Origin of the sequence: uncultured Microbulbifer sp. (assembly GCF_947489355.1) — a bacterium.
Taxonomy (GTDB): Bacteria; Pseudomonadota; Gammaproteobacteria; order Pseudomonadales; family Cellvibrionaceae; genus Microbulbifer.
This window is the reverse complement of record NZ_CANLDD010000008.1, coordinates 1-57671: the sequence shown is the minus strand read 5'-3', so window position 1 is coordinate 57671 and position 57671 is coordinate 1. Positions and strand designations below refer to the sequence as shown.

The following is a 57671-nucleotide window of genomic DNA, read 5'->3' as shown; positions in this document are numbered from 1 at the left end:
GTGCTGGCCACCGGCGATTTCCAACAGCTCAAGCGGCAGTATCCCCAGGCGCAGAAAATCGATGCAGAGGGTAAAACCCTGTTGCCCGGGCTGATCGACGCCCACGGACATATGCTGGGGCTCGGCCAGTTGAACCGGATGCTGGATTTGCGCGACCAATCCCTCGACAGCGCACGGGTATCCATCAAGCAGTATGCCAAACAGCTGGCGCCCGGCGAGTGGTTGCTCGGGCGCGGCTGGAACCAGGTCACCTGGCCCGGCAAACAATTTCCCACCCGCGCACAACTGGATACCCTGGACATCGACCAGCCCATCTGGCTGCGGCGCGTGGACGGCCACGCGGGCTGGGCCAACTCCAAAGCGCTGCGCCTCGCCGGTATCGACCGGCACACCGCAGCCCCCGAGGGCGGGGAAATCCTGCGCGACGCCAAGGGCGAGCCCACCGGCATACTGATCGACAATGCCATGGGTCTGTTGCAGCGGGCGATCCCCAAGCCCACCCTGGCCCAGGATAAAAAATCCCTGCAGGATGCCTTTGCGCAGGCGCTGGCTTTGGGGCTGACCAGTGTGCACGATGCCGGAATCAACGAACAGACCCTGCGGGCCTACCGCGAACTCGCACAGGAAAACGCGATCCCCCTGCGGATGTACCCGATGCTTTCGGTAAACAGCCACAACTACGCCAAACATCTGCGCGCGGGGCATATCGGCAGTCCCTCCGAGCGGCTCTATATGCGCAGTATCAAACTGTCCGCCGATGGCGCTCTCGGCAGCCGCGGCGCCGCACTGCTCGAACCCTACCACGACCGCCCGCAGGAGAAAGGGCTGTTGCTCTACCCGGAAACGAAGATGCTGTCGCTGCTAAAACTCGCCAGCGATAACCAATTTCAGGTCAATGTGCATGCCATTGGCGACCGCGCCAATCATATCGTGCTGAATCACCTGGAAACCCTGCACAAGGCCAGCAGCCAGAAAGACCACCGCCACCGCGTAGAGCATGCCCAGGTCCTCCAAGTGAAGGATATCCCCCGCTTCCAGCGTCTCAACCTGATCGCCTCCATGCAGCCCACACACGCCACCAGCGATAAAAATATGGCCGGCGCGCGCCTCGGCGAAGCGCGCCTGACCGGCGCCTATGCCTGGCAGACCCTGCTGAAACAGGGCACCCCCATTGCCGCCGGCTCGGATTTCCCGGTGGAGCCGGCCAACCCGCTCTTCGGCCTGCACGCCGCAGTCACCCGCCGCGACCGCCAGGGTACACCCGCGCGGGGCTGGCGCGCAGCGGAAGCCATGACTCTTGAACAGGCCCTGCGCGCTTTCACCCTGGACGCCGCCTATGCAAGCCACCAGGAAACGGTGATCGGCAACCTCACGCCGGGTAAATTTGCTGACTTTATCCTGTTGGACCGGGATATTTTTGCCATAGACCCACAGGCAATCTGGCGCGCGCAGGTGCTGGAAACCTGGGTGGAAGGGGAACAGGTCTACACCAGGGACCACTGAGATCGCACCGTTTGTGATACGGCGACCGCACAGACCCGCAACCGGGCAGCAATGCAGAAAAGAGGGGAAAGGAAATCCAGGGTGGGAGTAAAAAACATCCGGTCAAAAATAATTTGCGGCCGAATTCATTTCGACCGCTCCCTCTTTAAGCTGACTGGCTCTACTCCCGCTGTCACCTCGCTGAAATCATCCAGACCAGTGGTCACCCGCTGTGGGCGTATTTCCGGGTTAGTCCAGTCTCCGTTACGGCCCGCTTTTTATTGGGCTTTGCTCCGCAAAGCACGCCTCGGCACTCAAATAATAGTCTCGCGACACCCCTAATCCAAATCCCTTCAATCCGCCGGTACAGGCGGCGGCGAACAATCCCCCTGCCCGGCTCGTATTTTGTACTCCAACAGGCCCCGGATTGAGCACAATTTGTTGCTGCCATGGCCCCACCCTACACTGGCTGCGACATTGTTCGGCCCTATCCGCCGACACCATCACCCTCCACCAACCTATGACAGAGGTGTCTATGCGACGCAAAGCCATCAAACATCTCAGCCTGGCCGCGGTATTGGCTGCGGGCCTCGGGGGCCAGGGCTGTGCCAATATGAGCGATACGGACCGCCGTATCGGTACCGGGGTCGGCATCGGTGCCGTATCAGGGGCACTGATCAGTGGCGGACGCCCCGGTGGCACCGCCGCAGGTGCTGTGATCGGTGCCGGTGCCGGCTACCTCTACGACCGGGAGAGAAAGCGCAGGGATCACTACCGCTATCGCGGCCGTTACTATCGCTATTAGGTTGAGGCAGCCGGAGTCCGGGGCGGCACCCTGTGCGCGTCGGACTCCACTGGGCGGGCGGCAGCATCGCAGATGCTGAACCCCGCAAGCCAGGGTATCAGGTGCGCGGCAGGGTAACGCCGCGCTGGCCCTGGTACTTGCCGCCGCGGTCCGCGTAGGACACGTCACACACCTCGTCGGACTCGAAAAACAGCATCTGCGCCACACCCTCGTTGGCGTAGATCTTGGCCGGCAGATTGGTGGTGTTGGAAAATTCCAGCGTGACATGGCCTTCCCACTCCGGCTCCAGCGGGGTCACATTGACGATGATACCGCAGCGTGCATAGGTGGACTTGCCCAGGCAGATGGTGAGCACCGAGCGCGGGATACGAAAATATTCCACCGTGCGTGCCAGCGCGAAAGAATTCGGCGGGATCACGCAGTAGTCCCCTTCCACATCCACAAAACTGTTTTCGTCAAAGGTCTTCGGGTCCACCGTGGCGGAGTGCACATTGGTAAAGATTTTGAACTCGCCGGCACAGCGCACATCGTAACCGTAACTGGAAGTGCCATAGGAGATCAGCCGCTCGCCCGCTTTGCCATGGCGCACCTGGCCCCGCTCAAAAGGCTCGATCATGCCGTACTGCGCGGCCATCCGGCGAATCCACTTGTCGGACTTGATACTCACTGCACCCCCTTGAATAGAATGATCCGAAATCGGTAAAAGAAGGCGGAATCATAGCGGGTTTGCACTGGGCACAAAAGTGGCGATCCTCCCTGTCGACACTTGCGGCCAGTAGCCAGGTACTGTATAAATTCACAGTATCACTGTATAAAAATACAAACCACCCCCTGATCGAGCCGGGGGTCGGGATTGGGGGAGGGAGACTTGGGCAGCACGATAAATCTACAGCAGGACCGCGACCCGGACAAGCGGCCGGAATACCGGCGCATTGACACAGCCAGCCCGCCGACCGCCGGGGGGCGCGAATGCTCCGGCATCCCGACCGGCTACGCCAGCCTGGATGCCCTGCTGCCACAGCGCGGCTGGCCCCGCGGCGCCAGCACCGAACTGCTGCCCAAGGGAGCCGGGATTGGTGAATTCTCCCTGCTGCTGCCCACCCTCGCCAGGCTCACCCGGTGCGGCGGGCAGGTACTGCTGGTCAACCCGCCCTGGGCCCCCTTTGCCCCCGCCCTCGCCCGCAGCGGCATTGCGCTGGACAAACTGTGGCTCGTGCATCCCCGCGGGCCGCAAAACACCCGCTGGGCGATCGAGCAATCCCTCTGCTCCGGCAGTTGCGCGGCCCTGGTCAGCTGGCAGGGCCACCACACCTTCACGAACAAACACCTGCAGCGCCTGCAACTGGCCGCCCAGAGGGGAAACTGTCTGCACTTTCATTTTCGCCCCCACACCGAATCCCTCAGCCCCTCCCCCGCCAGCCTGCGCCTGCAATTGCACAGCAATGGCGCGCAGCTGGTGCTGGAACGGCTGCAACAGCCCGGTGGTGCCAGTGGCCGGCGCCTGTCTTTGGCCCGCGCAGCCTACCCGGCGCACTGCGCCCAGCCCCTGCACTGAGCCGGGCAAAACGCGGACGCTGCCATGCTCTGGCTCTGCATTCAATTGCCCACACTGCCCCTGGAAGTCCTCACCCGAACCCTCAAAGCAGGTAAACAGACCGGGGCCCTGGGGGTGGTTGAACAGCAGCGGATTGTTGCCCGCAACCGCCCCGCCGCAGAGCGCGGTGTGGCGGTCGGGCTCAGTAGCGCCACGGCGCGCGCGCGCAATAGGGGTCTTCATCTGCTGCAACGGGACCGGGCACAGGAGCAACAGCAGTTGGCGCAACTGGCCCGCTGGAGCTACCGCTTTACCCCGCTGGTCTCCGCCCAGGCCGCAGGCCCGATACGGGACGGGGACAGCCGCCCGGCCTGCCTGCTGTTGGAATTGAGCGGCAGCCTGAAGACCAACGGCGGGCTCAGGGCCCTGCTGGATCAGGTGCAACAGACACTGGCGCAGATGAGCCTCAGCGGGTTTATGGGCCTCGGCCAGAGCCCCAGTGCCGCACGCCTGCTCAGCCAGTTGCCGGCGCACCGGCGTTGGCTGGCGCAAGCCCATACCGTCCCCAGCCCACAGCAGTGGCAACAGTGGATCGGTACTGCCCCGAGCAAACTGCTCGACTGCGACCATCACACCATTACCCAACTCTATGCCTGTGGCATCAGGCAGGTGCGTCAGTTACGCACCATGCCCCTGTCCGAGGTGACTTCCCGCTTTGGCCGCTCTTTTGTGGAGTATTTCACCCGCTTGAATGGCAGCCGGCAGGACCCGGTCTCCAGCGACCACCCCCCCGCCCAATACCCTACCGCGCTGTATTTTCGCAGGCCCCCGGAACACAGTGAGCCGTTGCAGTTTCCCGCCAACCACCTGCTCAGGGCACTCTACCAGCAGCTGCAGCGCCGCCAGTGCTATCCCCGCCAGCTGCACTGGCAACGGGATTTTGGCCGGGGCAGAAGTCACAGCTACACCGGGGCAGTCTCCCGCGCTCCGCTGGCGTCCCAACGCCTGCTGGCATTGACCAGACGGCAACGGGAACAAGCAGCGCCTGAGCCCGTGCGGACACTGCGTTTGACGTGCAGCCAGCCAGAGCCCCCGGCCGAGGAAAAACCCGCAGAGGCACTGTTTAACCAGGGCAGCCAGGCGCTACTCAACAAGCTCAAAGCCCGCCTGGGCCACCAGGCCCTGTCCACCATTGCCCTGACGGGAAGTGGCTTGCCTGAGCAGACCTGGCAGCGCGCCGGTATCTCATCCCTGCCAGGCAATGGTGCGCAAAAGTGCCCACCGCCCCCGCCTTGTCACCCTCCCCGCCCCAACTGGCTGCTGCCCCGCCCCAGCCCATTACCACACCGCGGTCACAAGCTGTTTTACCGCGGAGAATTGCAACTGCTGCAGGGCCCAGAAAAAATCGACGGTTACTGGTGGCAACACGGCCATCACAGCCGGGACTATTATATGGCGAGAGACAAGGACGGTGGGCTCTACTGGGTGTTTCAGGATCTGACTTCCAGGGCGTGGTTTTTACAGGGAATTTTTTCTTGACTTTGCGGTTTAAAGACTGATTCTTGTACTCACGGTATCATGCCAACACGCGCACTCAATCTTCAAATTTGGGGAAATCGTTGTTTTTTCCAGTTCTGGAGCCTGCTTATTAGTTTCACTTCGCTTCTCTACACTCATCCAATGGACTCTCCCTGCAAATCCATCACCTTTCACAAACCCTAATCGGTAACCTCATCATTAGAAATGACACCCATACCATCCACGCCGCGCACCTTGAGCTGACAAACCAGCCTCACAGCGTTTCCTTGGCCAGAGTCTTTCCAAATATTCAGAGTATGGATACCCGCAAAGGACTGGTACGGCATCGGTTTGCGCTTACTTATGGAATAGCCATGCACCAACCGGCTTTCCATCCCATCCTGCATCAAATTTCTGAGCAATACGAAAACCAGTGAACCACTATGCCCTTAAACCGTCCAGATGAGGGGAGGAAAGAGGTAAGACAACCGCCTGGCGGGTTCATTCATTGCTTATAATAGCCGGCTAATGCCCCATACAGAAATGTATTCATGCCATCATTTGCAGGGCCATCTGGTGCCCCATTTCCCAACCGGACTGTCACTCCCCCAAATCCATCAATTACCACAGAACCCGCCACCCCAAATAAATGACCTGATTGAATATATACAGACAAAGCCTGTTTATTCGGACGATATTCAAACACGCCGTACCCAAAGCAGCTTTCTAAGTGCCCAATTTCACAATTTTTGACGGGAAATCCAGACAGCAAATTCAACGGCTTCCGCGACAGCATAATGCGCACCTCATCAGCAAGTGCAGATGCACTTCCACTCAATCCGGCTGATGAGGCTAAGGCATAAAAATCAAAACTTGCAGTATACTCTCTCCCGAAGAAATCACTGTTGCGAAAGTCATATTCTACCTCATCGGGATAATACTCATCCTCAACAAAAAGTATCCGTTTTTTTTCTATCGCATAGCTATCCGATACCAGATCTTTATAGGTCTGCCCCGACACACGCTCCAGTACAACACCAAGAAAACAGTACCCCAAGTTTGAATAGGCAAAGCCTGCGCCCGGTAAAAAATCCAATGTAAGGTTATTCAACTTCTCGGGCTGGTAGGGACACCATGGCTTTCGCCAAGGGGAAAACATTGGATCGCCACCCTTTCTGCGGTCAAAACCCGCTGAGTGCGTAAGGAGGTGCTGCACCTTGATCTGTGCAATCCGCAGATCCTGCGCCCCACTCAGTGCAGGGAGAAACTTCATCAAAGTATCATCCAATGTCAGTCTCTCATTATTAACGAGCGCCAGCACACTATCTACCACAAATAATTTGGACATACTTGCATAGCGAAAACGAGTGTCTTTATTTACCCTAGGTGAGAATAGTAGTGCGCCCTGCCAGCCACTTTCACAGTGATGCACAGCGCCTTTGGGAGAGATATAAGCAAGCTGATTGGCAAGTGCCCACTCCTCAAAAATTGCATGCTTCAAAGCTTCATACATCCACTCTGGCGCCGTCTCTGAGCAGGTAATCGTAAAATAAGCTGCTGCGGACTCTACCGGGTAGAAAGCTCTCTTGACTTCAAGTCGGTGCGCTACCCATAAATGCGTAGACAAACCCGCAAAAACCACTATCAAACCATACAGTAAGCTTCTTTTTAACACTTCCATCCCACCATGGCGCCCCAAAAAGAAGGGCACCATAGGTGCCCTTCATTAGATGCTGGCAGCAGTATTAATATTCGATACTACAGATCCTCAGCACTTATAACTTAAGAGGGGGTTGGAGTTTCCTCCGCTGCGGCAGCACCACAGCTTGCGGGGCGGTAGTCCGGATCTACATTGGTGCTGCAGCTCCAAACTCCTTTGGCGTCACGGCTCCAGACCAGATTTTTACTACTTAAAGCAGTTGCTGCTTGCTGGCCAAAATTTGCCGTAATACTGGCTATACCAGAGCCAGCCATTGCTATTTTTAATCCCTCTACGTTAGTAGTCCGGCTGGATTCACCATCACCGAGTAACAGATTGCTTTCGGTCCAACCAAGCGCACAACCGGCCTCAGTGACAATCCCCTCCAGTAAACAGGTTTCAATCGCTGTTTTCAAAGCTGCCGTCTCCTGCATAACACGGCTAACCTGGGACTTAGCCACATAATTTTGGTACTGCGGGATGGCCACCGCGGCGAGAATACCGATAATCGCCACCACAATCATCAATTCAATAAGAGTAAAACCCTGTTGCTTTTTCATTGTAACCGTCTCCATACAAACTTGTTTTTAAGGTGAATCCCGTGAGGAAATCACAAAACAAGATACAAGTATTGTGCCAATTTCCGCAAGCAAAACCGGCGGGCCTGTGGCATAAATGGGATCTGTATCACTTACCTTGTTTTCCACCTTTTCCCGGTCGGTACAAGCTGACCAAAACCATCAGTCGGTGACAAGATTTGTCACTATTAAGCAAGTAGCGCTGAATTTTTGCCGGAAAATTCATTCGGGTTGATTTGGCTGGCAGGGATTCTTTCGCTATATTGGTCCCGAACCCTGGCGTTCCCGCACGGCAGTGATAGGAAAAAGCAGTGTGCTTTATGCTAGGGGTTCAGTAACTGTATGCGGCGGTGTATTCCATGACAGCTCCTTCTCTTAGCGGCCTGGCCAAGCGCCTGGTGGCAGACCAGGTTCTCGACGCAACCACGGCCACTGCCGCGACCCAGGCGGCGCGGCGGGAAAACCAGACCTTTGCCCAACATGCGGTGGAGGCCAAACTGGTCAAGGCCCGCGAACTGGCCGGGATTGCCGCCCGGGCCTTTGGCACGCCCCTGTTCGAGCTTGGCAGCTACAACTTCGAGCTGATCCCCAGGGAGATCGTCGATGAAAAACTCATCGCCAAGCACTTTGCGCTGCCCCTGCACCAGCGCGGCAACCGCCTGTTCGTGGCCGTGGCAGACCCCACCAACCTGGCGGGGCTGGATGAGATCAACTTCAATACCGGCCTCAGTACCGACGCGGTGCTGGTGGAGGCGGACAAGCTGGCGAAAGCCATCGAGAGTTACCTGTCCCATAGCGACGATATGGGTGCGGGCCTGGAAGGCATGGACGACGAGGAGCTGGAAGCCCTGGAGGTGGGCAACGACGAACCGGCGCGGGACGACGAGGCCCCCGGTGGTGATGAAGCCCCCGTGGTGCGCTTTGTGAACAAAGTGCTTCTCGATGCGATCCGCAGCGGGGCCTCGGATATTCACTTCGAGCCCTACGAAAAAACCTACCGGGTCCGCTTCCGCACCGATGGCGTACTGCACGAAGTGGCCAAACCCCCCATCCAATTGGCGCCCCGCCTCTCCGCGCGCCTGAAGGTGATGTCGAAAATGGATATCTCCGAGCGGCGTGTCCCCCAGGATGGGCGCATCAAGATGAAGCTGTCGAAAACCAAGGCCATCGATTTCCGCGTCAACAGCCTGCCCACCCTGTGGGGGGAAAAAATCGTGCTGCGGATTCTGGACCCCTCTTCCGCCCAACTGGGTATTGATGCCCTGGGCTATGAAGAGGATCAAAAGCAACTGTATATGGATGCCCTGGCCCAGCCCCAGGGCATGATTCTGGTGACCGGCCCCACGGGTTCCGGCAAGACCGTGTCCCTCTATACCGGGCTCAATATTCTCAACACCCCGGAGCGCAATATCTCCACGGCGGAAGACCCGGTGGAAATCAACCTGGAAGGGGTCAACCAGGTAAATGTCGCCGCCAAGGTGGGGCTGGACTTTGCCGAAGCCCTGCGCTCCTTTTTGCGCCAGGACCCGGATATCGTGATGGTGGGGGAGATCCGCGATCTGGAAACCGCCGAGATCGCCATCAAGGCTGCGCAGACCGGGCACCTGGTGCTGTCCACCCTGCACACCAATTCGGCCCCGGAAACCCTCACACGCCTGATGAATATGGGCGTGCCCACCTTTAACATCGCCACCTCGGTGAGTGTGATTATCGCCCAGCGATTGGCGCGGCGGCTATGTAAAGAGTGCAAGAAACCGGTCACACTACCCGGTGAGGTGCTGGCAGAGGAGGGCTTTTCCGCGGTGACCACTCCCAAGAACACCTGGACCCTCTTCCAGCCGGTGGGTTGCGAACACTGCTCCAAAGGCTACAAGGGTCGCGTGGGCGTGTATGAAGTGGTTCGCATTACCGATGGCATCTCCAGAATTATAATGGAGGGCGGCAACTCGATTCAGATTGCCGATCAGGCCCGCGAGGAGGGCTTCAACAATCTGAGGACCTCGGCTTTACGCAAGGTGGCGATGGGGATTACCAGCCTGGAGGAGGCCAACCGGGTGACCAAGGATTAAACTATACCCCCCCGATTGCGCCTTCTGCCGCACAAAGGGCTGGATACGTTACCGTAAAAAGCCGGATGCCCTGGTCACCGGCGCCAGGCGAGCAATCCTACACCGCACAGTTGTGCCGGAATTTTGATTGCCACACTCAAATAAAAAGCAGGAAGAACATTTATGGCCAATGCCACAGCGGTCGCCTACCTCTATAAAGGCATGGATAGCAAGGGGGCCAGAGTCCAGGGGGAGATCAGCGGTACCAGCCCGGCGCTGGTCAAGGCGCAATTGCGCAAGCAGGGCATTATTGCCAACCGTGTGCACAAAAAACCCCAACCGTGGTTTGGCGGCGGCAAGAAAAAAGTCAGGCCCGCGGATATCGCTCTGTTTACCCGCCAGTTGGCCACCATGATGAAAGCGGGGGTACCCTTGGTACAGAGCTTTGAGATCGTCGCCGATGGCCTGGATAACCAGGGCTTGAAAGAGCTGATCTTTAAAATTCGAGACGATGTGGCCTCGGGCACCGCCTTTGCCGATGCACTCCGTAAACACCCACTTCAATTTGACAACCTATTTTGCAATCTTGTCGCTTCTGGTGAGCAGTCCGGCGCTCTGGAAACAATGCTGGATCGCATCGCCACCTATAAAGAAAAGACTGAGTCTTTGAAAGCAAAAATCAAAAAGGCAATGACCTACCCCATTGCTGTTATTCTGGTAGCAATTATTGTCACTTCAATTCTATTAATCAAAGTAGTCCCACAATTTGCCGATACCTTTTCTGGTTTTGGTGCCGACCTTCCCGCCTTTACCCTTTTAGTCGTAAGCTTATCCGAGTGGATGCAAGCAAACTGGTTCTTTGCTTTACTTGTGGCGGTTGGTCTTATAGGTGGCTTAATTGAAGCCAAAAAACGCAACAAGCGCATCGCAGAAGCTTTTGACAGGCTTGTGCTCAAGCTGCCCATATTAGGCAATATCACTTATAACTCTATTGCCGCTCGGTTTGCCCGTACCCTGTCAACTACATTTGCCGCCGGTGTCCCTCTGATTGATGCGCTTAAGTCCGTTGCTGGAGCAACGGGAAATTCTATTTATGAAGAAGCAACGCTTAAAATCAGGGATTCTGTTGCCACTGGTATTCCTCTCAACATTGCCATGCGCGAGTCTGGGCTTTACCCAGTTATGCTAGTTCAGATGACAGCGATCGGTGAAGAGTCTGGCGCTCTAGACGAAATGCTTTCTAAAGCCGCTGACTTTTATGAAGAAGCCGTAGACAATTTGATTGACAACCTCACCACCCTCCTTGAACCTATGATCATGGCGGTTCTTGGCGTCCTGGTCGGTGGTCTAATGATTGCTATGTACCTACCAATTTTCAATCTTGGAAATGTAATTTAAGGATAGATAGGTAACACACCTTGGTTAATAATATAGCACTGCTCCTAAGCGGGGCTTTCCTTTTGGGCCTGCTGATCGGCAGTTTTCTCAATGTGGTGATTCTCCGTTTGCCCGTGATGATGGAGCGGGACTACAAGCGGGAATGTTACCGCTACTTTGATATCCAGTTGAATACTGCGGAGCAGAAAGCCCTCACTACCCCGTTCAACCTGATGCGCCCCCACTCCTGCTGCCCCCACTGCCGCGCAGAAATAAAACCCTGGCAGAACATTCCGGTGATCAGCTATCTGTTCCTGCGCGGCCGGTGCGGCGCCTGCGGTGCCGCCATCGCCGGGCGCTATCCTCTGGTAGAACTGATCACCGGAGTTCTGACCGCTGTTGTGGTCTGGCAGCTGGGCTTTACCTGGCAGGCGCTGGCAGGCTGTGGGTTGACCTGGGCCCTGGTGGCCCTGACCGGGATCGACTTCGACAAGCAGTTGTTGCCGGACAGTATCACCCTGCCGCTGCTGTGGGCGGGGCTGCTGGTCAATCTCCAGGGCCTGTTTGTGCCTTTGGAGGATGCGGTGATCGGGGCTGCAGCGGGCTACGGGTGCCTGTGGCTGGTTTTCCATGGCTTCAAGCTGGCCACCGGCAAGGAGGGCATGGGCGCCGGGGATTTCAAGATTCTAGCCGCCATCGGGGCCTGGTTTGGCTGGCAGATGCTGCCCATGGTGATCCTGCTCTCGGCGGCGGTGGGTGCTGTGGCCGGGATCACCTGGAGCCTGGTGGCGGGGCGCGACCGCAACCTGCCCATTGCCTTTGGCCCCTACCTGGCGGGCGCCGGCTGGATGGCCATGCTGTGGGGGGACCAGATCCTGCGCTGGTACCTGAACTTTGCCGGCCTCGGCCGCTGATGCCGTTGGGCAGGCCCGGCAACTTGCCGTACACTGGCCCCCGGATTTCGCATGGGGAGACAGTGCCTTGTTTAGGGTTGGTCTGACCGGTGGTATCGGCAGTGGCAAGTCGGCCGCTGCCGGGTGCTTTCGCGCATTGGGTATCTCGGTTGTGGATGCGGACTGGGCCGCGCGGGTGGTGGTGCAGCCCGGCCAACCCGCCCTGGCGGAGATCGCCCGGCACTTTGGAAGCGCCATACTGCTTGAAAACGGCGCCCTCGACCGGGCCGGATTGCGCACCCGGGTATTTGACGATCCCGCCGAACGGGCCTGGCTGGAGCAGTTGCTGCACCCGTTGATCCGGGAGGAAATCATCACCGCGCTCACCCATAGTCCGGGGCCCTACGTGATACTGGAGTCCCCCCTGCTGATAGAGTCGGGCCAGGATCAACTGGTACACCGGGTCTGTGTGATCGACCTGCCCGAACCGCTGCAGATTGCCCGCGCCAGCGCCAGGGACAACTGTTATGGGGCGCATATCCGCAAGGTGATGGCGGCGCAGCTGAGCCGGGAACAACGCCTGGAAAAAGCCGACGATGTGCTGGATAATTCGTCCGGGTTAGCGGCACTGCAGACCCAGGTGGAAACCCTGCACAACCAGTATGTGAAAATGGCCGCAGCCACACCCTAGCCACCGATTCAAATAACCAGCCTGCAAATTACCGGTATCCAAGTCTCCATGACCAAGCGTACAGCCACCCCGTCCCTGAACTGCCCCTCCTGCAAAAAACCCATCGCGTGGAACGACCGGTTTCCCTTCAGGCCGTTTTGCAGCGAGCGTTGCAAGCTGATCGACCTGGGCGAATGGGCCAGTGAAGGGCACAGGATACCGGGCGAGCCGGCCTACGGTGATATGCCGGGGGATGAGCCGAACCCGGACCAGCCCCACCACTAACCCGAGCCCAAGGGATTCACAAGCGGCCTGATTGCCGCCCCTGGCCGCTGTCTACACTGCCCTGTTGCGCCGTTTTGAGCGCATCGATAATCCCCCGGTTGGCATCGGGAAAGCGGTATTGGTCCAGCGCCTGTAGTGCCACCCAGGCAGTTGCCTGGCCCTCCCGGCCCACGGCCTGGCCGGAAAACGCCGTGACCTGCCAGGTATCCAGCAATACGATTTTTTCCCGGTAGGCATGGCGGATCGCCACCAGCGGCTGCAGTGTGCGCACCGCGATGGCCACCTCCTCGCGCAGCTCACGGCAAAGAGCCTGCTGTACGCTTTCCCCCGCTTCCACCTTGCCACCGGGAAACTCCCAGTAGCCGCCCATATGTTGGTGCCGGGGGCGGCGGGCGATCAGGATTTTGCCGTCGCTGCGCACCACTACCCCGACCGCGACATGAATCGCTTCATCCACGCTGACTCCTTAAGACCGATATTCGGCGTTGATGGTGACATACCCGTGGGAGAAGTCACAGGTCCAGATATGTTCGCTGCAGTGGCCGCGGCCCAATGCAATGCGGATGGTAAAGGCCGCTTTGGCGAACACCGCCGCACCCTGGGCCTCCCGGTAATCCGGGGCGCGGCAGCCGGCCTTCACCACCGGCACCCCGTCCAGGGTGATATGCACCCGCCGGGTATCCAGCCCGCCCTGTATGCCGTTGCCAATGGCCATCACCAGCCGCCCCCAATTGGGGTCCGAGGCGTAGAGGGCGGTTTTGACCAGTGGCGAGCGGCCCACCGCAAAGGCCACCCGCAGAGCCTCCTCGGGGCTCTCCGCCTCCGCCACCTGCAGGGTGACAAACTTGCTGGCCCCTTCCCCGTCTTGCACAATCGCCTGGGCGAGGGCGATATGGACCTCTGTGATGGCCTGGCGCAGGGCGCTATAGCCCGCACCCCCGGGCGTTTTAACCGGCCTGCCCGCCGCGCCCGTGGCAATCAGGACACAGGCATCGTTGGTGGAGGTATCCCCGTCCACACAGATGCGGTTGAAGGAGGCCCCCACCGCCTCGTTCAGCAGGGTATCCAGCAGGGGCCGGGCAATGGCCGCATCGGTGGCGACATAGGCGAGCATGGTCGCCATATTTGGCTGAATCATGCCGGCGCCCTTGGCGATGCCGGCAACGGTGATCCGCTCACCGTTGGCCTCCAGGGTGCGGCTGGCGGTTTTGGCGCGGGTGTCGGTGGTCAGGATCGCTTGTGCGGCGCGGTCCCAGCCGCGGTGGCACAACTGCGCGGCGGCGGGGGGTATAGCGTCCAGCAGTTTCTGCAGCGGCAGCTGCTCGCCGATCACGCCGGTACTGAAAGGCAACACCTGTTCCGGGCGAACAGCCAGGGCTTTGGCCACGGCCGCGCAGCAGGCCCGCGCATCACTGAGCCCGCGCGCCCCGGTGGCCGCATTGGCGTTGCCGGCATTCACCAGCAGGGCGCGAACCCGCCCCCGGAGGAGATGCTCCCTGGCCACCACTACCGGCGCTGCGCAAAAGGGATTCTGGGTAAACACTGCCGAGACAGCGGCCCCCTGGTCGATTTCGACCAGTAGCAGGTCATCGCGCTGCCAGTCCCGAAGACCGGCCGGGACGCTGGCAAGGCGAATCCCCTTCACAGAGGGCAGTAGTGATTGGGACATGGCGATCACACTCGAGGGCCGCCCCGGCGCAGGGCCTGTGAGGGGCGGCAGGGGCATAAAAAGGCGTCATTATCAAAGTGATACCGGCGGCTGGCAAGCCACAATCGAAAACTTCTGTGGAATTTCTGAGGTTATCCGCAGATTATGCTGATCCTATCCCTAAAAACCCCCGCCATTTGCGGGGGTTTTTAACCGGCTTTCTGCCCTCATCCCTTCACGGCGCTAGGAACTCTGGGTGGGGGAGGCCAGCTTGCCGTGGCACTGCTTGAATTTTTTACCGGAACCACAGGGGCAGGGATCGTTGCGGCCCACCTTGGGTCCGCGGCGCTCCGGGCGGGGGCGCTGCGGCGGGGCGGCTTGTTGCTGTGGCGCACCTTCCCCCAGCGCGGAGGCCTGGGCGTGGCGCAATTCCAACTGCTGCCTGCGCTGCTCTTCCAGGCGCTGCTGCTCCATCTCTTCCATCTGCTCGCGGGTCATGGGCTCCACATGCGCGAGGATGCGCACCACTTCGTGCTTGAGGTTTTCCAGCATGCTCTGGAACAGGTGAAAGGACTCGCGCTTGAACTCCTGTTTGGGGTTCTTGTTGGCGTAGGCGCGCAGGCCGATACCCGCGCGCAGGTGATCCATGCTGGAGAGGTGCTCCTTCCAGAGCTGGTCCAGCACCTGCAGCATAATCTGCCGCTCTATGGTGGCCATCAGGTTGGCATCGCCGGAGGATTCACCGATCCGCGCCACTTTGCCCGTATAAGCCTCCTGGGCCGCACTGACGATCTTCTCGCGCAGGCTCTCCTCATGCAGGGTGCGGTCCGCATCCAGCCACTGCTGTACCGGCAGCTCGATACCCAGTTCACCGGCCAGCTGCTGCTCCAGCGCGGGGATATCCCACTGCTCTTCCACACTTTGCGGCGGCACCGAGGCGGAAATCATTTCGTTCACCACATCCGAGCGTATGGCGGTAATGGTATCGCTGATCCTGTCCGCTTCCAGCAGCTCATTGCGCTGGCCGTAGATCACCTGGCGTTGGTCATTGGCGACATCGTCGTATTCCAGCAACTGCTTGCGGATATCGAAATTGCGCCCCTCGACGCGACGCTGGGCCTTTTCGATGGCATTGGAGACCATGCGGTGCTCAATGGCTTCGCCGCGCTCCATACCCAGCATCTGCATAAAGTTCTTGACCCGGTCGGAGGCGAAGATGCGCATCAGGTTGTCTTCGAGGGAGAGGTAGAAGCGGGTTGCACCGGGATCGCCCTGGCGGCCGGCGCGACCGCGCAGCTGGTTGTCGATGCGGCGGGATTCGTGGCGCTCAGTGCCGACAATATGCAGGCCACCCGCTTCGATGACCTGGTCGTGACGCTTCTGCCAGTCTTCCTTCAGCGCGGCAATCTCGGCTTCGCTGAGCTCCCGGCCCCGCTCCTGGCCGAGCGCTGCCATCTCGGCCTCCCAGTTGCCGCCGAGCACGATATCGGTTCCGCGGCCGGCCATATTGGTGGCGATAGTAACGGTACCGGGGCGGCCCGCCTGGGCGATAATCTGTGCTTCGCGCTCGTGGTATTTGGCGTTCAGAACCTGGTGCTTGATACCCGCCCTCTGCAACCGGCGCGACATCTCCTCGGAGGTTTCGATGGAGGCGGTACCCACGAGGACCGGCGCCTGCTTCTCGCGACAGTGCTTGATATCCTCAATAATGGCTTCCAGCTTCTCCTCTTTGCTCAGGTAGACCAGGTCATTGCGGTCTTCGCGCAAAACAGCCACGTTGGTGGGAATCACCACCACATCCAGTGCGTAAATCTGCTGGAACTCGAATGCCTCGGTATCCGCGGTACCGGTCATCCCGGCCAGTTTGGGATAGAAACGGAACAGGTTCTGAAACGTGGTGGAAGCGAGCGTCTGGCTCTCGCTCTGGATCTGCACCTTTTCCTTCGCCTCCAGGGCCTGGTGCAGACCTTCGGAAAGGCGGCGGCCCGGCATGGTGCGACCGGTGTGTTCATCAATCAGCACAACCTGACCGTTCTGTACGATATAGTCCACATCTTTGTTGAACAGCACATGGGCGCGCAGCGCCGCGTGGACATGGTGCAGCAGGCCCAGGTTGCCGGGGGCATAGAGGGACTCATCGGCTTTCATCAGGCCGGAACCCGACAGCAGCTCTTCGATCAGCAGGTGCCCCTGTTCGGTCAATTCCACCTGGCGGGTCTTCTCGTCCACGGTGTAGTGGCCCTCGCCGCCCTCCTCGGCGCGCGACAACTGCGGCACCAGCTTGTTCATGGCGGTATACAGGTGGGAGGAGTCCTCCGCGGCACCGGAAATAATTAGCGGTGTGCGCGCCTCGTCGATCAGGATGGAGTCCACCTCGTCCACGATGGCAAAATTCTGTGGCCGCTGGGTGCGGTCCTCCTTGCGCAACACCATATTGTCACGCAGGTAATCGAAGCCGAACTCGTTGTTGGTGCCGTAGGTAATATCCGCCTGGTAGGCGGCTTTTTTTTCCTCGGGGGGTTGTTGGGAAACAATCACCCCCAGGCTCAGGCCGAGGAACTCATACACCGGACGCATCCAGTTGGCATCCCGCGAGGCCAGGTAGTCGTTCACCGTGACAATATGCACACCCTTGCCCTCCAGGGCATTCAGGTAGGCGGGCAGGGTTGCCACCAGGGTTTTGCCCTCACCGGTACGCATCTCTGCGATGCGCCCCTCGTGCAGGGTCATACCGCCGATCAGCTGCACGTCAAAGTGGCGCATGCCCAGCGTGCGCCGGCTGGCTTCGCGCACGGCGGCGAAGGCCTCCGGCAGGAGCTGGTCCAGTGATTCCCCGTCTGCAAGGCGCCGCTGGAATTGCGTTGTTTTGCCGCGCAGCCCGGCGTCGTCGAGCTTCTGGAATCCCTCCTCCAGCGCGTTGACCTTGTCCACGACCCGCCGCATGCGCTTCAGCTCGCGATCATTTTTAGAACCAAAGACCGATTTAATCAGTTTGCCAATCATTGTCTAGAAACCACTTATCTTATTTGCACTGTCGGTGTGAATGCTGGGCAGTGTGCTGCACCGATGCGCCTTTATGCGAGGGGTGCAAGTAAACAGGAAGGCGCTGGCGCTGGCAACTCTGATGCCAGTTGCCCGCGATTGCGCGTATGGGAAGCGTAGTTGCTATCTGCCGGTGCGACGGATGTAGCTGGCCGGGTCGACCGCGCGGTTGTTCTTGAAGATTTCGAAGTGTACATGGGGGCCGGTGGAGCGCCCACTGGAACCCATCTGGGCAATAACCTGCCCCTTTCTCACCACGTCGCCAAGGCCGACCTCAAGGGCCCTGTTGTGGCCGTAGCGGGTCGAATAACCGTTGCCGTGGTTGATCTCCACCAGTTGGCCATAGCCGTGGCGCTCATCGGCCCAGGTCACCACACCGGCGGCGACGGACACCACATCGGAGCCCATTTTGCCGGCAAAATCTACCCCTTTGTGCCAGGTGCGGCGCCCGCTAAAGGGGTCCGTACGATAGCCGTAGCGGGACGACATCCACCCTTTGGTAATCGGGCGCCCGGCGATAAACTGCTCATCCTCGAGCTTGAGGTTCGCCATCAGGGACTCGAGCATCTCAAGCTGCATCTGCCGGTCATCTATCTGGTGAGACAGGTCATCGATCACATCGAGGAATCCGGGGGACTGGTAGGGCAGCTCGGAGGCACCGGCTATCTGGGGGTCTTCCGGACCCCCAAGCGCCGGCGGGGTGCCGAACTGGAATTCCCCCTCATCCAGATTGGCGACGGCGGTGAGGCGCTCGCCCAGCGCATCGAGACGGGTGAGGCGTGCCTGCAACTCCGCCAGTTTCACCGTCAGCGCCACCAGTTGCTCCCGCGCCACCCGGTCGGCCGCCCCGATTTCCTCCTGCTGCTTGCGCAGCGCCCGCTCCCACGCCTTGGCGGTGCGCGCATCGAACAGATCGGTCTCGACCACCGAAAGATTGGTCCCGAGTAAAAAAGCACCCACCGGCAGGCCGAGCAGGCACAGTCCCAGCAGCGCTTTACTCAGGCCGCCAAAATTGAAGCTGCGGGTTGCGCCGCGTTCGTTGACCAGAATGATTTTCATAGCAAGCGGGGGAAATTCGACATTCTATAATTTTGATTATTTCTGCCAGGAGCCCCGGCGCTGCAGCGCACGCCGATCACCGGCGGTGTTAGCTGTCGTCAAGCAAAAAGCCGACCTTATCATGCCCGCTTCCCACCGGAGGATCAAACTGCCAGTATCGGCTTTACATAGGAGATGGGCGCTTCCTGCTCACTCTCGAAGGTCACCATTTCCCAGGCATCTTCCTGCGCCATCAGGTGACGCAGGGACTTGTTGTTGAGCGCATGACCGGATTTAAAGGCCTTAAACTCACCGATCAGGCTGGTGCCCAGCAGGTACAGATCGCCAATGGCGTCCAGGATCTTGTGTTTCACAAATTCGTCTTCATAGCGCAAACCACCTTCGTTCAGAATGCGGTACTGGTCGATCACAATGGCGTTGTCGACGGAACCGCCCTGCACCAGGCCCTTGGAACGCAGGTACTCGATTTCGTGCATAAAGCCGAAAGTGCGCGCGCGGCTCACTTCCTTGACGAAGGAGGTACTGGAAAAGTCCACCGAGGAGGTCAGGTTGCGCCCCTGGAATACCGGGTGATCAAAGTCGATGGTGAAGGTCACCTTGAAGCCATCGAACGGCATAAAGCTGGCGACTTTGTCGCCCTCTTCAACGGTAACCGGTTTTTTGATGCGCAGGAATGTTTTCGCTGCAGACTGCTCCTGGATGCCGGCGGACTGGATCAGGAAGACAAAGGGACCGGCACTGCCATCCATAATCGGCACTTCCTGGGCGGACAGCTCGACAATGGCATTGTCAATGCCCAACCCCGCCATTGCCGAGAGCAGGTGCTCTACGGTCGCAATGCGTACACCATCTTTCACCAGCGTTGTGGACAGCAGGGTGTCGCCCACATTTTCTGCCCGGGCCTCAATCTCCACCGCCGGGTCCAGGTCGGTTCTGCGGAACACGATGCCAGTGTCTACGGGTGCGGGTTTGAGCGTGAGAACCACTTTTTTGCCAGAGTGAAGACCTACACCAGTGGCGCGGATAGCATTCTTAAGCGTGCGCTGTTTGATCATGAAACTGTGTTTTCCCCGGTCGGTGGGCCAAGCGGCAAGCGGCCGATGCTAGCATAATTGCGACGCCAATACCAATTCCGGGCAGGCGGTCATTTCAACACGCCGCTGCCACCCTTTGAGGATAGGTCAAGCAAGGATTGGAGCGCCACATCATTTCGCAATAAGACAACATTCTATGAGCTTGAGTGCCTCAAGCGCTGTAAAAAATTGTTAATTATTCATCGGCAGCGAGGATTTCCGGGGAAATATGGCACGGAGTGGCCATGCAATTCGGTCATAAAAGCCCGATCGGGCTGCCGGGGATGCCGTTTCAGTTTTCGGCCCACCGATCCAGGACTCTGCCTCAAAGCGCAAAAATACCCTTCCCGGATCCGTTCGGGGCCCGGGAAAGCCCCACCACAGAGGCGGCACCCGGCCCTGGGGCCGGGTAGACATGAGCGGTGTGCCTCTGCGGTGCCGACACTCAGTCGGCCTGGCGGCGCAGGAAGGCCGGAATATCCAGGTACTCCATATCCGTATCCGCCGGGCTCGGCGCCGGTGCCGGGCGTCTGGGACGTTCGACGTCCAGGCGCGGACGGGGATCCGCACTCTCCCGCGGGGACAGGCCGGTAGCACTGTGGGGCTCGCGCATCTCGCGGGCTTCACGGGGCTCGCGGGCCTCCCCACGGCGGCCGTTGTCCACCACTTTGGCAGGGCGCGCCGACGAGGTGCCCTCTCCCAGACCCGCTGCGACAACCGTCACACGCATCTCATCGCCGAGTTTGTCGTCTACCGCAGTACCGATCACCACGGTGGCTTCGTCGGAAGCGATCTCCTGAACAATCTCTCCAACTTCAGAGTACTCACCCAGGGTCAGCTCCTGGCAACCGGACTCTTCGCTGCCAGTGATGATGTTAACCAGAATACCGCGGGCACCAGACAGGTTGACATTGTCCAAAAGCGGACTGCGCACGGCTTTTTCCGCGGCTTCGCGCGCGCGGCTTTCGCCGATGGCGGAACCGGAGCCCATCATGGCCATGCCCATTTCGGACATTACGGTGCGCACATCGGCAAAGTCGACGTTCATAATCCCCGGGCGGATCATCAGGTCGGCAATGCCCTGCACCGCACCGAGCAATACGTTGTCGGCCTCCTTGTAGGCGGACTTCATGGTGATCTTGTTGCCCAGTACCTCCAGCAGGCGGTCGTTGGGAATAGTGATCAGCGAGTCGACCTTGTCGCGCAGCTCGAGGATACCCTCCTCGGCCACCACGGTGCGCTTGCGCCCCTCGATCTTGAACGGGCGGGTGACAACCGCTACGGCGAGGATGCCGAGCTCTCTTGCGACCTCGGCAACCACTGGTGCGCCGCCAGTTCCGGTGCCGCCGCCCATGCCCGCTGTGATAAACACCATGTCCGCGCCGCTTAACACCTCGGCAATCCGGTCGCGGTCCTCCAGAGCCGATTGCCGACCGATATCCGGGTTGGCGCCGGCACCCAAACCGCGGGTGATGGAACTGCCCAATTGCAGGATGGTTTGTGCCTGGATATCTTTCAGGGCCTGGGCGTCGGTGTTTGCGCAGATAAAGTCCACGCCCTCCACATTACTGGCAATCATCTGCTTCACGGCATTGCCGCCGCCTCCGCCGACACCAATTACCTTGATGACAGGTTTGTCCTGTACACTATCAACTAGTTCGAACATTGCTGTTCCCCTTTCTTGCTCATGTCGAATTCTACTGCCGTGCGGAAAAAAATCCCTTCCGAAACGGCTAATTCTGGTTGCACGCTATTACATGTTGCCGCGAAACCAGTGCTTCACTTTGTCCCACCACTGGTTTTCGTTGCGCGCGGGCTGCATTTTGCCTTCTGCGGCCTCTTCCTGCTGCATCGCGTACATCAATAATCCAACCCCGGTGGAATAGATTGGATTGTTCACAATATCGGTCAGTCCGGAAATTCCCTGGGGCACGGCAAGCCGCACTGGCATATGGAAAATCTCCTCGGCCAGTTCAACGGCACCCTCCATCTTCGGGGAGCCACCGGTCAACACCACGCCCGCCGCGCACAGGTCCTCAAAACCACTGCGGCGCAGTTCGGCCTGCACCAGGGTAAACAGTTCGTCGTAACGGGGCTCTATCACTTCCGCCAGCGCCTGCCTGGATAAATCCCTGGGCGCCCTGTCGCCCACACTCGGCACCTTGATGGTCTCGCCCTCCCGGGCAAGTTTGGCCAGCGCGCAGGCATATTTGATTTTCAGCTCCTCTGCATGCGGTGTCGGTGTACGCAGGGCCATGGCGATATCGTTGCTCACCTGGTCTCCGGCGATGGGTATCACCCCGGTGTGGCGAATCGAGCCGCCGGTGAACACGGCGATATCGGTGGTACCCCCACCGATATCCACCATGCACACCCCCAGCTCTTTCTCATCTTCGGTCAACACCGCATAGCTGGAGGCCAGTTGCTCCAGAATGACATCCTCAACCTCGAGGCCACAGCGGCGGATACATTTTTCAATATTCTGCGCGGCATTAACCGCACCGCTGACCAGGTGCACTTTCGCCTCCAGGCGCACCCCGGACATTCCCAGTGGCTCTTTGACCCCCTCCTGGTTATCGATCAGATACTCCTGGGGGAGTGTGTGCAGAATCTTCTGGTCCGCCGGGATTGCGACTGCCCGCGCTGCATCTATTACCCGGTCGAGATCCTGCTGGGTCACCTCCCGGTCCTTGATGGCGACAATACCGTGGGAATTCAGACTGCGAATATGGCTGCCGGCGATACCGGCATAGACGGAGTGAATTTCACAACCCGCCATCAGTTCCGCTTCCTCCACCGCGCGCTGAATGGATTGCACGGTGGATTCGATATTCACCACCACACCCTTTTTCATGCCGGTGGAGCGATGGGAGCCAATACCGACAATATTGAGTTCGCCACCAGCGGAAACCTCGCCCACAATGGCGACCACCTTGGAGGTGCCGATATCCAGTCCCACCATCATGCGCTGATCGGATACTTGTGTCATGTTGCTACCAACCTCGCAGGGCTGTGTGCCCGGCCTCGCCAATGAAATCCCGCAGAAATACCACCTTCGCTTTTCAACCGCATTTTCAACCGCAGTCTCTCCGCCTCCCTGTTCACTCCTGCCCATTCTTCCACTGAACCGCTACCGCATTGCCGTAACGGGTATCCACCCCGGCCACTTTGTGCAAATGCGGCGCGAGCAATCCGCGGCTCAGGAAAAGGAAGCGGTTGACACGTTCCAACAGCGCATCATGCCCCAGTTTTAATGCAATTCCCGATACCAATTCCAGGCGCCAACCGCCCAGGTCGTCAAATGACAACCGCTTGACCTCCATATCCCGGGTAGTCAGAATGCCCGCAAGGGCCTGGTACTGTGTCATAATCTGTCCCACCAGCAACTCATCCCCGGCGAGCTCGGGGAGTGCTTTCACGCGCATGTATACCGGTCTCGGCAACAATGCCCCACTCGCAACCAGCAACCGGTCACCTCCCCATACCGCGAGAGGCTGTGCTTCCGCAATCTCCACCAGAACCCCGCTCGGCCAGCGCCGGCGGATCGACACCGAGGTAACCCAGGGATTGGCCAACAGCGCCGATTGCATCGCACGGATATCCGCGGAAAAAAAACCGGCCTGCAAATAAGGCAGCAATATTTCCTTTAACTGCGCCTCACGCACCGCGTTAAAAACCCCGCGGACCTCTACCTGCTCCAGTGCATCCATTTTCCCCAGTGGCACCGCCTGAAGTCTCTGCCACAACCAGTGACCACCAGTAAGCAGCCCGCAGGCCAGACTCACAACGAATACCAACATCAACCCGGAGCGCCGGGAAATACCGGCAGCAGACTCCCGCGCCCCTAAAGGCCGCGCCCCGCGTAAAGATCTGCTTTTTTTCTTCACAGGCTTCTCTCCTGTGGACTCCACCCTGCCCTCAGGCCTCAGAGAGTTTTTCACCCAGACGCCACTGCGCCAGCTTTTGAGACAAGGCACCCACATTGCCCGCGCCCTGGGTCAACACCACATCGCCCGGTTCGAGAAGGTCCGCCAGTACTGGCGGCACCTGATCGATTGTTTCGGCAAAAACCGGATCGACCTGGCCGCGGTTACGCAGGCTGCGCGCCAGGGTGCGTCCATCGGCACCGGCTATTGGCGCTTCGCCCGCGCTGTATACATCCAGCAAAACTAATTTGTCCACGCCAGACAGAACCTGAACGAAATCTTCAAACAGATCCCTGGTGCGGGTATAACGGTGCGGCTGGTAGATCATCACGAGGCGCCTGTCCGGCCAGCCATCGCGCACCGTCTTGATGGTTGCGGCCACTTCCCGTGGATGGTGACCATAGTCATCCACCAGCATCACTTTTGCCGCGCTGCTGTCGTCACTTATGGAAAAATGTCCAAAAATCTGAAAGCGGCGACCCACGCCCTGAAAACCCTCCAGACCCCGGCAAATAGCCTCGTCACTGATCCCCTCCTCCGCAGCCACAGCAATCGCCGCTGTGGCATTGAGCACGTTGTGAATACCCGGCGTGTTCACCGATACCCGCAGCAGATCCCCTCCGGGGCGCTGCACGCTAAAGTGACTGCGCAACGGCTCCTGATTGACCTCGACGATACGGAAGTCATTGCCCTCAGCAAATCCATAGGTCAGTACCGGGCGGGAAAATTTCGGGATAACTTCCTGGATATTGGCCTCATCACCGCAGACTACCGCCAATCCGTAAAACGGCAGGTTGTGCACGAAATCAATAAAGATCTGCTTTACTCGCTCAAAATCCCCCCCATAGGTCTCCATATGATCCGCATCGATGTTGGTAATCACCGTCACCATGGGCTGCAGGTGGATAAATGACGCATCGCTCTCATCGGCCTCTGCGATCAGGTAGCGGCTCTCGCCGAGCGCCGCATTGGCGCCGGCTGCATTGACCAGGCCCCCGATCACAAAGGTCGGATCTTTTTCATCCGCGGCAAAAATGGCCGCAATCAGGCTCGTGGTGGTGGTTTTACCGTGCGTGCCCGCCACGGCAATACCGTAGCGGTAGCGCATCAATTCCCCGAGCATTTCAGCACGGCGCACCACCGGAATCCGCTTTTCATGGGCCGCAGCCAGCTCCGGATTGTCAGCTTGGATCGCCGATGAATTCACCACAACATCCACATCCCTGATATTGTCCTCGCTGTGTCCGATTGCCACCCTGACACCCAGCTTGCGCAGTCGCTCGGTCAGTGGGGACTCGCGCAGATCCGAGCCGGAAACCTCGTATCCCTGATTTTGCAATACCTCCGCGATGCCACTCATCCCGGCACCGCCCACACCGATAAAGTGAATACGGCGGATACGGCGCATCGCCGGTACAGCGTAACCCTGATCTGCGTTTGCCCACTCAAAAGACATGCTCTCAACCTTCACTCATTGGCCTCTCTTGTCTCGCCAGCGCCTCTGCACAGGCGGCCACCACCTGCTGTGTTGCATCGACTTTCGCTACACGCCGCGCGGCCTGCGCCATCTCCAGTAGTTTCTGCGGGTCCGCCAATAATTTTTGCAGAAGTTCTGACAGTTTTTGCGCATCCATCTCGCGCTGCTGAACCACAATCGCCCCCCCCGCATCCTGTAACCACTGTCCATTGCGTGTCTGGTGGTCGTCTATCGCAAAGGGAAAAGGCACCATAATCGCACCGATGCCGGCCGCGGCAATTTCCGATACCGTGAGCGCTCCCGCACGGCACAGTATCAGGTCGGCAGCACTATACGCCTCGGCCATATCGCCGATAAAAGGCACAACCTCTGCCGCTACGCCGGCGGCCCGGTAGGCCTCCCGTGCCCGTACCAAGTGACTTTCACCGGCCTGGTGCACCACATTTGGACGCTGTGACGGCTGCAGCAGGGCAATGGCCTCCGGCACCATTGCGTTAATGGCAGCAGCCCCTAGACTGCCGCCTAGCACCAGCAGACGCAGTGGCAACTCAGTACCAATACGCAATTGCGGCGCCGGCAGTTGGGCAATTTCACGACGCACCGGATTGCCCACTTGCCGGGCCCGCGGCAAACCGCTGGGAAACGCCTCCAGCACCCGGTTGGCAATACGGGAAAGCAGCTTATTGGTGGTGCCGGCCACGGCGTTTTGCTCGTGAATAATCAGCGGCCTGCCACTGAGGCGTGCCGCCACGCCGCCGGGGCCGGTGACAAACCCGCCGAACCCGAGTACAGCATCGGGCTGCACCTTCCCGATCACCGCACGCGCCTGACGCACAGCGCGTGCAATCTGCACAGGCGCCTTCAGCAGGGCCAGTCTGCCTTTACCGCGCAGCCCTTCAACTGCAATACAGTGCAACGGGATATTGGCCGGTGGCACCAGACGCGCTTCAATACCCTGCCTGGTGCCCAGCCATTCGACTCTGGCCCCCTGCTCCCGCAGAGCCTGCGCCACCGCCAGTGCCGGGAAGACATGTCCCCCGGTGCCACCCGCCATGAGTAAAAAACGTTTACCCGAAAAGGTGTTTCTCTCCCGGGACATCAAACCGCCCCCCCACTGTGTACCCGTCTCCCGGCCCGGCGCCGGGCAAATACCGGCAGTTGCTGCCAAAGCCCCTGGCGCGCACCACCGCCTTCGTCCTGCGGGCGCATTTCGCCGCCTATACGCACTGCCAATCCCAACAGCGCGCAGCACACAACCAGACTACTGCCGCCGGAACTGACAAACGGCAGAGTCAATCCCTTGGTGGGCAGCAGGCCCGAGGCCACACCCATATTCACAAACGCCTGCCCTGCCAACAGAAACGCCATGCCAAAAGCCAGCAAAGCGGCAAAAAAATTCTGCCGCACCAGGGCCATGCGCACCAGTCGCAATAGTGAACAGGTCAGCACCACAAAGAGGCCGATCACAACCAAGCCGCCCAACATACCCCACTCCTCGGCGAGAATGGCAAAAATAAAATCCGTGTGCGCCTCGGGCAAGTAAAACAGTTTCTGCACACTGTTACCCAGGCCAACCCCAAACCATTCTCCGCGACCAAAAGCGATCAGCGACTGGGTGAGCTGGTAGCCACTGGCAAATTGATCCCCCCAGGGATCCAGAAATGTCAGCAATCGCTGTAAGCGGTAGGGGCTCATCAGGGCCATCAGCGCCAGACCACTGGCCGCCGCCAGCACCAATAAAAAGGTATGGGGCAGACGCGCACCGCCGAGAAAAACCATCGCCAGTACCGTGCCGGATAACACCACAACCGAGCCAAAATCCGGTTGCAACAGCAGTAGTAGCGCGAAGATCCCCAGCACCGTCACCGGCACCATAAAGCTGCTCCAGTGATGCAGTTGCCTGTTGCGGCGGGTCAAAAAACTGGCGAAAAAAACCAGCATACAGAACTTGGCCACCTCCGCAGGTTGAATGGTGATACCGCCAAACATCAGCCAGCGCTGGCTACCATTCACCTCCCGGCCAATACCCGGTACCAGCACTGCAATCAGTAACAGACAGGCAAACAGCAGCAATGGCCAGGATAGGCGCGACCAAATCGCCAGGGGAATCTGGCTCACAACCAATGCCACCACGCCACCGATCGCCAGGAAAGCCAGGTGCCGCTTGAGAAAGTACCAGGGGTCTGCGTATATATCGGAGGCAAAGGCAATAGAGGACGAGGCCACCATCACCACGCCGATACTGACCAGTGCCAGCACACTAAAGGGTAAAAGCCTATCGAGGAGTTCGCGCTTGTGAGGCGAAGGCGTCAACGCATTCACCCCGCACCTCCAGCGCTTTCGCAGAGCGCCGCTACTACCTGGCGAAAATCCTCACCGCGGGCTTCAAAATTGCGGTACATATCGAAGCTGGCACAGGCCGGGGACAGGAGTACATAGTCGCCACTGTGTGCCAGGGATCGGGCCAGTGCCACTGCCTCGGTCATGCTGGCCGCACGGCGGATTGTACACTTACCCGCAAAAACCTCGGCGACCCTGTCACCGTCTGACCCAATGGATATCATTGCGCGCAGCGCGGCAGCGCTGTTGCTCAACGCGGAAAAATCTGCCCCTTTGCCATCGCCGCCGGCGATCAGCACAATCTTGCGGGTGGCTGTTGCCAATCCATCCAGCGCCGCCTGCGTTGCGCCGACATTGGTGCCTTTGGAGTCGTTTACATAGACAACGCCATCCAGGTCAGCGGTCCGCTCACAGCGATGGGGCAGCCCCCTGAAAGTGCGCAGTACCGACAACATGGCGTCCATGGGCAGACTGACAGCATTACCCATCGCCAAAGCAGCCAGCGCATTGGCGACATTGTGTCTGCCAACCATCGCCAGCGCATCGACCGGCAACAGGGCTTTGGCACCCTGTGCCAGCCAGTTCTGTCCGCCGACAGTGCGCACCCCGAACTGATTCAGGTCGGGCTGGTCCAGACCAAAACTCCACTCGCATTTGCCCCGGGATAGAGGTGCCCGGGTCAGCGGGTCCGCTCGGTTGATGACAAACTGCTGTGCATGGCGGTAAATCCGCTGTTTGGCCCGGTGGTATTCCACCATGCCGGGGTAGCGGTCCATATGATCCGCACTCAGATTCAACACGGTGGCCACTGTGGGCGTCAGCGAGTAGGTGGTCTCCAGTTGAAAGCTGGACAGCTCCAACACATACAGTTGCGGTATCGGTTCCTGTAACAGATCGAGCACCGGCACACCGATATTGCCACCGATACGCACCGTTTTGCCAGCCGCCTCTGCCATTCTGCCAAGCAGGGTGGTCACCGTGCTTTTGCCATTTGAACCGGTGACCGCTGCCAACTTTAGCGATGATTTTTCCCTGGCGAGCGCCCGTGCAAACAGCTCGATGTCCCCGATCACCGGGATACCCGCGTCAATGGCGCGCTGCAATACGGGCTCGGCCAGCGCAATGCCGGGGCTGGCAATAATTTCACTGGCCGCAAGTACCGTATCAGGGCTCAGTGATCCCGTTTCCACAGGGACCTGCGGAAACTCCCGGCGGAAGGACCCGAGTCCCGGCGGATGGTCGCGGCTGTCGGCAACCACCGGGGCATAACCATTGCGCAGCAGGTAGCGCACCACCGATTTTCCGGTAGCACCCAGTCCGATTACCAGTTCCCGCTGCGAAGTTGCGATCAGGCTCATTGTGTCATTTACCGAAGTTTCAACGTCGCCAGCCCGGCCAGCACCAGAATCACGGTGATAATCCAAAAACGGACAATCACCCGCGGTTCCGGCCAGCCTTTCAGTTCAAAATGGTGGTGCAGCGGCGCCATGCGGAAAATACGTTTGCCGGTTAGTTTGAACGACGCCACCTGCAGGATGACGGATACCGTTTCCATAACGAACACCCCACCCATGATGAACAACACGATTTCATGGCGGGTGATTACCGCGACAATCCCCAGTGCCGCGCCCAGAGCCAGCGCACCCACATCCCCCATAAACACCTGCGCCGGATAGGTGTTAAACCACAAAAACCCGAGCCCCGCGCCACACAGAGCCGCACAAATGACCGCCAGTTCCCCGGCACCGGCAATCGCGGGTATATGCAGGTAATTGGCAAACTCCACATGCCCGGACAAATAGGCGATAACGCCCAGGGCGCCCCCCACCATGACCGTGGGCATAATCGCCAGGCCATCGAGGCCATCGGTCAGGTTCACGGCATTGCTGGAGCCCACCACCACAAAATACGTCAGCAGAACAAAACTAACCGGACCCAGATTGATGGCAACGTCTTTGAAAAAAGGCACAAAAAACTGTGTCTCAGCAGGACTTACCGCACTCATATACAAATAGATCGCCGCGCCCAGCCCGGCGATGGACTGCCAGAAATACTTCCAGCGGGCAATCAGGCCACGGGGATTTCTGTGCACAACTTTTTTGTAGTCATCCACAAATCCGACCGCACCAAAAATAAAAGTCACCAGTAGCGTGACCCAGACATAGCGGTTGCCCAGGTCCGACCACAACAGTGCCGAGGAAAAAATCGAGGCGAGGATCAGTGTGCCGCCCATGGTGGGCGTACCGGATTTGCTCAGGTGGCTTTGCGGGCCGTCATCGCGAATAGCCTGCCCTACCTGCAACTGGTTCAACCAGTTGATCATACGCGGCCCCACAACCAGGGAAATACCCAGGGCGGTCAGTGCCGCCAGAATGGCACGCACCGTCAGGTAGTTGAAGACCGCAAAGGCGCTTACATATTTTTGCAATATTTCTGCCAGCCAAAGCAGCATTACTTCTCTCCCCTGCTGTTGCCGAGCAGTGCCTGAGCCACCAGTTCCATGCGCGCGCTGCGTGAACCCTTCACCAATACGGTGGTATTTTTGTCCAGTTCGCGGGACACCGCCGCGATCAGCGGTGCTCTCTCCCGGTAATTATGCAGGGCATCATGATGGCCCGCGCCAAAGGCCATACTGGCGGCTGTGCCCAGCGGCCCCAGAGTAAACAGGGCATCGAGGCCGCGTTTGCGCGCCAGGACACCGACACTGCGATGCAGCCCTTCCGCATCCGGCCCCAACTCAGCCATATCACCGAGCACCAGGATTTTCCTGCCCGGACGCTGCGCCAGCAATTCAATGGCCGCACCCACAGAGCCTGGATTTGCGTTGTAGCTATCGTCGATGACCGTCGCACCAAGGATGCCCTGGTGCGCCTGCAGGCGCCCGGTCACACCACCGAGACCGGCAAGACCGCGCGCAATGTCCACAGCCGGAATACCGCTGGCGAATGCGCAACCGGCGGCAATTAAGGCGTTGTGCACATTGTGCTCGCCGAGTAACCGCAGCGCCACCGGGTGGGATACCCCCTCAATCACCAGATCAAACGTGGCACAGCCACTTTCATCCAAGGCAATATTCTCCGCATGAATGGCACAGGGGTTGCTGAGACCCACCTCCAGGGTCCGAACCCCCTCGGGCATCCGCCCGCGCCAGTAATCCGCGTAGCCGTCATCGGCATTGATCACCGCGGTACCACCGACACCCAGGCAGGTATAAACCTGCCCTTTCGCTTTTGCGATGGCATCTACCGAACCAAACCCTTCCACATGCGCGGGCATGACATTGGTGATCGCGCTCACTTGGGGTTTGCCGATACTGCAGAGATAACCGATATCGTCCGGGGCGTTGGCGCCCATCTCCAGAATCAAAACATCGTGCTGCCCACAGAGCGCAAAAAGGGTCATCGGCAGACCGAACTGATTGTTTAAATTCCCCCTGGTCACACAGGGTGTGTGGTGCAGAGAAAAAATTTCACACAACATTTCTTTGACCGTGGTCTTGCCGCAGGAACCGGTAATGGCAATGACCGGCCCCTCAAACTGCTCACGGCACAACAGGCCAATTTGTCCGAGTGCTATCGTGGTATCTTGCACGCGCCACTGAGGCAGGTGGCAACCGGGCACTTCACGCTCCACCACCAGCCCCAGAACCTGGCCATCCAGCCCACCGACAAAATCGTGCGCATCAAAGTTGTCACCCACCAGGGCAACAAACAGGGCCTGGGGATCCAGTTTGCGGGTGTCGGTACAAACGCGCGAAAACTCGCAGGAGCCATTGATCAACGCACCGCCAAAACGACTCTGTAACTGCTGAAGAGATAACGTGCGGATCACCAGACCTCTCCTTCCATACCACTCCCGGCGCCCGCACCCAGGCGCCGTCTCAGCGCTGCTGCCACATGTTCATGATCACAGAAGTGGTTTTTTTCACCGCCAACAATCTGATAATTTTCGTGGCCCTTGCCGGCGATAATGACAATATCACCTGGTCGCGCCGCTGCGACTGTCCGGGCAATCGCTTCGGCCCGATCAATCTCCACCTCAATCGTGCTGGCCGCACCTTGAAGGATATCGTCGATAATTTTTTGCGGCTTTTCACTGCGCGGGTTGTCACTGGTCACAATGGCGCGATCGGCCATCTCCGAGGCGATTCGTCCCATGGCAGCGCGTTTGCCTCTATCCCGCTCACCACCACAGCCGAACACACACCAGAGATTGCCGCGACAATAGGGGCGTGCGGCAGCCAAGGCCGCGCGCAGGGCATCGGGGGTATGGGCATAATCCACCAGCACGCCGACATCATCAGCGCCCGCAACCCGAACCCGCTGCATACGGCCCGGCACCGCCTGGATGGAAGGAAAGGCAGCCAGAATCGCTTCAAAGGGCATGCCCGCAGACGCTACAGCGGCTACCACTGCCAGCGCGTTATAGATATTGAAGTCGCCGATCAACGGGGCCTGCAGTTCGCCGCGCCCCCAGGGCGCCTTGAGTTCAACAGAAAACCCCTTCTCGTGACGGCACAGGTCAGTGACGTGCAGGTCTCCCGCCTGCAGTCCGTAAGTCAATACCTGCAGGCCGCGCACCTTGCAGCGCTCAGCCAGTTGGGCACCGAAAGGATCATCCAGATTGATAATGCCGCGCTTGAGTTGGGGCAGCCCGAACAGCTTTTCCTTGGCCATCCCGTAGGCGGCCATATTGCCGTGATAATCCAGGTGATCCCGCGACAGATTGGTAAAAATCGCCGTGTCAAAAACCAATCCATGTACGCGTCCCTGGGACAGGGAGTGGGAGGATACTTCCATGGCCGCGGCGGGCACACCGCGCTCGCGGTAGTCGGCAAAGTCCGCTTGCAGACGCACGGGGTCCGGTGTTGTCAGCCCGGTTTCCTGCAGTTCGATCGTCCGGTTATACCAGATGCCATTGCCGATAGTACCGATCAGTGCCGCACTGCCAAAGTGATGCGCCAGCAACTGGGAAATCAGATAGGCACAGGTGGTTTTACCATTGGTACCGGTCACCCCCACCAGGTGCATATGTCCACTGGGGTTGCCGTGAAAGCGCGCGGCAATTTCACCGACGCGCTTGGCCAGACCGGGCACGCTGACCACCTGGATATCGCCGCGGTTAATACACTCCAGCTTGTCACTGTCGGCCAGTATCGCAGCGGCACCGGCGGCGATCGCCGCATCGATATATTCACGCCCATCCACAACAGAGCCGCGCAATGCCATAAAGACATCGCCGGTTTTTACCCGGCGGCTGTCCAGTGCAACGCCTGTCACGGGCACATCGGGGATTCCCGCGTATCCGGGCACCAATTCCCGCAGGGAAATACCCTGTTGTTTGCGCTGTATCACGATTTTGTACCTCTCTCGCTTAACTGCGCGGTTAACTGGCGTTCTGCCGATTCCACCCGCTCAGGGGGTACCTGCAGCAGGCGCATGGCCCCGGCCATCACCGAAGCGAAAACCGGCGCAGCCACTTCCCCGCCATAATACTTGGCCTGGCTGGGATCATCGATTACGACTACCGCGGCCAAACGCGGGTTGTTCGCAGGAATAAACCCCGCAAAAACCGAACGATAACGGTTGTCCGCATAGCCACTGCTACCAACTTTGTGTACCGTACCGGTCTTGCCCGCCACACGGTATCCCTGCACTGCAGCCAGGCGCCCCGTACCGCGGGAACTGATGACGGTTTCCAGCATGGCGGACACCTGCTCTGCGAGGGGCGCTGCAATCACCCGCTCGGGCTCTGCCGTGATTGTATCTGTAGACAGAACCAGGGAAACCGGGCGCTTGATCCCGGCATTGGCCAGTACGCCATACGCCTGGGCCAGTTGCACCCCATTCACGGTTAAACCGTAGCCAAAGGCGAAATTGGCCCGCTCGATCGGGTGCCAGCGACTGCGACTGCGACTGGGCAGGATGCCCGGGGTCTCCCCGGGAAAACCACTACCAACCGCCGCCCCCAGACCCAGTCGATAAAAGAGTGCACGCAAACCGTTTGGTTCCAGATCCAGGGCAATTTTTGTGATACCCACCTGGCTCGATTTGGTGATAACGCCGGTCAGGTCCAGCTTTCCATAGTTGATGGGGTCCACCAGGGTTTTCCCCGGTACGCGGATATAACCGGGATTGGTATCGATCTGGGTATGGGGTCTATAGCGACCGCTCTCCAGCGCAGCCAGCACCGTCAGGGGTTTCACTGTGGAGCCGGGTTCAAACTGGTCGATCAGGGCGCGGTTGCGCATCGCTGCCGCTTTTACCCCTTCGCGGTTGTTGGGGTTAAACGAGGGCTGATTGGCCATCGCCAGGACATCGCCGCTGCGGGTATCCAGAATCACCATAAAACCGGAGGCGGCACCGTTCTCGGCCACAGCGCGCTTTAATTCGCGGTAGGCCAGGTACTGCAGGCGCATATCGATAGACAGGCGCAAGTCGTGCCCCGGTCGCGCTTCGCGCTGGATCGCCAGATCCTGCACCGTGCGGCCCTTCAGATCCTTGACCACCTGCTGGGCACCGGGCTGACCGGACAGCCAGTCGTCGTAGGCGAGTTCCAGCCCCTCCTGGCCGCGATCATCGATATTGGTAAAACCCAGAAGCTGTGCAACCACTTCACCCGCAGGGTAAAAGCGCCGGTATTCCTTTTTGCTGTAAACCCCGACAAGCTCCAGATCGAGTACCTTACCGGCCTGTTCCGGTGTCAGGTGGCGACGCAGGTACATGAAGGCCTTGTTGCGATACTTCTCCAAGCGCGCGGCAAGTTTGTCCGGCTCTAGAGCCAACGCTCTGGCCAACTGGCCCACCTGCTCGGCACCGCTCTTCCTCAGTAGCCTGGGGTTAGCCCAGAGGCTGTGTACCGGTGTACTGACCGCCAGCAGCTCGCCATTTCGGTCGACGATGGAACCCCGGTAGGCGGCGATCTCCTCTGTGCGAATGGTGCGCGCCCGCCCCTGATCCTGAAGGAACCGATAGCCATGCTCGGCAGCGGGCAATACCTGCAGGCGGGCCAAATGCAGGATCAGTGCCAGGGCCAGCAGACACAGCAGGGCCGCCACCAGCACAAAGCGCCAGCGGGCAATGCCCGGTTGGGTCTGTTTTTTCTTGACTGCACCCATGGTTTTCCAATTGGCGTTACGTTTTCACCCCGAAACCAAAACTCTCCCTGAGGGCCGTTTGATCACCGCCCCCAAACACCGCGCAAATACGCAAGGATTTACGATTATTCGCCGGCATTGCAGACCTTAAATGCGCAAAGCCACGGAAAACTACTGCTGGTTCGCGCTCGCCACACCGGCCTTTATCAGATTACTCACTCGGCACCAGCACCTGCTCAGCAGGTGCTGGTACATGCATTCCCAACGCTTCTCTCGCCACCTTCTCCACGCGACCGTAAGCAGACCAGGCGCCCTTCTCCAGCAGCAGGCGCTCCTGCTCATAGCGCAACTCATCGCGGTTTTTTTGCGCCTTGCCCAATTCTGCCGTGAGTTCCCTGCTGAGCTGGGTGGAATAAACCACGGTGAGAGCCGACACCAGCGTCGCCAGCCACAAGAGCCCCGCACCAATCAGCGTCTTGCGGTACATCCCGTTCAGGCCCCGCCCAGCTTTTCCGCAGCGCGCATCACCGCGCTGCGCGAGCGCTGATTGTCCTCTGTTTCAAACGCAGCCGCCTTTATCGCCCTGCCCACGGCACGCAATGACCTTGCAATCTGGCTGTGCATGATCGGAAGCCCGCGGGGCAGCTGCGGCCCCCGTTCCTTCTCGCGAATAAACCGCTTCACCAAGCGGTCTTCCAGAGAGTGGAAACTGATAATGACCAGTCTCCCACCCGGTGCCAACAGCGCCAGCGACTTCTCCAGCACACTCTTCAGGTCATCCAGCTCTCCATTGATATGGATGCGAATGGCCTGGAAAACCCGGGTGGCCGGGTGTTTGCCTTTCTCCCAGGCGGGGTTGGCGGCCTTGACCACCTCGGCCAGATCGCGCGTGCGCACGAAGGGTTTCTCTGTTCGGCGGCGCACTATGGCGGCGGCTATACGCCGGGCAAAGCGTTCCTCTCCGTATTCCTTAAACACCCGAACCATCTCGGTCTCGGCCTCGGTGTTCACCCATTGGGCAGCGCTGATGCCGCGACTGGTATCCATTCGCATATCCAGCGGTCCATCCCGCATAAAACTGAAACCGCGTTCCGGCTGATCCAGTTGCGGAGAGGACACACCCAGATCCAGCAGTATTCCCCTGACCTGGCCCGCCTGCTCCCCGGCGGCAAGGTCCATATCCGCAAAGGAGCCATGCCAGATAGAAAACCGCGGCTCAGTGCCAAAATGCCGCCTGGCATACGCAATGGCCTGGGGGTCCTTATCCACCGCCAGCAAGCGCCCGCCGGGGCCCAGCTGTTTCAGGATGGCTGCGCTGTGGCCTCCGCGACCAAAGGTGCCATCAATATAGAAACCGTCGGGGTCCGTTACCAAGGCGTCCACGGCCTCGCGCAACAACACACTGCGATGCAATTCCTGAGACAACCGGCGAACTCCTTATAAAGAGAGGGATGCCATTTCCCCTGGCATGCCCTCATCGCCTTCACTGTCATCGAGCCAGGACATCCAGTGCGCTTCGCTCCAAAGCTCCAGTTTTTTGCCCTGCCCCACCAACATCAACCGCTTTTCCAGCCCGGCGTATTCCCGCAGGGTTGGCGGTATCAACACTCGCCCATTGCCATCCACTTGCAGTTCGCAGGCATAACCGATCAGTAGACGCTGGGCGCGGCGTGCCACCTTGTTGAAACTGGGCAGGGCCTCGATTTTTGGCAATATCTGCTGCCACTGGGGCGCCGGATACATCAGTAGGCAGCGCTCCTCCGTGTGAGCAGTCACCACCAGACATCCGGCACAGGCCTCCAGCAGCTTGTCGCGGACGCGCGCCGGTATGGCCAGACGCCCTTTGGCGTCCATATTGATTGCATGGCTGCCCAAATACATTTCGTGGTACTTGCTCGCTGCAGATCCCGCTTATCACAGCAGACACCGCTCTGATGGACCCATAGAGGGGAAGCTCAAACGTGATCCAAACAATGTAATTACTCACTCACTACAGAACACTAAACCACAAAATTCCACGATTTTCCACTTTCCCCCACTTTTCACACTATAAAACTGGTCAACACAAAGTCAAGGAAATAGACTGCAAAGTCCCCATACCCCCTGTAAATCCGCGGCCTACAAAGGAAATACGGGCAATGGCGCAGGAACCCCGACTGTAATTCATTGAATTTAAGCAAGCGCTTACTAGCATAATGATCGAATATATTAAACTAACTGGATGCCTTAGCTGAAATGCGCCATCTCCGTAGGACCTGCCGAATCTCGGAAAACGCAAGGGTTAACCGGGGAATTAGCCACATTGACTCCGCTTCCAGAGAAATCGGGCTATAGAATGGATTAGTCCCCACTGCCCTCCCGCATCAATATTTAAAAGACTTCGTACCTGAGTGATTCAGGCTGTCCATTTTTGTCGCGAATTGTTACCCACCAACGACACCAGGCCGACCCGGTCAACGCACCTCCTCGCCAGCTCCTGATTCACGAGCGATGACCGAGATTTCTCCGCATGCACGACCGCACAAACCACCGGGCCTTGTCCTTTGTGGGTGGAACCCAGCCATATCCTGTACTTTGTCTGGATTTGCGATTACACCCTGTGAATCCACAGCGGCTTTTCCAAATGACAATGCCACCAATCAGTGAATTTCTACCGCTTGATGGATTGGCCACCCCCTGCCTCTGTGCAAGACCGCCTTCAGATCCCATTTGAACCGCTTTATCACTGGCAATACAGCACTCTGGTGGATGATGCATTTCAGAACCCCAAAACCCAGAATACTCCTAAAGTAATTTGCCCCGGGGGTCAGTACTTGCCGGCCCGCCATTTCGCTTCTGGCACAGCAGATGCTGCCATTTGTGTAGCAGAGGAAAAATCTGATACCTTTGCGCCCGAGGTAATTTGCGCTTTGCCTTTCCTGCGTGCTTTCAAATCCATAAAGATACAGAAAGCGGGGTCGCTTTTGAGATTACCCTTCGTTCTGGATGCCTCACTTGTAAGTGCAACCAAAATTTTAAATAACAAACATTAAGGGCAACAAATTATGCATAAGCTCCTACTCATTTTTTTGCTTTGGCCAGTGCTTGTGCTTGGCAACCAAATTCCCCTGTCAGACTTGATACGCCATGCAGATATCGAAGAAGTGAAAATCTCCCCTACCGGTACCCATCTAGCTATACGAAAGCAAGATAACGGGGAGCGAATCATCGCTATCATGTCGATGAAACCTCTCGCAATCACTGGTGGAATTCGCTTTAAAGGCAAAGAGGAGGCAGGGAATTTCTACTGGGCCAACGATGAAAGAGTAGTCATTGAAGTATTATCACGCAAGGCTGGCCTGGAAGCTCCGATTTTTTATGGTTCCCTGTACGCGATCAACAATGATGGCGCACAGGGAAAATATATTTTTGGCTACTTGACTGGCAGAAAGAAAAAACAATTGGGGGCACGCATAAAAAAAGCCAAACCCACACTAGCACATGCAGTTATAATTGATCCCCTACCGGAAAAAAAAAATAAAATACTGGTTTCAACCCGCCCCTGGGCTAATAACTGGGAAAACCCCGGAGAGGTTCTCGAGATCGATATTTATAGCGGTGTAAAAAAGCGAATCACAGGGTTACCTATTGCCAATGGCCGGGCCTATACAGATGGCAACGGCAACCTCCTTTTTGCTCGCGGAACAAACAAGGAGGCGCTCCCCCAACTGTATAAAAAAGAAAAAAATGGCTGGAGCAAAGTCAAGGATAACACCCTAAACCGCAGCAAACCCGTCGGCATTGATCGCGAAACTGGGGAGGTTTATCTTGAGATAAATCGCAAAGGAAAAACAGAACAATTGGTTAAAATGCAGATTAGCGGCGCTGAATATACACCTGTCTTTGAAGACGACATTTCGGATATCAGTGGCATTATATACCATCCAGTCTCCAATAAACCATTGGGAGTCCACCTAAACCCAGATTACCCAAAAGAGTATTTTTTTGATGAAGGAGATGGCTTTGCCGCTTACTTTAGAGGCCTAAAAAAAGCCTTCGAGGGCCATGACATCCAATTCACAAGCTTTACTTCCGATGGCGATTTGGGGGTTCTCAAAGTCAGTGGAGACCGACTCCCCGGCGACTATTTTTTAGCAAACATGACCACCAAGAAAGTAGACTTTCTAGCCTCTTCATCTGAATGGCTTGACCCAAAGCAACTTAACCCTATGCAGGCAGATGCTTTTATCACCGAAGATGGCTTTAGGATTGGTACTTATCTCACATTCCCTAGCGGTCATAAACATAAGCTACCCATGGTGGTCGTACCCCACGGAGGGCCTCACGCCCGTGATTATTGGGGTTATGATCAAAAAGCGCAAATATTGTCTCAAAACGGATACCTGGTGCTCCAGGTCAACTTTCGCGGCTCTACGGGCTATGGAGATCACTTCTATGACGCTGGCCGGCTTGAGTGGGGTGGAAAAATTCAGCGCGATATCTTCGACGCGGTGAACTGGGCAGTTGAGAAAGGGTATGCAGACCCCGAACGGATTTGCATCTTTGGAGGAAGCTTTGGTGGCTATTCCGCTTTAATGAACCCCATAAGATATCCCGACCTCTACCAATGTGCCATAGGGCACGTAGGGGTATATGACCTGGAGATGATGTACAAGAAAGGCGATATCAAACGACGTGACCGGGGTCTCGCTTATCTAAAGAGGGAATTGAGCAAAGATAAGCATTTTCTCAAGGAAAATTCACCGTTACACAACACCAGCAAACTCAATCTTCCGCTAATGATTGTTCACGGCGAGCAAGATGAGCGTGTACCGGTAGAACACGCCGAACTCCTGTTGAAACAATTAAAGAAAGAGCATAAACCGGTAAAATCCCTTATCATCTCCAACGCGGGACACGGATTTTACAGTGAGGAAAACAATCTACAATTCTATACAGAATTATTGCGATTTCTGGATCAACACATCGGTGTTGGCGCTTCCGAGCAACAATCCGGCCAAGGGTAAACTATACACAGAAATACCTTGTATCCCCCAAGATCCGGTAACGATGCCGCCTGATCTTGGGGCTAGCATACAGACTAAACCAATAGAGATTACAAGGCACAAAGGCCGTTTTCCCGGAACGCTAATGCAGCTGATCAGAGCTCTGGCTGACTTTAGCCGGTTGCTCAGCAGACTGTTCAAATCCATGAGAAAGCACAAAGTAGTATATTACCTGCGATTGTCCCTGAACTTCCGAAACCAGGTCGAAATTGAACGCCCTCTTTCCCCCGAGGTCATGCGCACAAATGCAATATGGGCCAGTTCGATAAAGAGTTCCGCCACAAGGCGCTTGCCGCGTATAACCTGCACAAGCAATGTGCAAGCATCCTCTTCGGTAAAACACCAGTGATAGTCATCGTCATCATACACCACCGAATCGGCACTGCCAGCCCGGAGAATACAATCGGGATGTTCCGTGAGCCAGGGCCAAAACACTTTAAACGGGATGGTCTGCTGCATGAACTTTAATCTTCCAGCGCAATAACGCTGTGCGCACCCCCCTTAAGGTCAAATTCTTCGGCAATCTGCCTGCACCAGCGATTGAGACGCTCGGCAGTCATGTCCTCCTGCTGGTCTTCGTCAATAGCCAAACCGACAAACCGGCCCTCACCTTCAATTTCCGCTTTTGACGCTTCAAACTCGTAACTCTCAATAGGCCAGTGGCCAACGATGGTGGCCCCGCGCTCGACGATAGCGTCGTGCAGCATGCCCATGGCATCCAGGAAATAGTCGCCGTAGCCAAATTGATCACCCAGGCCAAACAGCGCGACCGCCTTGTCAGTAAAATCCATCTCCTGCACATCTTCCCAAAACTCCTCCCAATCGGACTGAATCTGGCCGAAATCCCAGGTGGGAATACCAAAAATCAGCTGCCTGTAGTTGGCGATCTCCAGTTGGGTGACATCGGCAATATCGAACAGGTCTACCCGGTCTTCACCCAAGCGGGTGCGGATACGCAGGGCAACGGATTCGGTATTGCCCTCATCGCTGCCATAAAACAAGCCGATTTTGCTCACAGTCATTCCTCTTTGCCCATGCCGGGTCACACCAGATACCTTTTGCGGAGGCGGCGTATTCTCCCAGCAATCACCAGGCGCGGCAAGCGGGTCTAAGGGGGTGTAAAACGACAGAAAAGCCCCGCATGGAGTGGGGGAAAAGGGGTCACAACCCGTCGAATTTATCGGAAAGGGTGCGCCAGGGAAGGCGCACATGAGCGGGGACTAAGACTGGTATCTAAGGAGTTTCAGGACTCGCCGGCACCCCGCGCGCCACGCCCCTGACCCTGTTGTTTCCGGCGGCTTTCCTTGCGCTTGGCTTTCAGCTCAGAAAATTTGGCCTTTTGCTCATCAGTAAGAATCGCCTCGAACTGCTGGCGCATCTGGTAATGGCTTTGCATCTGCTGTACTTTCAGCCCGCCCAGTTCCGCACCAAACTGGTCCAGGGTAGACTGGTCGGCACCGCGCTCTATAGCGGCATGCATTTGCTGGCGCAGCTCTTTCAGTTGTTTGCGCAGGGCCTTTCTCGCCTCTCTGGTGCTCTCTCGGTTGGATTTCAGCTGCGCCTTTTGCCCCTCGGTCAACTGCAGTTCGCGGGCCATATGCTCAAATCCATGCCCACGGTGGCCTTCTCCACCACCAAAAGCGAGGGTTGTCGCAGGAGCGGCCAACATGCCAGCCAATGCCAGGCTGCCCATCGCCAGTTTCCAGTTTTTCATCGTTTGGTCCTCTCGTTTGTATTCAACCACTACATGGTAAGTGCAGCCTGTGTAAACGGGGGAAAACCGCGGTAAACATTTGTTAAGAACCGTAAACAACCGGAGCAAAAGGAGTAATAAACGCCAGCGCTTTGCATATAATGGCTTCACAGCCATCGAGAGTTTCCCATGAGCCGCATCCTTCTGATTGATGACGATACCGAACTGACCGACCTGCTGCAGGAATTTCTGGGTGGCGAGGGATTTGACGTGACCGCGGCGAACGATGGCGGTCGCGGATTGGAATTGGCACAGAGCCTGAATTTCGATGCCCTGATACTGGACGTAATGCTACCGGTGCACAATGGCTTTGAGGTGTTGCGCAAGCTGCGCGAAGAGGCTTCCCCCACAAACCGCTTCCTGCCCGTCATCATGCTCACCGCCAGGGGCGATACCGTGGACCGTATCGTGGGTCTGGAGATGGGCGCCGATGACTACCTGCCCAAACCCTGCAACCCCCGCGAACTGGCGGCGCGCCTGCGCGCGATACTGCGCCGGGGACGGGTCGAGGAAGCGGAGGACAGCGATGACAGCCTGAGCAGCGGTCAGCTGCGCCTGCTGCCCGCAAAACACCAGGGCTACTGGAGCGACCAGGCCCTGTCTCTCACCGGTGCCGAGTTCGCCGTCCTCAAGGTATTGGTGCAGCACTCGGGAGACGTGGTGAGCAAAGAGGTCCTAACCGAGCGCGCGCTGGGGCGCAAGCTGATGCCCTACGACCGCTCCATTGATGTACATGTGAGCAATATTCGCAAAAAGCTGGCCGACAAGGGCGCCAGCCGTGACCTGATTATTAATATCCGCGGTGCCGGTTATATGCTTACCCAAGGCAACCGTTAGGCCCTCGTGAAGATGCGCAGCCTGTTCTGGAAAATGTTCTTCGGTGCCTGGGTTACCGCCATGGTGATGGTGGTGGCTGCCATTTACATTACCCATTTTGGCGAGTTCGGCGATCCTCGCCAGAAAGAACGCTGGGAGGGCACCCTGTTTCGTGAGGTGATGCGCAATATGCGGATCACACGCCGCCACGGACCAGAGCATTTCCAGCATTGGCTCGAACGCGCACCCAAGAAAGTGCAACGCCGGGTCTACGCCTTAGACCGGCAGGGCAGGGATTTACTCGGCCGCCCGATCCCCGCCAGCATGGAGCCGCTGATCAACAGCCTGAATTACCGCAACCGCGAGGCGTACATGCTGGTGGACAACCAGCCTACCGTGGCTTTCTTCCTGCCCATGCGCAGTGGAAATCCACTGCGCATTGCGTTGATAGCCGGGAGCAGCAAGGAAGGGCTGCTGCTGCGCTTCCTGTGGCGCAATTTCTGGCCCATGCTGTTGCTCTCCATGATCGCTTCGGGAGTCGCCTGCTATTGGCTGGCGCGCTACCTGAGCCGCCCCTTGGATCAACTGCGCGCCGCCACCAAGCGGGTCGCCGCCGGAGAGCTGGACTACCGGGTTGCCCCCAGCCTGCACACCCGCAACGATGAACTGACCGGCCTGGCACTGGATTTCGACTCGATGACCGCACAGCTGCAGGAGTCAATGTCCGAGCAGCGCCGCCTGATCAAGGATGTATCCCACGAACTGCGCTCCCCCCTGGCAAGGCTGCAGGTAGCCCTGGCCATTGCACGGCAAAAGCAGTTAACCGCGCTGGACCCTGAACTGGACAAGATCGGCAAAGCCGCGGACTACCTGGAGGACATCATCGCCGATGTACTGTCCCTGCCCGTCAGCAGCCCCGAGCAGCGCCCTCTGGACGATGTGGTGGAACTCAACGCCCTGCTCTCAGCCCTGATCGACGACTTGCACATTGAGGCGGAAGAAAAGGGCCTGAGCTTCGATGTCAGTACCAACAGCGTCGAGTCACTGGTGGCCACGCGGGGCAGCTCCCTCACTGCGGCACTGGAAAACATCCTGCGAAACGCCATTAAATACAGCCCCGATGACGGCCTGGTCCGGGTACAGGTTAAAACCTCCGGCGATGCCTGCCGGATATCTGTGATCGACTCCGGGACCGGCGTAGCGGAGGATGAACTCGAAGCCATCTTCCGCCCCTTCTACCGCACCGACAGTGCACGCACCCGGGAAAGCGGCGGCTTGGGCCTGGGACTGGCCATAGCCCAGCGGACCATTTTGCACCACGGGGGCACCATTACCGCGTTTAACAGCGACCGGGCAGGTTTATGCGTCGAAATAAAACTGCCACTATTGCACATCACTGACGATTAATCGGCGCTGACATGCTATAACCATGCCTATCGTCAACCGTCCTTGGCGATCACCATATCGCATGTACAAATAACAAAAGGGACCCGCTATGCGCTGGATATTCTATATTCTGATTTTTCTGGTACTGTTGCTGCTCGCCGGTTATTTGTTTCCCCGCGAGGTGATGCTGGATCGCAGCATTTATATCGACAAACCGCCCCAGGCTGTTTTCCCCTACGTCAACAACTTCCGCAAATTCAACAGCTGGTCTCCCTGGCGACATGTCGATCCCTCAGTGCAATACCAGTACAGCGGACCTGAGCAGGGGGTCGGTGCTGAAATGCGCTGGCACGGCGAGGATTCCAAGGCGGGTAGCGGCACTCAAACCATTACCGCAAGCGATCCGGATACCTTGGTGCGCACCAAGCTCAACTTTGGCGATGGCACCCAGGCCCTGGCGGAGTTCCAGCTGCAGCCACAAAACGGCGGCACACAGGTGACCTGGCGCTTTAGAAGTGACACTGGCGGCGGCCCAGGGGAGCGCTGGATGGGCCTGGCGGTGAAGAAGATGGTGGGCCAATCCTACGAGGAAGGGCTTGCGGAATTGAAAAATCTGCTGGAAACCACCACCAGCGCACCAGGGCCTGCCAGCGACACAACCAACTCTGTCTCGGATATTCCCTCGGATGTCGATGATGCCATGGGAGCCGGCCCTCAGGGTGTGCCCTCGGCAATACAGAACCAGCAGCAGGAAGAGGCCGGAGAGACATCGGAAAACGAATAGAAGCCCAGACAAGCCAATACATCCGCTTAGCTTTTTGTGTGGATAGAGAATGGAACACCAAGTGCGCCCCACCGGTCTCAGGCCGGCGGGGGCCTTGAAAAACACGTCGCCCTGTGTACATGCACCGTTATTTCACCTGCGACCATCAACTGGGCCACAGAAAACGGATTGAACTGACGGGGTAATATTAGCCCGGTCAAAAAACCCGCAGCTTTCCGGCCTTACGATTTCCATCTGCGCGCTGGCGGCAGCGAGGACTTGCGCAGCTTGCGACGTTGGCGTTCCAGGGTCGACTTCTCTCCCTGGGTCAGCGGGCGCTGACCCAACTTGGGCAATCCGGCGGTAACACAAAGATCGTCAATCTCCCGGGGCTCCATCTCAATCCACTGGCCCACGCACACATGAGAGGGAATAAAGACACTGCCATAGCGCACCCGTTTGAGACGGCTTACACGCACCCCCTGCGATTCCCATAAGCGGCGCACTTCGCGGTTGCGCCCCTCCATCACCACACAGTAGAACCACCGGTTCCTGCCCTCGCCGCCACTCTCCACAATATCGGTAAAGCGCGCAGGTCCGTCATCCAGCAGTACCCCCTTGAACAGGCGCTGCTTCATATCGCTGTCCACATTCCCCTGAATACGCACCAGGTATTCACGATCGATAACCGAGGACGGGTGCATCAGCTTGTTGGCCAATTCGCCACTATTGGTAAACAGCAGCAGGCCACTGGTGTTGAAATCCAGCCGCCCGACAGAGATCCAACGGCCGCTCTTCAAGTGCGGCAGTCGGTCGTATACTGTGGGGCGTCCCTCAGGATCCTGACGGGAACAAATCTCACCAACCGGCTTGTTATAGAGTAAAACCCGGCAGCGATTTTCCTCCGTCGAAGGCAGGCACCGGCCATCAAACTCTATGCGGTCCCGCCCGGTCACACGCTCGCCGAGTTCCGCCACCTGACCATTCACCGTCACGCGACCGGCATTGATCGCACGCTCCATCTCACGGCGCGATCCGAGGCCGCCGCGCGCCAATACTTTTTGCAATTTTTCGCCTGTAGGCGAGATACCATCATTCATGGGGTGGTGTTTTCCACTTGCGCTACTTGTTCGGAATCATCACAGGCTCCAGCATCCCCTTCAGCCCCAGTTTCTGCAGCTGACTCATCCCTGTTACTGCCATCAGCGCCGATGCTGTGCGCAGGCGGCATCGCCGCCAGAGAATGTGCTTTGCGCTGTGGTTCTTCGGAGCGGTCATCGTCGCTTCCGTCCCCTGCCTCTTGGGCAGTTGGCGTTTCTGCTTTTGTTGGCACAGCATCAATGTCAACAAGCAATGCCTCTGGTGGCGTTGCTGCAGGAGCCTGTATAGCCCCGGTCTCCATTTCAAGGGCCACCGCAGACGCCGCGGCCTCAACAGGGTCCTCCGCACCCTGTCTTTGCGCGGTCTTTGCATTGGTGCGCAATCGGCTCTCGGGCAGGGTCTCAAGGGGGGCTACAGGAGCCGCAACGCCTGCCTTCGCCACAATTTCCTCGGCCAGCGCCGCAATCAGGGCGTCGTCAGCCCCGCCCTCACTGCCGGTCCCTTCAGGGGAGTTCCCCGGATCGTCTGAAATTCCCTCCCCAGTCGTGTCTCGCCATTCAGCGGCCACTTTATCCAGTTCTACGCATTCACCCCCACCAACACCAGCGGACGGGCTGTCCTGATTCGGCCCTTGGTTCAGATTTCCTAAATCGCGAATTTCCGCCAGTGTCGGCAGTTCATTCAGGGAACAGAGATTGAAATAGTCGAGAAATTCTCGGGTAGTTGCATAAAGAGACGGTTTTCCCGGCACATCGCGCTGGCCAACCACTTTGATCCAGCCCCGTTCAGACAGGCTCTTGACAATCTGGGAGCTCACTGCGACACCGCGGATTTCTTCAATATCACCGCGGGTTACGGGCTGGCGGTAGGCGATGATGGCCAGGGTTTCCAGGGTTGCACGGGAGTACTTTTGCGCTTTTTCCTCCCACAGGCGGTTCACCCAGGGCGCCAGGTCCTCGGGCACTTGGAAGCGCCAGCCACTGGCCACTTTCTTGAGCTCAAACCCGCGCCCGGCACAGCTTTGCGCTATATCTTCCAGTGCCTCTCTCAAGGTCACCCTGGAGGGTTGCTCCTCCCCATGCAACAGCGACAACAGCTTTTCTTCACTCAGGGGCTGCTCCGCCGCCAGCAGCGCACCCTCCAGGATTCTGTGCAGTAATTCCGATGCGATTGTCATCTCTTCGTTTCTAGCTCTGGTCCTTCACGGACATTTTCCATGGTTCCCGCTAATACTGTTTCCTGGGACACCGCCAACCCGGCCGCTCTCGGTTTGCCGGCTTCAGGATTCGCTTCCCTTCCGGCGAGCCTCTCACCCCCGCCAGTTTCATCCTCCTCTCCGCCTTCAGCATCCACAGCATTTTCGTCGCTGTGACCCGCGGCGCGCACATGAATGGGACCAAATGCCTCATTCTGGACCAGTTCCACCAGGGATTCCTTGACCAGTTCCATCACCGCGAGAAAGGTGACTACAACCCCGAGGCGCCCTTCTTTCACGGTGAACAAACTCACAAAAGGCACAAACTGGCGGTGGCGCATCTGTTCCAGAACCTGGGTCATACGCTCGCGGGTAGACAATTTTTCCCGTTCTATCTGGTGGTTTTCAAACATATCCGCACGCCGCAGCACATCCGCCAGTGCCACCAGTACCTCCTTGAGATCCACCTCCGGGTCCGGGCGGGTACTATTGCGGTCGGGGCCATCGGCACTAACCGGGTGAACATCGCGGCCTATACGCGCAATTTCGCCCAGCTCTTCCGCTGCGGTCTTGAACCGCTCGTATTCCTGCAGGCGGCGGATCAGTGCCGCACGGGGATCTTCACCCTCTTCCTCCTCTACATGCGGGGGGCGCGGCAAGAGCATACGGGATTTGATTTCCGCGAGCATCGCCGCCATCACCAGGTACTCCGCTGCCAGCTCGAAACGGATCGCCGTCATCATTTCCACATACGCCATATATTGACGGGTGATGTCTGCGACATTGATCTCGAGAATGTCCAGGTTCTGGCGCCGGATCAGATAAAGGAGCAGGTCCAGAGGCCCTTCAAAAGCCTCCAGGACCACTTCCAGAGCATCTGGCGGAATAAAGAGGTCTGTCGGTAGATCGGTAAAAGCTTCTCCCTGTACCAAAGCCAGGGGCACCCCCTCCGGGCTGTCCATAAGGCCGGCGCCGGGCTGCGCAGGCGACCCGACCTCACCCGCTGCAATACCGGCGAATTCCCGCTTTTCCCTATCGGCTGCCAGCGCTTTTGCTTTATTGGACACCCTGCCCCGCCTTTAAAAGTGCAAACGTCCAATTATACATCAGCACGGCTTCAATCAGCCCAGCATCCCGCCAATAGCGCCACACCCATGGCGAACCAGCCGAGCTTTGTCCCCGGTAAGATCAATGACGGAAGTCGCCTCCAGTCCGCAAAAGCCCCCGTCTATCACCAGCTCCACCTGATGCTCAAGCATATCGCGGATATCGTAAGGATCGGTGAGCGGTTGCTCGTCGCCGGGCATAATCAGACTACAACTCATCAGGGGCTCGCCCACCGCCTCAATCAAAGCGAGGGCAACCGCGTTGTCCGGGACACGGATGCCGATGGTTTTGCGCTTTGGATGAATAAGGCGCCGAGGCACTTCCGTTGTCGCCGGCATAATAAATGTATAGGGGCCCGGCGTATGATTCTTTAAAAGACGGAACATCTGGTTATCCACTTTTGCGTAAGTGGCCAGCTCTGAGAGATCCCGGCACATCAGGGTAAAGTTATGCTGTTTGTCCAGTTGGCGCAGTGCGCGAATCCGCTCCACCGCCAGTTTCTCCCCCAAACGGCACCCAATCGCATAAGCCGAGTCCGTGGGAAAAACGATAACGCCTCCACGGGTCACAATGTCAGCGGCCTGACTGATCAGACGCCCCTGAGGATTTTCCGGATGAATCTGAAAAAACTGCGCCACAAAAGCCCCCCAAGCCTTTACTGAATGGAAAAATTCACAGCGGATACACACAAGCCCACCAGGGGGCTCAGAGCCCGCTACGCGAACAGAGCGGTGGTGTATGGCTCTGCAAGTCCCGGTGCAGAGTGTGCCACAGATTCCACACCGGCTCGACGCCTTGCGGCAGACGCACACAGCCCAACTCCCGCCAGGCTTGCCCGGGCTGATGGAAATCGCTGCCCAATGAAGATGGCGGCACGGGTCGCTGCGCCACCTTCGCCCCCGAAGTAATCAGGGTGCTCAGTTCCCTGGTCTGCACCGGATTCTGGCGGCCGCAAAGCAGCTCCAGCGCATCTCCACCACTGCGTAAAAATTCGCTGATCAGGCGCAGCAATTGCGTGCGGGTCAGACGGTATTTAAGCGGGTGTGCCAGCACAGCACAGCCTCCCGCTGCATGGATGGTGTCAATGGTCTCGGCCAGTTGTGGCCACTCGACCCGCACATCGCCCACCTTGCCTGCCCCAAGATAGCGTTTGAACGCACGCGCAGAATCCGCCACATGTCCCGCCTCCACCAGCCAGCGGGCAAAGTGCGGGCGACCCGGCACAGCACTCCCGGCAAGCGCGCGAGCGCCCTCCAGAGCCCCGTGAAAACCGCACTGATGCAGTTGCCGCGCGATCCGCTCGGCGCGCTCACTGCGCAGCGCCTGGCGCAACTCGATGGCCCGCTGCAAGGGCGCCGATGCCGGTTCGATATTGAGCCCTAAAATATGTATCGGGCGCCGCCCCCTGAGCGTGGAAAATTCGATGCCTGCCACCACGGCAATACCCGCCTGCACACCGGCACACTGTGCCTGTGCCACACCATCGACTGTATCGTGGTCGGTGAGCGCCATCAACGTCACACCCAGAGACTTAGCTCTCGACACCAGTTGTACAGGACTTAAAATACCATCCGAGGCGGTACTGTGACTGTGCAGATCGACCAGATCTGTATTCAGGTCTGTTGAAAGGGTTCTCAACAACAGGGCTCCCACTCGGTTTGCAAGGAATGATGGCGCAGAATGCGTTATTTTGGAACAATCAGCCGACGCGGATGTCTCACCCGCACCTGGCGTTTTCATGGATAAGGCCCGGACCTGAAGTCAGCCAATGGCGGCACCAAAGGCCCGGAGTCTGACAGCAGTATTGTCAGTGGGGAAGTATTTTGTACAGACAGGCCATCCCGGCATGACTGGCCAGGAAGCTTCCAGCGGGCATTATCACCGGAATTGAGTATGACCGAAACGAATTCGACCACGCCAGCACCCCGGCCAAAGCCCGAGAAGAAAGAGGGCTTGCTGGGCAACCTGCTCCTGAATATTGTGATCCCCACCCTGGTGCTGACCAAACTGTCCGGCGATGACTGGCTGGGCACCAAGTGGGCCCTGGTCGTTGCACTGGCCTTTCCCCTGGGCTATGGATTGCGCGATTTGATTCGCTCGGGTAAGGTCAATTTTTTCTCGGCGCTGGGCATTATCAGCATCCTGCTCACCGGCGGTATCAGCCTGCTGGAGCTGGACCCGCAATATATCGCCATCAAGGAAGCCGCCATCCCCGGCCTGCTGGGTATAGCCACTGTCATCTCCCTCTATACCCGCTGGCCACTGGTTAAAACCCTGCTGTACAACGACCAGATTCTGGATACGGCAAAGATTGCTCAGAGTTTGGCAAGCAAAGGCAACCAGGGGGCATTCGACCGCGCGCTGCAACAGGCTTCCTGGATGATCGCAGGGTCCTTTTTCCTATCCTCCGCCCTCAACTACCTGCTCGCCAAAATGATTGTGCAGAGCCCTCCCGGCACCGAGGCATTTAATCAGGAACTGGGCAAAATGACCGCGCTCAGTTACCCGGTAATCGCCTTGCCGGCAACCATTATTTTGATGCTGGTGCTCTTCTTTCTGTTTTACCGCATCGGCAAGCTGACCGGGCTGAAACTGGAAGAGGTGATGATCGCCCGATAATCCATAGATTGTTTTTTACAACCAACGGACAAGAGCATAAATATCAATGTGGTACGCCATCATCAGTGAGGATGTTCGCGACAGCCTCCCCCTGCGCAAAAAAGCGCGAGCGGGTCACCTGGCCAGACTCGACCACCTGAAAAACGAGGGCCGCTTGCTGGCCGCGGGCCCGCATCCGGCTATAGACAGCGAGGAGCCCGGCGAGGCAGGATTCAGCGGCAGCCTGGTGATCGCTGAATTCCCGTCTCTGGCGGATGCCGAGGCCTGGGCCGGCAGCGACCCCTATCTCGAAGCCGGTGTCTATGCCACGATGACCGTCAAGCCGTTCAAGCTTGTATCGCCCTGATAAACACTACCCTACAAAGCAAAAGCTTGTCCAAAATGAAGAATTTACTGCCCTATCTGCTCACCGCCGCACTGCCCATTGCGGCACCGACGACCCTGAGCGCAGAGACCCGCTATATCACCGACCTTTTGCATGTACCTGTGCGCTCGGGCATGGGCAACGAGTTTCGCATCCTGCACCGCGGCCTACCCAGCGGTACCCAGCTCGAACTCCTCGAAGATGTACCTACAGAAGGTTGGGCGCGCATCCGCACCCCCAAAGGCACTGAAGGCTGGGTGAGGCGCCAATACCTGATCCCGGAACCCGTGGCAAAGCTCAAGCTGGCTCAGGCCGAGAACAATCTGGCCCGCTTCGAACAGATGGAGGGTAACCTGGGCGGGGAAGTTCGACGCTTGGAGGAGGAAAACGGTCTTCTCAACACCTCCCTGAATTCCGCCCGAACACAGAACCAAACGCTGACCATTGAGCTGAAAGCACTGAAAGCCCTGTCTGCGGATGCGCTGAATCTCAACGAGCGCCACCAGAAACTTTTGCACCAATACGAACTGCTCAAGCAGGAAAAGACCATGGCAGAGGCCGAAATCCAACGCCTTTCCGGCAGCGAGTCCCACAAGTGGTATCTGTACGGCGCCCTGTCTGTGGGGCTGGGCGCTCTGCTCGCGATGATCGCACCCCATATGCGCCCCCGTAAGCGTCATACCGAGTGGGCAAACTGATCTCCCCCTGTAGCTCAAAAATCGCATACTATAGGCTCTCAGGGGCCGCGTTTCGGCTGCTCCCGCAATTCACCACATCTACTGCGCTGTTGTATCGCAAGTTGGGCAAACCCATAAGGACAAGGACGATGCGTAAACTCTCTGCTTTTCTTCTCTGTACACTGCTTACACTGCCCGCACTGGCGAAAAATCCCCAGGTGGCGATTAAAACCGATTTGGGTGTGATCCGCGTCGAGCTCTTCTCCAGCGAAGCGCCCGTCACAGTGGAGAACTTCCTCGCCTATACAGATAGTGGTTTTTACAACGGGGTTATCTTCCACCGGGTGGTGCCGGGATTCGTGATCCAGGCGGGTGGCTTTACCTTTGATTTTCAGAAGAAGGAAACCCGCAATGCCATCGCCAATGAGTCCGCCAGTGGCCTGCAAAACCTGCGCGGCACCCTGTCTATGGCCAGGACCGATGATCCGCACAGCGCGACCTCCCAGTTTTTTATCAACCTGGTGGACAACACCCGCCTCGATGCCGGCGTGAACAAGCCCGGTTATGCCGTATTCGGCAAAGTTGTGGAGGGCATGGATGTTGTGGAAAAAATCGTGCAGCTGCCCCGCGGCCTTCATCGCCAGTATCCGAGTGCACCGAATACGCCCGTGCGCATCCTCGATGCCAGGCGCATTGACGCCGGCGACAGCACCGCTGCCAACAAAAGCTGAGGAGAGCAGGCCTTGATAGCGCTCAGCGTCAATCTCAACAAAATTGCCCTGATTCGCAATGCCCGGGAGGGCAACTTCCCCGACGTTACCGCCCACGGCCGGGTTTGCCTGGACGCCGGCGCCCAGGGCCTGACCGTGCACCCGCGCCCGGATCAGCGCCATATCCGCCCCGGCGATGTGCGCGACCTGGCTGCCCTCTGTCGGGAGCGACAAGACACGGAGTTTAACGTAGAGGGCAACCCCTTTGCCGAACCCGCGGGCGACTACCCGGGCTTGATGGCACTGGTGCTGGAGACCCTGCCGGAACAGTGCACCCTGGTTCCGGACAGCAGCGACCAGCTGACTTCTGACCACGGCTTCAATCTCAAGCTCGACAGCGCGCGTTTGTTGCCCCTGGTTGCAGAACTGAAAAGCGCCGGTATCCGGGTCAGCCTGTTTATGGACCCGGACCTGGAGCAGATCAGCCTGGCCAGGGATGTGGGCGCGGACCGCATTGAACTCTACACCGGTCCCTATGCACAAGCCGTCTCCGCACAGCACCGGGATATGAACGACATCTTTGCGGCCCACTGCGCCGCGGCAGAACACGCCCGCCAGCTGGGCCTGGGTGTCAACGCGGGCCACGACCTGAACCTGGTCAACCTGCCCCGTTACCGCACCCTGCCTGGGCTGCAGGAGGTCTCTATCGGCCATGCCCTGACCGTGGATGCCATAGGCATGGGATTGGAGAACGCGGTAAAAGCCTACCTGAACTGCCTCGCCGGCAACTGATGCAGACCCTCAATATTATTGGCGCGGGCCATTTGGGAAAGACCCTCGGACGCCTATGGCACCAAACCGGCCTGTTTCGGATTCAATCCATCCATAATCGCACCCTGCGAAGTGGTCAGGCTGCACGGGAATTTATCGGCGCAGGGCGAGCTTGCGACACTTTACAGTCCATGGCTGAAGCCGATTACTGGCTGATCACCTGTCACGACAGTGAAATCAGCGCCCTTGCCGAACGCCTCTCCAAGAGGCCGGACAACCGCGAAGGGACTGTCTTTTTCCACTGCAGCGGCGCGCTCAGCTCCGAAGTGCTCGACAAACTGCGCCCGGCCTCTATCGCCAGTGCTCACCCGGTACACAGCTTTGCCGACCCATTGCGCTCTCTGAGCAGTCTTCCCGGCAGCAGCGTGGCGCTGGAGGGGGACGGCCCTGCAACCCATGCGCTGGGAGACGCCTTCAGCGCGATCGGCTGTAAAATTATTACCATTGAAGCTCGGCATAAGTCCCTCTATCACGCGGGCTCGGTGATCGCCTGCAATTACCTCACTACATTGGTTGACCTCAGCCTGCGCAGCTTTGCCGCAGCGGGTATTGAGCGCAGCAGCGCGCTCAAACTGCTAGAACCGATCGTACTGCAAACCGCACAGAACAATATGACACTGGGGCCGGAAAAATCCCTCACCGGCCCCATTGCCCGGGGTGACCTGGAAACCGTGACCGCACAGGTGGAAAACCTGGTCTCAGTAGACCCTCAACTGGCGTGCTGTTATCGCCACCTGGGCCTTGCCTGTGTAGCCCTGGCACGGCGCGGACCGCTGTCGGAGGAAAGTGCGTCCAGATTGATCGAATTGCTAAGTGAGCCATCACGGTGAAAGACACCCCTGAGTATCTGACAAAAAAGGCCTTCTACAACAGCCTACTGACCATTTATGGGCGCAAGCCCGTGCTGGAAGCCCTGCAGAACCCATCCTTGCCGGTGTATAAGCTGCACATGGCGAGCAGCAACCAACGTGACCAAATGATCAGCCGTATGGAGGCACTGGCAGAGGCGCGCCATATCGAAATTGCCCGCTGGGATCGCAAAGGTCTCTCCCGTATCTCCAAGAACGCCCGCCAGGATCAGGGAGTGGCGCTGGACCTAGCCCTGCCCCACTACGGCACCTGCGACGCCTTTATTCTCCAGCAAAGGACCAGTGCTGAAAAAACGCCCTATGAACTGCTGGCACTGGATGGTATTACCAACCCGCAAAATCTGGGTATGATTATCCGCTCCGCCTGCGCCGGTGGTATGGACGGAATTATTCTGCCGCGCAAGGGGTGCGCTCAGATAGACCCATTGGTGATCAAGGCCAGCACCGGTACCCTGTTCAAAACCCGCATCCTCCATTGTGACACCCTGGCGGATACCCTGGGAAATTTCCGCAAAGCCGGCACCAAAATCTTTGGTCTCTCCTCCCACGGGCCGATAACGCTGGCAGAGATCACCGGCAAAGTACCCAGGATTTTTGTACTGGGCAACGAAACCCACGGGGTTTCCGACGACGCGGCAAAGCAGTGTAACCGCCTGCTGCGCATTCCTATGAATAACGGAGTGGAGAGCCTGAACGTGGCGGTAACCGCCGCGCTGATCAGTTTTCGCGGGCAACTCTGACGCCTTCAAGATGACTACTCAAGACCGCCTTGCCAACCGCAGTTAACTCACGTCCCCTGACCCTTATGGCTACCTCCTGGCCACAAACGCCCCACCCCTGCGCCTAGGGCCGGTAATAACGCCCACAGGACCACCCGGAAACGCAAAGGCGTTTTTTAATCCGGTGGCAGCCACGGCGGCGGCGCGGGTGGAGATGGTAGTGCGCCTGATCACTTGCCCCAGGGCATTGGTCTCCAGGATGGCCTTGTAGGTGTTCCGTTTTAACAACGCCATTTGCGTCGCCTGCCTGCCGATAGCACCGGCAAAGCGCCCGCCCAGTAAAATGGCCAGGGCGAAAACCGCGGCCTCCGTACCTGCGCCGAGTTTACACCGACTTACCGCGAGCGCAGACCATCGAGGAGATTGAGATAACGCTGCGCATATTTTGGCCGTATCGCGTGGTAGGTACTACGCAATGCGCTCTTTAAGTTGCCGAACACCGTGCTCACCCAGTAGAACTCGGGCTCCTCAACGGAGGTCCGGCCGCCACCGCAGACGATTTTGTCGTGATCACGCCCGGCCTCAGTGATGGCATTGAAGCACGCGAGACCATCCGAAATAACGGTACTGCCTTTGCTCAGGTGGCACTTGCTCCATGTGGCGATTTCATCACTGCGGAAACCTTTGACTAAGGAGGGTTTGACTCGGGTAGGATGGCCTTCCTTGGTGGTTTCAACGGCGGCCACGAAGGGTCTTTTGCCCTCAACACCACGCCCCGGCTTACATCCGGTGCACTCATCACCAAGATAGGCGTCGTCCAACTTGATGAAGCCGGACAACCTGTATTGTTGGTCTCGCGCCAGCAGCACCTGCATGAGCTTCTGTTTCATGCGCCAAGCAGCGTTGTAGGTGATACCCAATGGCGGGCCAGCTTCATCCTGGAGATACCCATCTTATCCTGGGTGATGAGATAGATGGCCAGGAGCCACATAGTAAGGAACAGATTGCTGGAACCGAATATGGTGCCGGCAGTGGTCGAAGTGTGCCAACGGCAGCGGTTGCACTGCTGTAGCTTGCGGTGGGTGAGTTGGCAGCACTGGCCGTGACCACAGTGAGGGCAACGAAAGCCCTCTGACCATCGCCATTGATAGAGAGCGTTAAAGCACCTCTCTTCGCTGCCATACTGATTGATGAATTCGCTCAAACTGGTGCCCCTCTAGAACTGTATCTTGTTGCGGGTGATGGCGAATTTCCTTGCAGATCAAAGTGATAACTGTATTTATATAAGGGGTATCCTTTTGCTCCAGTTACACAGACACTGTATATATAAACAGCAGCTCGCTCATTTTAGTACAACCGTAGAAACAATCAAGCCTTCCCCGCGACCTCATGAGTCAGTCACCGCTGCCGTGACGACAGCTTGCTGTAGAAGTCGGTAAAACAGCAAGCCGCGGGATCGGGATGTACAACGATTGAAACGAAATGCAAACTCGTCCAGATAGGCATCCAGATGTTCGAGCTGTACCGATCCATGGTGCGTTCCCAAAATCCATCGTTGCACGAGCGCCGCCACCCGATGCACTCCGGCCATCGACTGATGAGCAGGTATTTCGGACCCCAGCATGACGATGGGCTGATGCACATAACCCAGTTCAGTCAGTGATCGGTAGGCTGCCGAAACGTCTGTGCGGACTCTGGTCCCAGCTTCTACGACCTCCTGAACGAATGGAATAACATGTGAGACGGAGTCTTTGGATATACGGCTCAGACGGATGCGGCCAGACCCCTTGGGCTCCAGTATCTCTACAGCCATAACCATCAAATGACAGAGAAATTAGATAGCTACAATCGCGGGGTTCATCCTTACCAGAAATCGTACCGGCTCCACTTTATATCGCTTTCTCCTCTCTGCTTCACAGCCACATGGACTTTTTTTATTTATTAACACCAACTTACAGAAACATGAAAATATGTACCAGAGGCGTATGGTTTTTCTCCTAATCGAGTCTTCAGCAGGAAATATATACGCCAAAAGACCACCTTCATGCCAGATAACAATAAATATATTTTTAGACGCCAACATTTGACCTTTTTTCTACACCCGTGATTTCGTGCGACTAGACTGACCATTGATTGGGCTGATTGCTGTTTGATCTGCTGAATATGAATGGAGTTACCACAAATGAAGATGACGCGTATTTTGATCCCTGTAATGACGCCCCTCGCCTTAGCAATCTCTAGTGTCGCTTCGGCAGGACCCTCTGGCTATGCCCCACCTCCGCCGCCCACCCAGGAAATTAAGTTTCGTATCGGCGGGGCCTATGTCTCACCAAATTCCGACTATGTCACCTTTTCTGATGCAGCGCTCATATGGCCGGAAGATTTATTTGACTGGGGTGCTTTTCGAGCCAATGTGGACCCGGATGAGGAGTGGGGCTGGTTTATTAGCGGCGAATGGAAACCAATGGATCACTTCAGTGTATCGTTAAGCTACACCGATGGAGATCGCCACGATGGAGGCAATCGCAGACCCTGGCTTCGCCGCTTTAACAATGGAGACTTTTTTGACCGCCATCGCGGCGACTTTGCCCGCTGGGAGCCCGAATTTACGGCGCTATATCTAAACTGGTATCCTTTGGACCCCAGTTGCTTAGTGCAGCCTTATATGGGGGTCGGTATAAATTATACCGACTTTAGTGACGAGGATCTCAGGGACTGGGGGTGGGTTGATCCGGCAACCTCAATATTTCTCCCCTTTTCTGGCGACCTGAGCCTGGGATACAGCTGGGGATACTCCTGGCAGATTGGTGTTGACTTCAACTTTGGTCATGATAGCAGCTGGTTAATTAATGTTGCTGCTGTCTTTTACGACGTAGATACTGATATTGAAGTAAGTACCTTCTTTACCGATGCCAGTACCGGGGATCTCTATTTCCACCGATTCGGTGGCGATTATCTCTATGATCCCTGGTCATTCAATATAGGTGTCGGCTACAAGTTTGATTTCCACTGGTAATCAAATTCGCTTTAAAAGAGGGCGCACCAGCGCCCTTTTTTTATTTTTCCAACAACCCAATCACTTTGCCCTCAGTAAATATCCACCGGCAAAGCCGGTGGCTTTAATCGTGAACCGCTCAAAGCGGTCTGTACGGAACTAACGTTCCTT

General features: G+C 57.9%; 52 protein-coding genes and 3 pseudogenes (1 of these 55 running past the window's edge). 22 read left to right on the top strand and 33 right to left on the bottom strand.

The genetic code is table 11. The annotated features are described in order from the left end of the window. Together Q1A48_RS05760 and Q1A48_RS05755 are read left to right on the top strand one after the other, a co-directional pair. Nucleotides 1-1503: the 3' portion of an amidohydrolase gene (locus Q1A48_RS05760; RefSeq protein WP_299942346.1), read on the top strand. 150 nt of this gene lie to the left of the window's left edge; only the last 1503 of its 1653 coding nucleotides appear in the window; its start codon lies off the left edge, out of view; the stop codon is at nucleotides 1501-1503. Nucleotides 1504-2017: 514 nt separating this feature from the next. Next, nucleotides 2018-2287, top strand: coding sequence for a hypothetical protein (locus tag Q1A48_RS05755; RefSeq protein ID WP_299942344.1), 270 nt, complete (start codon nucleotides 2018-2020; stop codon nucleotides 2285-2287). 97 nt (nucleotides 2288-2384) lie between these two features. Here Q1A48_RS05755 and dcd read toward each other — a convergent pair whose 3' ends face one another. Then, nucleotides 2385-2954, bottom strand: coding sequence for a dCTP deaminase (dcd, locus tag Q1A48_RS05750; protein WP_299942342.1), 570 nt, complete (start codon nucleotides 2952-2954; stop codon nucleotides 2385-2387). Between the two features lie 201 nt (nucleotides 2955-3155). Between dcd and imuA the strand changes: the two genes are divergently transcribed. After that, a complete protein-coding gene (gene imuA / locus Q1A48_RS05745) occupies nucleotides 3156-3842 on the top strand; it encodes a translesion DNA synthesis-associated protein ImuA (protein ID WP_299942340.1) in 687 nt (228 codons plus the stop codon). A gap of 24 nt (nucleotides 3843-3866) precedes the next feature. Further along, nucleotides 3867-5360: a DNA polymerase Y family protein gene (locus tag Q1A48_RS05740; protein ID WP_299942339.1), complete on the top strand. Its 1494-nt coding sequence runs from the start codon at nucleotides 3867-3869 to the stop codon at nucleotides 5358-5360. Nucleotides 5361-5844: 484 nt separating this feature from the next. On the opposite strand, the gene Q1A48_RS05735 is transcribed toward Q1A48_RS05740, so the two are convergent. Both Q1A48_RS05735 and Q1A48_RS05730 read right to left on the bottom strand, forming a co-directional pair. Beyond that, entirely contained in the window at nucleotides 5845-7020 is a 1176-nt protein-coding gene (locus Q1A48_RS05735; protein ID WP_299942337.1) for a serine hydrolase domain-containing protein, read from the bottom strand. A 101-nt stretch (nucleotides 7021-7121) separates the two neighbouring features. Next, entirely contained in the window at nucleotides 7122-7598 is a 477-nt protein-coding gene (locus Q1A48_RS05730; RefSeq protein ID WP_299942335.1) for a pilin, read from the bottom strand. 377 nt (nucleotides 7599-7975) lie between these two features. Here Q1A48_RS05730 and pilB point away from each other — a divergent pair, with 377 nt between their 5' ends. The 5 genes from pilB to yacG all read left to right on the top strand — a co-directional run bounded on the left by pilB (nucleotide 7976) and on the right by yacG (nucleotide 12889). Beyond that, nucleotides 7976-9685, top strand: coding sequence for a type IV-A pilus assembly ATPase PilB (pilB, locus tag Q1A48_RS05725; protein ID WP_299942333.1), 1710 nt, complete (start codon nucleotides 7976-7978; stop codon nucleotides 9683-9685). Between the two features lie 162 nt (nucleotides 9686-9847). Next, complete coding sequence (locus Q1A48_RS05720) at nucleotides 9848-11062, top strand: type II secretion system F family protein (RefSeq protein WP_299942331.1); 1215 nt, start codon at nucleotides 9848-9850, stop codon at nucleotides 11060-11062. Between the two features lie 20 nt (nucleotides 11063-11082). Further along, nucleotides 11083-11955 (top strand): A24 family peptidase, encoded by an 873-nt coding sequence (locus Q1A48_RS05715; protein WP_299942329.1) that lies wholly within the window; start codon nucleotides 11083-11085, stop codon nucleotides 11953-11955. Between the two features lie 67 nt (nucleotides 11956-12022). Further along, nucleotides 12023-12625, top strand: a complete 603-nt coding sequence (gene coaE, locus Q1A48_RS05710; protein ID WP_299942327.1) for a dephospho-CoA kinase — start codon at nucleotides 12023-12025, stop codon at nucleotides 12623-12625. A 48-nt stretch (nucleotides 12626-12673) separates the two neighbouring features. Further along, nucleotides 12674-12889, top strand: coding sequence for a DNA gyrase inhibitor YacG (gene yacG, locus Q1A48_RS05705; protein WP_299942325.1), 216 nt, complete (start codon nucleotides 12674-12676; stop codon nucleotides 12887-12889). Between the two features lie 16 nt (nucleotides 12890-12905). Here yacG and mutT read toward each other — a convergent pair whose 3' ends face one another. From mutT to mraZ, 19 genes are all read right to left on the bottom strand, one after another. Further along, nucleotides 12906-13346: an 8-oxo-dGTP diphosphatase MutT gene (gene mutT, locus Q1A48_RS05700; protein WP_299942323.1), complete on the bottom strand. Its 441-nt coding sequence runs from the start codon at nucleotides 13344-13346 to the stop codon at nucleotides 12906-12908. A gap of 9 nt (nucleotides 13347-13355) precedes the next feature. Then, nucleotides 13356-14558, bottom strand: a complete 1203-nt coding sequence (gene argJ / locus Q1A48_RS05695) for a bifunctional glutamate N-acetyltransferase/amino-acid acetyltransferase ArgJ (protein WP_299942321.1) — start codon at nucleotides 14556-14558, stop codon at nucleotides 13356-13358. A 222-nt stretch (nucleotides 14559-14780) separates the two neighbouring features. Further along, nucleotides 14781-17540 carry a preprotein translocase subunit SecA gene (gene secA, locus Q1A48_RS05690; RefSeq protein WP_299942319.1) on the bottom strand — a complete coding sequence of 920 codons (2760 nt, stop codon included), beginning with the start codon at nucleotides 17538-17540 and terminating at the stop codon, nucleotides 14781-14783. A 162-nt stretch (nucleotides 17541-17702) separates the two neighbouring features. After that, nucleotides 17703-18638, bottom strand: coding sequence for a M23 family metallopeptidase (locus Q1A48_RS05685; protein ID WP_299942317.1), 936 nt, complete (start codon nucleotides 18636-18638; stop codon nucleotides 17703-17705). Between the two features lie 143 nt (nucleotides 18639-18781). Beyond that, nucleotides 18782-19693, bottom strand: coding sequence for a UDP-3-O-acyl-N-acetylglucosamine deacetylase (gene lpxC / locus Q1A48_RS05680; protein WP_299942315.1), 912 nt, complete (start codon nucleotides 19691-19693; stop codon nucleotides 18782-18784). A gap of 463 nt (nucleotides 19694-20156) precedes the next feature. Continuing rightward, nucleotides 20157-21377, bottom strand: a complete 1221-nt coding sequence (ftsZ, locus tag Q1A48_RS05675; RefSeq protein WP_299942313.1) for a cell division protein FtsZ — start codon at nucleotides 21375-21377, stop codon at nucleotides 20157-20159. Nucleotides 21378-21464: 87 nt separating this feature from the next. Further along, entirely contained in the window at nucleotides 21465-22700 is a 1236-nt protein-coding gene (gene ftsA / locus Q1A48_RS05670; protein ID WP_299942311.1) for a cell division protein FtsA, read from the bottom strand. Nucleotides 22701-22812: 112 nt separating this feature from the next. Further along, a complete protein-coding gene (locus tag Q1A48_RS05665; RefSeq protein ID WP_299942309.1) occupies nucleotides 22813-23598 on the bottom strand; it encodes an FtsQ-type POTRA domain-containing protein in 786 nt (261 codons plus the stop codon). A gap of 31 nt (nucleotides 23599-23629) precedes the next feature. Then, nucleotides 23630-25093 (bottom strand): UDP-N-acetylmuramate--L-alanine ligase, encoded by a 1464-nt coding sequence (gene murC / locus Q1A48_RS05660; protein WP_299942307.1) that lies wholly within the window; start codon nucleotides 25091-25093, stop codon nucleotides 23630-23632. Nucleotides 25094-25097: 4 nt separating this feature from the next. Continuing rightward, nucleotides 25098-26213, bottom strand: a complete 1116-nt coding sequence (murG, locus tag Q1A48_RS05655; RefSeq protein ID WP_299942305.1) for an undecaprenyldiphospho-muramoylpentapeptide beta-N-acetylglucosaminyltransferase — start codon at nucleotides 26211-26213, stop codon at nucleotides 25098-25100. Beyond that, nucleotides 26213-27436: a putative lipid II flippase FtsW gene (gene ftsW, locus Q1A48_RS05650; protein ID WP_299942303.1), complete on the bottom strand. Its 1224-nt coding sequence runs from the start codon at nucleotides 27434-27436 to the stop codon at nucleotides 26213-26215. Before ftsW ends, murG begins: the two co-directional genes overlap by 1 nt. Further along, on the bottom strand, nucleotides 27433-28812 hold the full coding sequence (murD, locus tag Q1A48_RS05645; protein ID WP_299942301.1) for a UDP-N-acetylmuramoyl-L-alanine--D-glutamate ligase: 1380 nt from the start codon (nucleotides 28810-28812) through the stop codon (nucleotides 27433-27435). The genes ftsW and murD overlap by 4 nt, the downstream gene beginning before the upstream one ends. 8 nt (nucleotides 28813-28820) lie before the next feature. After that, a complete protein-coding gene (gene mraY, locus Q1A48_RS05640) occupies nucleotides 28821-29906 on the bottom strand; it encodes a phospho-N-acetylmuramoyl-pentapeptide-transferase (RefSeq protein WP_299942298.1) in 1086 nt (361 codons plus the stop codon). Continuing rightward, nucleotides 29906-31285: a UDP-N-acetylmuramoyl-tripeptide--D-alanyl-D-alanine ligase gene (murF, locus tag Q1A48_RS05635; protein ID WP_299942296.1), complete on the bottom strand. Its 1380-nt coding sequence runs from the start codon at nucleotides 31283-31285 to the stop codon at nucleotides 29906-29908. Before murF ends, mraY begins: the two co-directional genes overlap by 1 nt. Beyond that, nucleotides 31282-32808: a UDP-N-acetylmuramoyl-L-alanyl-D-glutamate--2,6-diaminopimelate ligase gene (locus Q1A48_RS05630; RefSeq protein WP_299942294.1), complete on the bottom strand. Its 1527-nt coding sequence runs from the start codon at nucleotides 32806-32808 to the stop codon at nucleotides 31282-31284. The genes murF and Q1A48_RS05630 overlap by 4 nt, the downstream gene beginning before the upstream one ends. Further along, a complete protein-coding gene (locus Q1A48_RS05625; protein ID WP_299942292.1) occupies nucleotides 32805-34571 on the bottom strand; it encodes a penicillin-binding transpeptidase domain-containing protein in 1767 nt (588 codons plus the stop codon). The genes Q1A48_RS05630 and Q1A48_RS05625 overlap by 4 nt, the downstream gene beginning before the upstream one ends. Nucleotides 34572-34761: 190 nt before the next feature. Then, nucleotides 34762-35037 carry a cell division protein FtsL gene (gene ftsL / locus Q1A48_RS05620; protein WP_299942290.1) on the bottom strand — a complete coding sequence of 92 codons (276 nt, stop codon included), beginning with the start codon at nucleotides 35035-35037 and terminating at the stop codon, nucleotides 34762-34764. Between the two features lie 5 nt (nucleotides 35038-35042). After that, nucleotides 35043-35975: a 16S rRNA (cytosine(1402)-N(4))-methyltransferase RsmH gene (gene rsmH, locus Q1A48_RS05615; protein WP_299942287.1), complete on the bottom strand. Its 933-nt coding sequence runs from the start codon at nucleotides 35973-35975 to the stop codon at nucleotides 35043-35045. 12 nt (nucleotides 35976-35987) lie between these two features. Next, entirely contained in the window at nucleotides 35988-36431 is a 444-nt protein-coding gene (gene mraZ / locus Q1A48_RS05610; protein WP_299942285.1) for a division/cell wall cluster transcriptional repressor MraZ, read from the bottom strand. A gap of 761 nt (nucleotides 36432-37192) precedes the next feature. Between mraZ and Q1A48_RS05605 the strand changes: the two genes are divergently transcribed. Then, nucleotides 37193-37582 carry a hypothetical protein gene (locus Q1A48_RS05605; RefSeq protein WP_299942283.1) on the top strand — a complete coding sequence of 130 codons (390 nt, stop codon included), beginning with the start codon at nucleotides 37193-37195 and terminating at the stop codon, nucleotides 37580-37582. A gap of 12 nt (nucleotides 37583-37594) precedes the next feature. Beyond that, entirely contained in the window at nucleotides 37595-39556 is a 1962-nt protein-coding gene (locus Q1A48_RS05600; RefSeq protein WP_299942281.1) for a prolyl oligopeptidase family serine peptidase, read from the top strand. Nucleotides 39557-39763: 207 nt separating this feature from the next. On the opposite strand, the gene Q1A48_RS05595 is transcribed toward Q1A48_RS05600, so the two are convergent. The 3 genes from Q1A48_RS05595 to Q1A48_RS05585 form a co-directional block, all read right to left on the bottom strand. Continuing rightward, nucleotides 39764-40054, bottom strand: coding sequence for a hypothetical protein (locus Q1A48_RS05595; protein ID WP_299942279.1), 291 nt, complete (start codon nucleotides 40052-40054; stop codon nucleotides 39764-39766). A 5-nt stretch (nucleotides 40055-40059) separates the two neighbouring features. Next, nucleotides 40060-40611 carry a flavodoxin gene (locus Q1A48_RS05590; protein ID WP_299942444.1) on the bottom strand — a complete coding sequence of 184 codons (552 nt, stop codon included), beginning with the start codon at nucleotides 40609-40611 and terminating at the stop codon, nucleotides 40060-40062. Nucleotides 40612-40838: 227 nt separating this feature from the next. Next, nucleotides 40839-41309 carry a Spy/CpxP family protein refolding chaperone gene (locus tag Q1A48_RS05585; RefSeq protein WP_299942277.1) on the bottom strand — a complete coding sequence of 157 codons (471 nt, stop codon included), beginning with the start codon at nucleotides 41307-41309 and terminating at the stop codon, nucleotides 40839-40841. Between the two features lie 168 nt (nucleotides 41310-41477). Between Q1A48_RS05585 and Q1A48_RS05580 the strand changes: the two genes are divergently transcribed. The 3 genes from Q1A48_RS05580 to Q1A48_RS05570 all read left to right on the top strand — a co-directional run bounded on the left by Q1A48_RS05580 (nucleotide 41478) and on the right by Q1A48_RS05570 (nucleotide 44334). Next, nucleotides 41478-42185, top strand: a complete 708-nt coding sequence (locus Q1A48_RS05580; RefSeq protein ID WP_299942275.1) for a response regulator transcription factor — start codon at nucleotides 41478-41480, stop codon at nucleotides 42183-42185. A 12-nt stretch (nucleotides 42186-42197) separates the two neighbouring features. After that, nucleotides 42198-43571: an ATP-binding protein gene (locus tag Q1A48_RS05575; RefSeq protein ID WP_299942442.1), complete on the top strand. Its 1374-nt coding sequence runs from the start codon at nucleotides 42198-42200 to the stop codon at nucleotides 43569-43571. An 88-nt stretch (nucleotides 43572-43659) separates the two neighbouring features. Continuing rightward, nucleotides 43660-44334, top strand: a complete 675-nt coding sequence (locus Q1A48_RS05570; protein WP_299942273.1) for an SRPBCC family protein — start codon at nucleotides 43660-43662, stop codon at nucleotides 44332-44334. 221 nt (nucleotides 44335-44555) lie between these two features. On the opposite strand, the gene rluB is transcribed toward Q1A48_RS05570, so the two are convergent. From rluB to Q1A48_RS05545, 5 genes and pseudogenes are all read right to left on the bottom strand, one after another. Next, a complete protein-coding gene (gene rluB, locus Q1A48_RS05565) occupies nucleotides 44556-45413 on the bottom strand; it encodes a 23S rRNA pseudouridine(2605) synthase RluB (RefSeq protein ID WP_299942271.1) in 858 nt (285 codons plus the stop codon). After that, a complete protein-coding gene (gene scpB / locus Q1A48_RS05560) occupies nucleotides 45410-46591 on the bottom strand; it encodes an SMC-Scp complex subunit ScpB (protein WP_299942269.1) in 1182 nt (393 codons plus the stop codon). Before scpB ends, rluB begins: the two co-directional genes overlap by 4 nt. Before the next feature lie 200 nt (nucleotides 46592-46791). Further along, nucleotides 46792-47571, bottom strand: a pseudogene (locus Q1A48_RS05555) (ScpA family protein); the annotation flags it as partial. Between the two features lie 159 nt (nucleotides 47572-47730). Next, complete coding sequence (locus Q1A48_RS05550; protein ID WP_299942267.1) at nucleotides 47731-48354, bottom strand: L-threonylcarbamoyladenylate synthase; 624 nt, start codon at nucleotides 48352-48354, stop codon at nucleotides 47731-47733. 67 nt (nucleotides 48355-48421) lie between these two features. Next, nucleotides 48422-49357 (bottom strand): PHP domain-containing protein, encoded by a 936-nt coding sequence (locus tag Q1A48_RS05545; protein WP_299942265.1) that lies wholly within the window; start codon nucleotides 49355-49357, stop codon nucleotides 48422-48424. 252 nt (nucleotides 49358-49609) lie between these two features. Here Q1A48_RS05545 and Q1A48_RS05540 point away from each other — a divergent pair, with 252 nt between their 5' ends. The 7 genes from Q1A48_RS05540 (at nucleotide 49610) to Q1A48_RS05510 (ending at nucleotide 54526) form a co-directional block, all read left to right on the top strand. Then, the gene (locus Q1A48_RS05540; RefSeq protein ID WP_299942262.1) at nucleotides 49610-50335 is read left to right on the top strand and encodes a VC0807 family protein; all 726 of its coding nucleotides are present in this window, start codon (nucleotides 49610-49612) and stop codon (nucleotides 50333-50335) included. 46 nt (nucleotides 50336-50381) lie between these two features. After that, the gene (locus Q1A48_RS05535; RefSeq protein WP_299942260.1) at nucleotides 50382-50681 is read left to right on the top strand and encodes a YciI family protein; all 300 of its coding nucleotides are present in this window, start codon (nucleotides 50382-50384) and stop codon (nucleotides 50679-50681) included. A 35-nt stretch (nucleotides 50682-50716) separates the two neighbouring features. After that, the gene (locus tag Q1A48_RS05530; protein ID WP_299942258.1) at nucleotides 50717-51397 is read left to right on the top strand and encodes a TIGR04211 family SH3 domain-containing protein; all 681 of its coding nucleotides are present in this window, start codon (nucleotides 50717-50719) and stop codon (nucleotides 51395-51397) included. A 128-nt stretch (nucleotides 51398-51525) separates the two neighbouring features. Further along, entirely contained in the window at nucleotides 51526-52107 is a 582-nt protein-coding gene (locus tag Q1A48_RS05525) for a peptidylprolyl isomerase (RefSeq protein WP_299942256.1), read from the top strand. Between the two features lie 12 nt (nucleotides 52108-52119). Then, the gene (locus Q1A48_RS05520; RefSeq protein WP_299942254.1) at nucleotides 52120-52878 is read left to right on the top strand and encodes a pyridoxine 5'-phosphate synthase; all 759 of its coding nucleotides are present in this window, start codon (nucleotides 52120-52122) and stop codon (nucleotides 52876-52878) included. After that, nucleotides 52878-53747, top strand: coding sequence for a Rossmann-like and DUF2520 domain-containing protein (locus Q1A48_RS05515; protein ID WP_299942252.1), 870 nt, complete (start codon nucleotides 52878-52880; stop codon nucleotides 53745-53747). The genes Q1A48_RS05520 and Q1A48_RS05515 overlap by 1 nt, the downstream gene beginning before the upstream one ends. Continuing rightward, on the top strand, nucleotides 53744-54526 hold the full coding sequence (locus Q1A48_RS05510) for an RNA methyltransferase (protein WP_299942250.1): 783 nt from the start codon (nucleotides 53744-53746) through the stop codon (nucleotides 54524-54526). Before Q1A48_RS05515 ends, Q1A48_RS05510 begins: the two co-directional genes overlap by 4 nt. 69 nt (nucleotides 54527-54595) lie before the next feature. Here Q1A48_RS05510 and Q1A48_RS05505 read toward each other — a convergent pair whose 3' ends face one another. The 3 genes and pseudogenes from Q1A48_RS05505 to Q1A48_RS05495 form a co-directional block, all read right to left on the bottom strand. Then, nucleotides 54596-54799 (bottom strand): hypothetical protein, encoded by a 204-nt coding sequence (locus Q1A48_RS05505; protein WP_299942248.1) that lies wholly within the window; start codon nucleotides 54797-54799, stop codon nucleotides 54596-54598. Between the two features lie 131 nt (nucleotides 54800-54930). Next, a pseudogene (locus tag Q1A48_RS05500) lies at nucleotides 54931-55709 on the bottom strand (IS1595 family transposase); the annotation flags it as partial. Between the two features lie 183 nt (nucleotides 55710-55892). Next, nucleotides 55893-56327, bottom strand: a pseudogene (locus tag Q1A48_RS05495) (transposase); the annotation flags it as partial. 360 nt (nucleotides 56328-56687) lie between these two features. Between Q1A48_RS05495 and Q1A48_RS05490 the strand changes: the two are divergent. Then, nucleotides 56688-57521, top strand: coding sequence for an OmpW family outer membrane protein (locus Q1A48_RS05490; protein WP_299942246.1), 834 nt, complete (start codon nucleotides 56688-56690; stop codon nucleotides 57519-57521). Nucleotides 57522-57671: the final 150 nt, after the last annotated feature.

Excerpts from the sequence above, each read along its gene's own strand:
- Q1A48_RS05755 (WP_299942344.1), top strand. The coding sequence starts at position 2,018 with ATGCGACGCAAAGCCATCAAACATCTCAGCCTGGCCGCGGTATTGGCT.
- Q1A48_RS05740 (WP_299942339.1), top strand. The coding sequence starts at position 3,867 with ATGCTCTGGCTCTGCATTCAATTGCCCACACTGCCCCTGGAAGTCCTC.
- Q1A48_RS05735 (WP_299942337.1), bottom strand. The coding sequence starts at position 7,020 with ATGGAAGTGTTAAAAAGAAGCTTACTGTATGGTTTGATAGTGGTTTTT.
- Q1A48_RS05730 (WP_299942335.1), bottom strand. The coding sequence starts at position 7,598 with ATGAAAAAGCAACAGGGTTTTACTCTTATTGAATTGATGATTGTGGTG.
- pilB (WP_299942333.1), top strand. The coding sequence starts at position 7,976 with ATGACAGCTCCTTCTCTTAGCGGCCTGGCCAAGCGCCTGGTGGCAGAC.
- Q1A48_RS05720 (WP_299942331.1), top strand. The coding sequence starts at position 9,848 with ATGGCCAATGCCACAGCGGTCGCCTACCTCTATAAAGGCATGGATAGC.
- yacG (WP_299942325.1), top strand. The coding sequence starts at position 12,674 with ATGACCAAGCGTACAGCCACCCCGTCCCTGAACTGCCCCTCCTGCAAA.
- argJ (WP_299942321.1), bottom strand. The coding sequence starts at position 14,558 with ATGTCCCAATCACTACTGCCCTCTGTGAAGGGGATTCGCCTTGCCAGC.
- secA (WP_299942319.1), bottom strand. The coding sequence starts at position 17,540 with ATGATTGGCAAACTGATTAAATCGGTCTTTGGTTCTAAAAATGATCGC.
- Q1A48_RS05685 (WP_299942317.1), bottom strand. The coding sequence starts at position 18,638 with ATGAAAATCATTCTGGTCAACGAACGCGGCGCAACCCGCAGCTTCAAT.
- lpxC (WP_299942315.1), bottom strand. The coding sequence starts at position 19,693 with ATGATCAAACAGCGCACGCTTAAGAATGCTATCCGCGCCACTGGTGTA.
- ftsZ (WP_299942313.1), bottom strand. The coding sequence starts at position 21,377 with ATGTTCGAACTAGTTGATAGTGTACAGGACAAACCTGTCATCAAGGTA.
- ftsA (WP_299942311.1), bottom strand. The coding sequence starts at position 22,700 with ATGACACAAGTATCCGATCAGCGCATGATGGTGGGACTGGATATCGGC.
- murC (WP_299942307.1), bottom strand. The coding sequence starts at position 25,093 with ATGTCTTTTGAGTGGGCAAACGCAGATCAGGGTTACGCTGTACCGGCG.
- murG (WP_299942305.1), bottom strand. The coding sequence starts at position 26,213 with ATGTCCCGGGAGAGAAACACCTTTTCGGGTAAACGTTTTTTACTCATG.
- murD (WP_299942301.1), bottom strand. The coding sequence starts at position 28,812 with ATGAGCCTGATCGCAACTTCGCAGCGGGAACTGGTAATCGGACTGGGT.
- mraY (WP_299942298.1), bottom strand. The coding sequence starts at position 29,906 with ATGCTGCTTTGGCTGGCAGAAATATTGCAAAAATATGTAAGCGCCTTT.
- Q1A48_RS05625 (WP_299942292.1), bottom strand. The coding sequence starts at position 34,571 with ATGGGTGCAGTCAAGAAAAAACAGACCCAACCGGGCATTGCCCGCTGG.
- ftsL (WP_299942290.1), bottom strand. The coding sequence starts at position 35,037 with ATGTACCGCAAGACGCTGATTGGTGCGGGGCTCTTGTGGCTGGCGACG.
- mraZ (WP_299942285.1), bottom strand. The coding sequence starts at position 36,431 with ATGTATTTGGGCAGCCATGCAATCAATATGGACGCCAAAGGGCGTCTG.
- Q1A48_RS05600 (WP_299942281.1), top strand. The coding sequence starts at position 37,595 with ATGCATAAGCTCCTACTCATTTTTTTGCTTTGGCCAGTGCTTGTGCTT.
- Q1A48_RS05595 (WP_299942279.1), bottom strand. The coding sequence starts at position 40,054 with ATGCAGCAGACCATCCCGTTTAAAGTGTTTTGGCCCTGGCTCACGGAA.
- Q1A48_RS05585 (WP_299942277.1), bottom strand. The coding sequence starts at position 41,309 with ATGAAAAACTGGAAACTGGCGATGGGCAGCCTGGCATTGGCTGGCATG.
- Q1A48_RS05580 (WP_299942275.1), top strand. The coding sequence starts at position 41,478 with ATGAGCCGCATCCTTCTGATTGATGACGATACCGAACTGACCGACCTG.
- Q1A48_RS05575 (WP_299942442.1), top strand. The coding sequence starts at position 42,198 with ATGCGCAGCCTGTTCTGGAAAATGTTCTTCGGTGCCTGGGTTACCGCC.
- Q1A48_RS05570 (WP_299942273.1), top strand. The coding sequence starts at position 43,660 with ATGCGCTGGATATTCTATATTCTGATTTTTCTGGTACTGTTGCTGCTC.
- rluB (WP_299942271.1), bottom strand. The coding sequence starts at position 45,413 with ATGAATGATGGTATCTCGCCTACAGGCGAAAAATTGCAAAAAGTATTG.
- scpB (WP_299942269.1), bottom strand. The coding sequence starts at position 46,591 with ATGACAATCGCATCGGAATTACTGCACAGAATCCTGGAGGGTGCGCTG.
- Q1A48_RS05540 (WP_299942262.1), top strand. The coding sequence starts at position 49,610 with ATGACCGAAACGAATTCGACCACGCCAGCACCCCGGCCAAAGCCCGAG.
- Q1A48_RS05535 (WP_299942260.1), top strand. The coding sequence starts at position 50,382 with ATGTGGTACGCCATCATCAGTGAGGATGTTCGCGACAGCCTCCCCCTG.
- Q1A48_RS05530 (WP_299942258.1), top strand. The coding sequence starts at position 50,717 with ATGAAGAATTTACTGCCCTATCTGCTCACCGCCGCACTGCCCATTGCG.
- Q1A48_RS05525 (WP_299942256.1), top strand. The coding sequence starts at position 51,526 with ATGCGTAAACTCTCTGCTTTTCTTCTCTGTACACTGCTTACACTGCCC.
- Q1A48_RS05515 (WP_299942252.1), top strand. The coding sequence starts at position 52,878 with ATGCAGACCCTCAATATTATTGGCGCGGGCCATTTGGGAAAGACCCTC.
- Q1A48_RS05505 (WP_299942248.1), bottom strand. The coding sequence starts at position 54,799 with ATGGCGTTGTTAAAACGGAACACCTACAAGGCCATCCTGGAGACCAAT.
- Q1A48_RS05490 (WP_299942246.1), top strand. The coding sequence starts at position 56,688 with ATGAAGATGACGCGTATTTTGATCCCTGTAATGACGCCCCTCGCCTTA.